This is a genomic window from Streptomyces xanthophaeus (assembly GCF_000725805.1).
Lineage (GTDB): Bacteria > Actinomycetota > Actinomycetes > Streptomycetales > Streptomycetaceae > Streptomyces > Streptomyces xanthophaeus.
Genome location: NZ_JOFT01000028.1, coordinates 56,038 through 111,535, shown reverse-complemented (window position 1 = coordinate 111,535; position 55,498 = coordinate 56,038). Strand labels below are relative to the sequence as shown.

At 71.7% G+C, this 55,498-nt stretch carries 54 protein-coding genes and 1 pseudogene (2 of these 55 running past the window's edge); 31 read left to right on the top strand and 24 right to left on the bottom strand.

Features of this window, described 5'->3' with window-relative positions:
* Positions 1-19, bottom strand: partial view of a hypothetical protein gene (locus IO30_RS0118670; RefSeq protein WP_031144487.1) — the start only. It extends 167 nt beyond the left edge of the window; the window shows 19 of its 186 coding nt (coding positions 1-19); its start codon is at positions 17-19; its stop codon lies off the left edge, out of view.
* Between the two features lie 191 nt (positions 20-210).
* Between IO30_RS0118670 and IO30_RS0118665 the strand changes: the two genes are divergently transcribed.
* The gene (locus IO30_RS0118665; RefSeq protein WP_031144485.1) at positions 211-1,554 is read left to right on the top strand and encodes a carbohydrate-binding protein; all 1,344 of its coding nucleotides are present in this window, start codon (positions 211-213) and stop codon (positions 1,552-1,554) included.
* Positions 1,555-1,620: 66 nt separating this feature from the next.
* On the opposite strand, the gene IO30_RS0118660 is transcribed toward IO30_RS0118665, so the two are convergent.
* From IO30_RS0118660 to IO30_RS0118650, 3 genes are read right to left on the bottom strand one after another with little or no spacing between them, the layout of a single operon-like run.
* Positions 1,621-2,637, bottom strand: a complete 1,017-nt coding sequence (locus tag IO30_RS0118660; protein WP_031144483.1) for a YdcF family protein — start codon at positions 2,635-2,637, stop codon at positions 1,621-1,623.
* A gap of 23 nt (positions 2,638-2,660) precedes the next feature.
* Positions 2,661-4,253 (bottom strand): N-acyl-D-amino-acid deacylase family protein, encoded by a 1,593-nt coding sequence (locus IO30_RS0118655; protein ID WP_031144481.1) that lies wholly within the window; start codon positions 4,251-4,253, stop codon positions 2,661-2,663.
* A gap of 9 nt (positions 4,254-4,262) precedes the next feature.
* The gene (locus IO30_RS0118650) at positions 4,263-5,549 is read right to left on the bottom strand and encodes an amino acid deaminase (protein WP_031144479.1); all 1,287 of its coding nucleotides are present in this window, start codon (positions 5,547-5,549) and stop codon (positions 4,263-4,265) included.
* 138 nt (positions 5,550-5,687) lie between these two features.
* Here IO30_RS0118650 and IO30_RS0118645 point away from each other — a divergent pair, with 138 nt between their 5' ends.
* Positions 5,688-6,452, top strand: a complete 765-nt coding sequence (locus IO30_RS0118645) for an IclR family transcriptional regulator (RefSeq protein WP_031144477.1) — start codon at positions 5,688-5,690, stop codon at positions 6,450-6,452.
* Entirely contained in the window at positions 6,449-6,859 is a 411-nt protein-coding gene (locus tag IO30_RS0118640) for a RidA family protein (protein WP_031144475.1), read from the top strand. Before IO30_RS0118645 ends, IO30_RS0118640 begins: the two co-directional genes overlap by 4 nt.
* 122 nt (positions 6,860-6,981) lie before the next feature.
* On the opposite strand, the gene IO30_RS0118635 is transcribed toward IO30_RS0118640, so the two are convergent.
* Both IO30_RS0118635 and IO30_RS0118630 read right to left on the bottom strand, forming a co-directional pair.
* Positions 6,982-8,322: a M14 family metallopeptidase gene (locus IO30_RS0118635; RefSeq protein WP_031144473.1), complete on the bottom strand. Its 1,341-nt coding sequence runs from the start codon at positions 8,320-8,322 to the stop codon at positions 6,982-6,984.
* A 128-nt stretch (positions 8,323-8,450) separates the two neighbouring features.
* Complete coding sequence (locus tag IO30_RS0118630) at positions 8,451-10,148, bottom strand: chitinase (RefSeq protein ID WP_031144471.1); 1,698 nt, start codon at positions 10,146-10,148, stop codon at positions 8,451-8,453.
* A 408-nt stretch (positions 10,149-10,556) separates the two neighbouring features.
* On the opposite strand from IO30_RS0118630, the gene IO30_RS0118625 reads away from it, so the two are divergent.
* The 14 genes from IO30_RS0118625 to IO30_RS0118560 all read left to right on the top strand — a co-directional run bounded on the left by IO30_RS0118625 (position 10,557) and on the right by IO30_RS0118560 (position 21,652).
* Positions 10,557-11,522: a hypothetical protein gene (locus IO30_RS0118625; RefSeq protein ID WP_237403424.1), complete on the top strand. Its 966-nt coding sequence runs from the start codon at positions 10,557-10,559 to the stop codon at positions 11,520-11,522.
* An 8-nt stretch (positions 11,523-11,530) separates the two neighbouring features.
* Entirely contained in the window at positions 11,531-12,229 is a 699-nt protein-coding gene (gene cpaB / locus IO30_RS0118620; protein WP_031144466.1) for a Flp pilus assembly protein CpaB, read from the top strand.
* An 11-nt stretch (positions 12,230-12,240) separates the two neighbouring features.
* The gene (locus tag IO30_RS0118615) at positions 12,241-13,566 is read left to right on the top strand and encodes a CpaE/TadZ family protein (RefSeq protein ID WP_051902399.1); all 1,326 of its coding nucleotides are present in this window, start codon (positions 12,241-12,243) and stop codon (positions 13,564-13,566) included.
* 3 nt (positions 13,567-13,569) lie between these two features.
* Complete coding sequence (locus IO30_RS0118610) at positions 13,570-13,953, top strand: TadE/TadG family type IV pilus assembly protein (protein ID WP_031144463.1); 384 nt, start codon at positions 13,570-13,572, stop codon at positions 13,951-13,953.
* A gap of 1 nt (position 13,954) precedes the next feature.
* On the top strand, positions 13,955-14,323 hold the full coding sequence (locus IO30_RS0118605; RefSeq protein ID WP_234321479.1) for a TadE/TadG family type IV pilus assembly protein: 369 nt from the start codon (positions 13,955-13,957) through the stop codon (positions 14,321-14,323).
* A complete protein-coding gene (locus tag IO30_RS0118600) occupies positions 14,320-15,666 on the top strand; it encodes a TadA family conjugal transfer-associated ATPase (protein ID WP_031144461.1) in 1,347 nt (448 codons plus the stop codon). Before IO30_RS0118605 ends, IO30_RS0118600 begins: the two co-directional genes overlap by 4 nt.
* Entirely contained in the window at positions 15,663-16,601 is a 939-nt protein-coding gene (locus IO30_RS0118595; protein ID WP_031144459.1) for a type II secretion system F family protein, read from the top strand. Before IO30_RS0118600 ends, IO30_RS0118595 begins: the two co-directional genes overlap by 4 nt.
* A gap of 13 nt (positions 16,602-16,614) precedes the next feature.
* On the top strand, positions 16,615-17,508 hold the full coding sequence (locus IO30_RS0118590) for a DUF5936 domain-containing protein (RefSeq protein ID WP_031144457.1): 894 nt from the start codon (positions 16,615-16,617) through the stop codon (positions 17,506-17,508).
* A 3-nt stretch (positions 17,509-17,511) separates the two neighbouring features.
* The gene (locus IO30_RS0118585; RefSeq protein ID WP_031144455.1) at positions 17,512-18,768 is read left to right on the top strand and encodes a sensor histidine kinase; all 1,257 of its coding nucleotides are present in this window, start codon (positions 17,512-17,514) and stop codon (positions 18,766-18,768) included.
* Positions 18,768-19,451, top strand: coding sequence for a response regulator (locus tag IO30_RS0118580; protein ID WP_031144453.1), 684 nt, complete (start codon positions 18,768-18,770; stop codon positions 19,449-19,451). Before IO30_RS0118585 ends, IO30_RS0118580 begins: the two co-directional genes overlap by 1 nt.
* 110 nt (positions 19,452-19,561) lie before the next feature.
* The gene (locus tag IO30_RS0118575) at positions 19,562-19,762 is read left to right on the top strand and encodes a hypothetical protein (protein ID WP_031144451.1); all 201 of its coding nucleotides are present in this window, start codon (positions 19,562-19,564) and stop codon (positions 19,760-19,762) included.
* Positions 19,759-20,394 carry a pilus assembly protein TadG-related protein gene (locus IO30_RS0118570; RefSeq protein ID WP_031144449.1) on the top strand — a complete coding sequence of 212 codons (636 nt, stop codon included), beginning with the start codon at positions 19,759-19,761 and terminating at the stop codon, positions 20,392-20,394. The genes IO30_RS0118575 and IO30_RS0118570 overlap by 4 nt, the downstream gene beginning before the upstream one ends.
* A 213-nt stretch (positions 20,395-20,607) precedes the next feature.
* A complete protein-coding gene (locus IO30_RS0118565) occupies positions 20,608-21,003 on the top strand; it encodes a hypothetical protein (RefSeq protein WP_308443097.1) in 396 nt (131 codons plus the stop codon).
* A 4-nt stretch (positions 21,004-21,007) separates the two neighbouring features.
* The gene (locus IO30_RS0118560; protein WP_031144445.1) at positions 21,008-21,652 is read left to right on the top strand and encodes an OmpA family protein; all 645 of its coding nucleotides are present in this window, start codon (positions 21,008-21,010) and stop codon (positions 21,650-21,652) included.
* On the opposite strand, the gene IO30_RS0118555 is transcribed toward IO30_RS0118560, so the two are convergent.
* The gene (locus IO30_RS0118555) at positions 21,627-22,172 is read right to left on the bottom strand and encodes a TetR/AcrR family transcriptional regulator (protein WP_031144443.1); all 546 of its coding nucleotides are present in this window, start codon (positions 22,170-22,172) and stop codon (positions 21,627-21,629) included. The genes IO30_RS0118560 and IO30_RS0118555 overlap by 26 nt on opposite strands.
* Positions 22,173-22,264: 92 nt before the next feature.
* On the opposite strand from IO30_RS0118555, the gene IO30_RS0118550 reads away from it, so the two are divergent.
* Positions 22,265-22,693 (top strand): nuclear transport factor 2 family protein, encoded by a 429-nt coding sequence (locus IO30_RS0118550; RefSeq protein ID WP_031144441.1) that lies wholly within the window; start codon positions 22,265-22,267, stop codon positions 22,691-22,693.
* 49 nt (positions 22,694-22,742) lie between these two features.
* Here IO30_RS0118550 and IO30_RS0118545 read toward each other — a convergent pair whose 3' ends face one another.
* Positions 22,743-23,324, bottom strand: coding sequence for a TetR/AcrR family transcriptional regulator (locus IO30_RS0118545; protein ID WP_031144439.1), 582 nt, complete (start codon positions 23,322-23,324; stop codon positions 22,743-22,745).
* A 121-nt stretch (positions 23,325-23,445) separates the two neighbouring features.
* Here IO30_RS0118545 and IO30_RS0118540 point away from each other — a divergent pair, with 121 nt between their 5' ends.
* The 4 genes from IO30_RS0118540 (at position 23,446) to IO30_RS0118525 (ending at position 27,471) form a co-directional block, all read left to right on the top strand.
* A complete protein-coding gene (locus tag IO30_RS0118540; protein WP_051902397.1) occupies positions 23,446-25,095 on the top strand; it encodes an MDR family MFS transporter in 1,650 nt (549 codons plus the stop codon).
* Positions 25,096-25,361: 266 nt separating this feature from the next.
* Entirely contained in the window at positions 25,362-26,276 is a 915-nt protein-coding gene (locus tag IO30_RS40670; protein ID WP_078904755.1) for a polysaccharide deacetylase family protein, read from the top strand.
* 117 nt (positions 26,277-26,393) lie between these two features.
* Positions 26,394-26,717, top strand: coding sequence for a nuclear transport factor 2 family protein (locus IO30_RS0118530; RefSeq protein ID WP_031144433.1), 324 nt, complete (start codon positions 26,394-26,396; stop codon positions 26,715-26,717).
* A gap of 130 nt (positions 26,718-26,847) precedes the next feature.
* The gene (locus IO30_RS0118525; RefSeq protein ID WP_031144431.1) at positions 26,848-27,471 is read left to right on the top strand and encodes a hypothetical protein; all 624 of its coding nucleotides are present in this window, start codon (positions 26,848-26,850) and stop codon (positions 27,469-27,471) included.
* 146 nt (positions 27,472-27,617) lie between these two features.
* Here IO30_RS0118525 and IO30_RS0118520 read toward each other — a convergent pair whose 3' ends face one another.
* The 3 genes from IO30_RS0118520 to IO30_RS0118510 form a co-directional block, all read right to left on the bottom strand.
* The gene (locus IO30_RS0118520; RefSeq protein ID WP_031144429.1) at positions 27,618-28,844 is read right to left on the bottom strand and encodes an extracellular solute-binding protein; all 1,227 of its coding nucleotides are present in this window, start codon (positions 28,842-28,844) and stop codon (positions 27,618-27,620) included.
* Positions 28,845-29,190: 346 nt separating this feature from the next.
* Positions 29,191-29,808, bottom strand: coding sequence for an SMI1/KNR4 family protein (locus tag IO30_RS0118515; protein WP_031144427.1), 618 nt, complete (start codon positions 29,806-29,808; stop codon positions 29,191-29,193).
* Between the two features lie 90 nt (positions 29,809-29,898).
* Entirely contained in the window at positions 29,899-30,258 is a 360-nt protein-coding gene (locus IO30_RS0118510) for a DUF192 domain-containing protein (RefSeq protein WP_031144425.1), read from the bottom strand.
* Between the two features lie 78 nt (positions 30,259-30,336).
* On the opposite strand from IO30_RS0118510, the gene IO30_RS0118505 reads away from it, so the two are divergent.
* Positions 30,337-31,146, top strand: coding sequence for a prepilin peptidase (locus tag IO30_RS0118505; protein WP_031144423.1), 810 nt, complete (start codon positions 30,337-30,339; stop codon positions 31,144-31,146).
* Positions 31,147-31,289: 143 nt separating this feature from the next.
* Here IO30_RS0118505 and mgrA read toward each other — a convergent pair whose 3' ends face one another.
* Entirely contained in the window at positions 31,290-32,327 is a 1,038-nt protein-coding gene (gene mgrA / locus IO30_RS0118500; protein WP_031144422.1) for an L-glyceraldehyde 3-phosphate reductase, read from the bottom strand.
* 123 nt (positions 32,328-32,450) lie between these two features.
* On the opposite strand from mgrA, the gene IO30_RS0118495 reads away from it, so the two are divergent.
* The 5 genes from IO30_RS0118495 (at position 32,451) to IO30_RS42040 (ending at position 38,283) form a co-directional block, all read left to right on the top strand.
* On the top strand, positions 32,451-33,212 hold the full coding sequence (locus IO30_RS0118495) for an isoprenyl transferase (protein ID WP_031144421.1): 762 nt from the start codon (positions 32,451-32,453) through the stop codon (positions 33,210-33,212).
* A gap of 344 nt (positions 33,213-33,556) precedes the next feature.
* On the top strand, positions 33,557-34,873 hold the full coding sequence (phoH2, locus tag IO30_RS0118490) for an RNA 5'-3' helicase PhoH2 (protein WP_031144420.1): 1,317 nt from the start codon (positions 33,557-33,559) through the stop codon (positions 34,871-34,873).
* Positions 34,874-35,312: 439 nt separating this feature from the next.
* Positions 35,313-36,032, top strand: coding sequence for an aggregation-promoting factor C-terminal-like domain-containing protein (locus IO30_RS0118485; RefSeq protein ID WP_031144418.1), 720 nt, complete (start codon positions 35,313-35,315; stop codon positions 36,030-36,032).
* Between the two features lie 115 nt (positions 36,033-36,147).
* Complete coding sequence (locus IO30_RS0118480) at positions 36,148-37,497, top strand: AI-2E family transporter (RefSeq protein ID WP_031144416.1); 1,350 nt, start codon at positions 36,148-36,150, stop codon at positions 37,495-37,497.
* A 42-nt stretch (positions 37,498-37,539) separates the two neighbouring features.
* Positions 37,540-38,283 carry a hypothetical protein gene (locus tag IO30_RS42040; protein ID WP_051902395.1) on the top strand — a complete coding sequence of 248 codons (744 nt, stop codon included), beginning with the start codon at positions 37,540-37,542 and terminating at the stop codon, positions 38,281-38,283.
* A 63-nt stretch (positions 38,284-38,346) separates the two neighbouring features.
* On the opposite strand, the gene IO30_RS0118470 is transcribed toward IO30_RS42040, so the two are convergent.
* On the bottom strand, positions 38,347-38,886 hold the full coding sequence (locus IO30_RS0118470) for an alkyl hydroperoxide reductase (protein ID WP_031144411.1): 540 nt from the start codon (positions 38,884-38,886) through the stop codon (positions 38,347-38,349).
* Between the two features lie 3 nt (positions 38,887-38,889).
* Positions 38,890-39,444, bottom strand: coding sequence for a peroxiredoxin (locus IO30_RS0118465; protein WP_031144409.1), 555 nt, complete (start codon positions 39,442-39,444; stop codon positions 38,890-38,892).
* Positions 39,445-39,590: 146 nt separating this feature from the next.
* Here IO30_RS0118465 and IO30_RS0118460 point away from each other — a divergent pair, with 146 nt between their 5' ends.
* Positions 39,591-40,538, top strand: a complete 948-nt coding sequence (locus IO30_RS0118460) for a hydrogen peroxide-inducible genes activator (protein ID WP_031144407.1) — start codon at positions 39,591-39,593, stop codon at positions 40,536-40,538.
* Between the two features lie 48 nt (positions 40,539-40,586).
* On the opposite strand, the gene IO30_RS0118455 is transcribed toward IO30_RS0118460, so the two are convergent.
* The 3 genes from IO30_RS0118455 to IO30_RS0118445 are packed head-to-tail and all read right to left on the bottom strand — an operon-like array spanning position 40,587 to position 44,160.
* The gene (locus IO30_RS0118455) at positions 40,587-42,956 is read right to left on the bottom strand and encodes an ABC transporter permease (protein ID WP_031144405.1); all 2,370 of its coding nucleotides are present in this window, start codon (positions 42,954-42,956) and stop codon (positions 40,587-40,589) included.
* On the bottom strand, positions 42,953-43,639 hold the full coding sequence (locus tag IO30_RS0118450; RefSeq protein WP_031144403.1) for an ABC transporter ATP-binding protein: 687 nt from the start codon (positions 43,637-43,639) through the stop codon (positions 42,953-42,955). The genes IO30_RS0118455 and IO30_RS0118450 overlap by 4 nt, the downstream gene beginning before the upstream one ends.
* Positions 43,636-44,160 (bottom strand): PadR family transcriptional regulator, encoded by a 525-nt coding sequence (locus IO30_RS0118445; protein ID WP_031144400.1) that lies wholly within the window; start codon positions 44,158-44,160, stop codon positions 43,636-43,638. The genes IO30_RS0118450 and IO30_RS0118445 overlap by 4 nt, the downstream gene beginning before the upstream one ends.
* Positions 44,161-44,391: 231 nt before the next feature.
* Here IO30_RS0118445 and IO30_RS0118440 point away from each other — a divergent pair, with 231 nt between their 5' ends.
* A complete protein-coding gene (locus tag IO30_RS0118440; RefSeq protein WP_237403420.1) occupies positions 44,392-45,891 on the top strand; it encodes a DUF2079 domain-containing protein in 1,500 nt (499 codons plus the stop codon).
* A gap of 13 nt (positions 45,892-45,904) precedes the next feature.
* Here the strand turns inward: IO30_RS0118440 and IO30_RS0118435 are convergent, their stop codons facing one another.
* From IO30_RS0118435 to IO30_RS0118425, 3 genes are read right to left on the bottom strand one after another with little or no spacing between them, the layout of a single operon-like run.
* Positions 45,905-46,687, bottom strand: coding sequence for a peptidylprolyl isomerase (locus IO30_RS0118435; protein WP_202205099.1), 783 nt, complete (start codon positions 46,685-46,687; stop codon positions 45,905-45,907).
* Positions 46,688-46,741: 54 nt separating this feature from the next.
* The gene (locus IO30_RS47875; protein WP_031144394.1) at positions 46,742-47,053 is read right to left on the bottom strand and encodes a type II toxin-antitoxin system antitoxin; all 312 of its coding nucleotides are present in this window, start codon (positions 47,051-47,053) and stop codon (positions 46,742-46,744) included.
* Positions 47,050-47,958: an SPFH domain-containing protein gene (locus IO30_RS0118425; protein WP_031144392.1), complete on the bottom strand. Its 909-nt coding sequence runs from the start codon at positions 47,956-47,958 to the stop codon at positions 47,050-47,052. Before IO30_RS0118425 ends, IO30_RS47875 begins: the two co-directional genes overlap by 4 nt.
* Positions 47,959-48,201: 243 nt before the next feature.
* Between IO30_RS0118425 and IO30_RS0118420 the strand changes: the two genes are divergently transcribed.
* Positions 48,202-50,484: a transglycosylase domain-containing protein gene (locus IO30_RS0118420; protein WP_031144390.1), complete on the top strand. Its 2,283-nt coding sequence runs from the start codon at positions 48,202-48,204 to the stop codon at positions 50,482-50,484.
* Positions 50,485-50,588: 104 nt separating this feature from the next.
* On the opposite strand, the gene IO30_RS0118415 is transcribed toward IO30_RS0118420, so the two are convergent.
* The 4 genes and pseudogenes from IO30_RS0118415 to IO30_RS0118400 all read right to left on the bottom strand — a co-directional run.
* Positions 50,589-52,034, bottom strand: coding sequence for a catalase (locus IO30_RS0118415; protein WP_037894487.1), 1,446 nt, complete (start codon positions 52,032-52,034; stop codon positions 50,589-50,591).
* A 68-nt stretch (positions 52,035-52,102) separates the two neighbouring features.
* Positions 52,103-54,031, bottom strand: a complete 1,929-nt coding sequence (locus IO30_RS0118410; RefSeq protein ID WP_245234176.1) for a SpoIIE family protein phosphatase — start codon at positions 54,029-54,031, stop codon at positions 52,103-52,105.
* A 551-nt stretch (positions 54,032-54,582) separates the two neighbouring features.
* Positions 54,583-55,254, bottom strand: a pseudogene (fomD, locus tag IO30_RS0118405) (cytidylyl-2-hydroxypropylphosphonate hydrolase); the annotation flags it as partial.
* 102 nt (positions 55,255-55,356) lie between these two features.
* A protein-coding gene (locus IO30_RS0118400; protein WP_031144382.1) for a class II fumarate hydratase crosses the window boundary here: on the bottom strand, positions 55,357-55,498 show its end. It continues 1,262 nt past the right edge of the window; the window shows 142 of its 1,404 coding nt (coding positions 1,263-1,404); its start codon lies off the right edge, out of view — the gene reads right to left on this strand; it ends in the stop codon at positions 55,357-55,359.

Here is a 55,498-nt window from a genome sequence, read left to right as displayed (position 1 = left end):
CGTCGGGTTCACTGACCATCGCGTACCTCCTACGGTTTTCCCCTGGCCCCATCCTCCGGCCCCCGACCCATGAACGCACCTCGGCCGCCGCACGCCCCCGGCCATACCACCGGGGGAGGGGCCAAGTGGCAGCTCCCGCGCACTGGTTCGGATTTCTACGGTTTCCGCAGACCCTCCGCCCCACCCCCACGGAAACCGAGGAGATCCCCCATGCTCAAGCGACACGCCCGCGCGGCGTGTACCGCCCTGGCCGCTGCCGGGCTGCTGCTGGCCGGGACGGGCGGCGCCACCGCCGACCCCGCCCCCGCCGCACCCTCCGCGTCGACGACCCTGCGGACCGCCGACGCCCCGCCCGAGCTGCTCGCCGCCATGCAGCGCGACCTCGGCCTGACCCCCACGCAGGCCAAGGCGCGCCTCGCGAACGAGGCCGAGGCGGGGGCTGCCGCCGCCCGGCTCCAGGCGGGGCTCGGCGCCGCGTTCGCCGGGGCCTGGGTGGACGGGGCCGACGCGGGCACCCTCACCGTGGCCACGACCCGGGCCGCCGACGCCGCCGCGATACGCGCCGCCGGGGCCCGGGCCGCCGTAGTCGCCCGCACCCTGGCCGACCTGGACGCCGCCAAGGCCGCGCTGGACCGGGCCGCCACCGCCGCGACCCCGGTCCGCTACGTCGACCCGCGCTCCAACAGCCTGGTCGTGGAGGAGACCGAGGCAGGGGCGGCGGCCGGGCTGCTCGCCGCCACCGGGACCGACCCGGGCCTGGTCACGGTGGTCCGTACGGCCGAGGCCCCGCGGCCGCTGTACGACCTGCGCGGCGGGGACGCGTACTACATGAACGGCAGCGGACGCTGCTCCGTGGGCTTCCCCGTGACCAAGGGCAGCACGCAGGGCTTCGCCACCGCCGGGCACTGCGGCCGCGCCGGGACCACGACCAGCGGCTTCAACCAGGTCGCGCAGGGGTCCTTCCAGGCCTCGGTCTTCCCCGGCAACGACATGGCCTGGGTGGCGACGAACGCGCAGTGGACCGCGACCCCGTACGTCAAGGGCAGCGGCGGCGCGAACGTGCAGGTCGCGGGCTCGGTGCTGCAGCCGGTCGGGTCCTCGGTGTGCCGTTCCGGCTCGACCACCGGCTGGCACTGCGGGACCGTCCAGCAGCACAACACCAGCGTCACCTACCCCGAGGGCACCATCTCCGGCGTGACCCGTACGACGGTCTGCGCCGAGCCCGGTGACTCCGGCGGCTCCTACATCTCCGGGAGCCAGGCCCAGGGCGTGACCTCGGGCGGTTCCGGCAACTGCTCCAGCGGCGGGACCACCTTCTTCCAGCCGCTGAACCCGATCCTGTCCGCGTACGGCCTGACCCTCAAGGTCAGCGGCAGCGACCCGGGCCCCGGCCCCGGTGACCCCGAGCCGGGCGGCACCTGGAAGGCGGGCACGGTCTACGCGACCGGCGCCACCGCCACCTACGGCGGAGCCAACTACCGCTGCATCCAGGGCCACCAGGCCCAGACGGGGTGGGAGCCGCCGAACGTCCCGGCGCTCTGGCAGCGCCTGTAACAGCGGGAGAGTGCCGGTGCCGTGGCTGCCAAGGGGGGAGTCACGGCACCTCCGCGTGCGCGCGGGTCAGACGAGGACGGCGGCCAGCGTGCCGAGCGCGCCGAGCACGGTCAGCAGGCCGCAGATCGCGAGGTTCACCGCCCGGTGCTCCCAGAAGACCGCGACGAACTCCCGGATGGTGGCGCTCGGCCAGTAGTACTTCGCGGTGGGTGAGCCCAGTACCTGACCGTTGACGCCGGTCTTGCGCGCCAGCATCGCGGCCCGGAAGGCATGGAAGTTGTTGGTGACCACCACGCACCGGTAGGCCGGGTCGTGCGCCTCCATGATCTCCCGGCTGAAGCGCATGTTCTCCTCGGTCGTGGTGGACCGGTCCTCCAGCACGATGTGCTCCGCCGGCACGCCCTCCGCGATCAGCCAGTCCGCCATCGCCCGGGCCTCCGCGACCTTCTCGTCCGAGCCCTTGCCGCCCGAGACGAGCAGCACCGGCGGCCTGCCGCCCCGGGCCAGCTGGGCGGCGTGGATCGCCTGCCCCTTGCGCAGGCGGGAGGCCAGCAGCGGAGGCACCCGGTCCCCGCCGATCAGGCCCGAGCCCAGCATGACCACGTGGTCGACGTCGCCGCGCACCTTGATCCGCCCGTAGAGGAAGGCGTAGCCGAGGAAGCAGAAGAAGACGAAGGAGACGTAGCCGGCCACCACGGTGAGCGTTCCGGCGATGCCGCCCAGTACGGGGGAGCCGACCACGGCGACGAGGATCAGCAGGGTGATCAGCGCGAAGATCGCGAGGCCCGCGAGCATCGACAGCAGGTTGGCCGGGCGCAGGCCCTCCTTGCGGACCATGGTCATGCCGTTGCGGACGAGGAAGACGCCCAGCGCGAAGGCGCCGAACGCGGGTGAGGCGAAGGCGAGCACGACGACCGTGACGGCCGCCCAGGTGGGCAGCTTGCCCACCTGGAGGAACAGGGCGGAGCAGGCGCTGAGGAAGGTCAGCCCCAGGAGCACGGCGTTGCTGAAGCGGCGCCGGTCCTGCCGGACGCGTATGCAGAATGCGAGGAAGAGCAGGGCGGCGAGGGCGAAGGCGACCATGGCGCCCATCGTAGGTGCCCGAACTACCGAAGATCGCGTGCAGTGCGGCGCACGGACCGCCCGGCCAGGACGTCGGTGCGGCGCCCGTCGCGCATCACGAAGCGGCCGTCGATCAGGACGTGCGGGATGCCGGTGGGCAGTGCGCGCGGGTTCTCGTACGTGGACCCGGCCGCGACCGTGTCGGGGTCGAAGAGGACCAGGTCGGCGCGCATGCCCTCGCGTACGAGGCCCCGGTCGGCCAGCCGCAGCCGCGCGGCCGGGCGGCCCGCCAGGTGGGCGACGCACTCTTCGAGGCCGAGCACGCCCAGTTCGCGCACGTAGTGGCCGAGGTAGTGCGGGAAGGTGCCGTAGGCGCGCGGGTGCGGTTTGGCGCCCTGGAGGATGCCGTCGGAGCCGCCGGTGTGGATCCGGTGGCGCATGATCGCCCGGACGTTCTCCTCGTGGCCGACGTGCTGGAGGACGGTGGGCGCGAGCCGGTCGCCGATCAGGAGGCGCCGGGCGGTGTCCCAGCCGTCCAGCCGGGTTCCGACGAGCGGTGCGAAGGCGGGGTCGCCGACCCCGGAGACCTCGATCGTCGACCAGTCCACGGGGACCCCGTGGCAGCCGTCCGAGCCCTCCGCCTCCAGCGCGTGGCGGATGCGCTGCGCCTGGGTCCCGTCGCGCAGCCGGGCCAGCACGGCCTCCGGGCCGCCTTCGTTCGCCCAGCTGGGGAGGAGGGCGACGAGCGTGGTGCAGCCGGGGGTGTACGGGTAGCTGTCGAGGGTGATGTCGGCGCCGTCGGCCAGTGCCGCGTCCAGCAGGCCGAGGAGTTCGCCGGCCCGGCCCCGGTTCTCGCCGAAGTTCATGGTGGCGTGCGCCAGGTGCAGGGCGCAGCCGGCCTCCCGGGTCAGCTCGACCATCTCGGCGTAGGCGGCCAGCGCGCCGTGGCCGTAGCTGCGGTGGTGGGGGCAGTAGTAGCCGCCGTACCGGGCCACGACGCGGCACAGTTCGGTCAGTTCGGCCCCGGAGGCGTACATGCCCGGGGTGTAGGTGAGCCCGGAGGACATGCCGACGGCGCCCTGGGCCAGGCCGTCGGCGACGAGCTGCCGCATCCGGTCCAGCTCGGCCGCGGTCGCCGGGCGGTCGTCCCAGCCGAGGGCGTGGGCGCGGACGGTGCCCTGGGGGACGAGGTAGGCGGCGTTGACGGCGATGCCCTGTCCTTCGAAGCCGGAGTCCAGCCGGTCGAGGTATTCGCCGACGGTGCGCCAGTCGAAGTCGAGGTCGGTGCTGCCGGGGCCGCCGCCGTTCCAGCCGGCGATGGCGGCCCGTACTTCGCCGAGGGTGCGGTCGTCGGCGGGGGCGTAGGAGAGGCCGTCCTGGCCGAGGACCTCCAGGGTGACGCCCTGGGCGGCCTTGGCGCTGTGGTCCGGGTCGCGGAGCAGGGCGAGGTCGCTGTGGGCGTGCATGTCGGTGAAGCCGGGGGCGAGGGCGAGGCCGTGCGCGTCGAGGGTGCGCCGGCCCCCGCCCGGGAGCCTGCCGATCGCGGCGATCCGGCCCTCGTGGACGCCCACGTCGGCGGTGTACGAGGGCCCGCCCGTGCCGTCGACGACGCGGGCCCCGCGGATGACCAGGTCCACGGCCGTGGCCTAGAAGAAGGTGCGCACGTAGTCGGTGACGGTGCCGTCGCCCTCCACGACCGGGATCAGCGGCCACTTCTCGAAGATGGTGCAGGGGTGGGACATGCCGAGCGCCACCCAGTCCCCGACCTGGAGGTCGTCGGCGGCGTCGGTCTCCAGCCAGGCGTGCTGGTCGGAGAGCTTGACGACGCGGACCCCGGTGGCGGGCCGCTCCGTGCCGTCCAGGGCGTCGCGGACCAGTTCGGCCTCGGGCAGGCCCAGGTCGTAGGCGATGTCGCGCTTGCCGGCGTTGACGAAGGCCTGGGTGGGGGAGGGGCGCGAGACGACCTGGGTCCACAGCCGGAAGGCGGGCCGCAGGCCGCCCTCCTCGGGGTGTCGGTTGAAGGGGGTGAGGCGGGTGTACCAGCCGTGGTCGTGGGAGACGTACGCGCCGGAGCGCAGCAGCTTCAGGACGGGGCGCGACAGGGCGGGGAGGGCGGCGAAGACCTCGGCCACGGAGTCGAACCAGGCGGAGCCGCCCGCGCTGACGACGATCTCGTCGAGCTCCGGGGCGAACCGTCCGGCCTTGTCGAACTCGACGGCGAGGCCGGTGAGGCGGCGCAGGTAGGCGTCGACGCGGTCCGGGTCGGCGCCCGGGACCTCGGCCTCGTAGCCGGCGACGCCGACGAGGCGCAGGGTGGCGGCGTCGGCGACGGCATCGGCGACGGCGCGGCAGTCCTCGTCGGTACGGGCCCCGGTGCGGGCGCCTTCGCCCGCGCCGAGCTCGACGACGACGTCGACGACGGCGGGCTGTCCCTGGAGGGCGCGGTCCATCAGCTGGACGCCGCGCACGGAGTCGACGTAGCAGACGAACCGGAAGCCGGGGTCGGCGGCGAGTTCGGCGGCGACCCAGCGCAGGGCGGCGGCGTCGACGAGTTCGTTGGCGAGGAAGATCCGCTGGATGCCGAAGGCGCGGTAGACGCGGGCCTGGTGGGGGACGGCCGCGGTGATGCCCCAGGCCCCGTGCTCCAGCTGGCGGCGGAAGAGCTGGGGGGACATGCAGGTCTTGCCGTGCGGGGCGAAGGCGAGGGCGTGGCGGGCGGCGTAGGTGCCGAGGGCGCTGAGGTTGTGCTCCAGCGCGTCCGCGTCGAGGGTCAGGACGGGGGTGGTGAAGCCCCCGTCGAACAGGTCGCGCCGCTGGGCGGCGAGCTGCCCGACGGTGAGGCCGTGCGCCTGGGCGTCCGGCGGGAGGCCCTTGAACCGGTGGTCGACCGGTTCGTCGGCGAGGTCCTTGACGGGGTCGCTGGCGGTGGCCATGCGGGTGCCTCCCGGAATCACGTTGCGTGGGGTGCAACTGTCGTTGCGTATGCCGCTGCATGCTGTCTAACATCCCGGGTGACGACGGGTCAACGCCGGGCGCGGCCGGCCCGGCCCGGGGCTACGGGAGGACGAGGGATGAGTCAGTCCGTGGAACGGGCGCTCGCGGTGCTGCCGTTGCTCGCGCGCGGGCCCGCCGGACTCGGCGACGTGGCCGGGGAGCTCGGCGTGCACAAGAGCACGGCGCTGCGCCTGCTGCGCACGCTGCACGAGCACGGCTTCGTCTACCGGCAGGGTGACGGCCGCTACCGGCTGGGCGTGCAGCTGTTCGCGCTGGCCGCCGAGGCCGTCGAGAACCTGGACGTCCGGGAGATCGCGCACCCCCATCTCGTGGAGCTGAACCGGGTCACCGGGCACACCGTGCACCTCGCCCTCCTCCAGGACGAGGAGGTCGTGTACATCGACAAGGTGGACAGCCGCTACCCGGTCCGCATGTACTCCCGCATCGGCAAGCCGGTCCCCCTCACGGTCGCTGCCGTGGCCAAGCTGCTCCTCGCCGACCTGCCCGGGCCCGAGCGCGAGGCGCTGGCGCTGCGCCTGGAGTACCCGCGCCACACGGCCCGCTCGACCCCGGACGCCGCCGCCTTCCTGCGCGAGCTGGCCCTCGTACGGGAACAGGGCTGGGCCTCGGACCTCGGGGGCCACGAGGAGTCCCTCAACTGCCTCGGCGCCCCGGTGCGCGGGCCGGACGGGCGGGTCGCCGCCGCGCTGTCCGTCTCCGCGCCGGGCGTGGTCGTCCCCGCCGAGGGGCTGCTCGAACTGCTGCCCCTGGTGCTCCGTACCGCCGACACCATCAGCCGGGAGTACTCAGGCTCCGGCCCCGCACAGAAGGACGGATCATGACCGAGAAGACCGCCATCACCCCCTCGACGCACACGGTTCCGCCCGCGAAGTTCTCGCACGGGGTGCGCAAGGGGAACATCCTCCAGGTCGCGGGCCAGGTCGGCTTCCTCCCGCACGAGGAGGGCAAGCCGCCCACGACCGCCGGGCCGACGCTGCGCGAGCAGACCCTGCAGACGCTGGAGAACGTCCGCTCCGTGCTGGAGGCGGGCGGCGCGGGCTGGGACGACGTGATGATGATCCGCGTCTACCTGACGGACACCGGCCACTTCGCCGAGATGAACGGCATCTACAACGCCTACTTCGAGGAGCAGGGCCTGAAGGAGGCGCCCGCCGCCCGTACGACGGTGTACGTGGGCCTGCCGGCCGGCCTGCTGATCGAGATCGACGCGCTGGCCGTGCTCGGCTGAGACGCCGCGGGGGCGCCCCCCTGGCGGTGGGGCGCCCCTCCGGCCGCAGGACGGCCGGTCAGCCGGTCAGCGGGTCGGCCGGTCAGCGGGTCAGTGGGTCAGTGGGTCAACCGGTCGGCCGGTCACGGAGCGGCGCAGTACTGCGCCTCCTTGCCGATCGAGCGGTACATGCAGTCCGCGTTCTCCAGCAGCTGGAGCACCGCTTCCTTGTTGCGGGCGGTCTCGCGGTCGATCACCTCGTCGGGCGGGTAGAAGCCGCCGCCGCCGGAGCTCGCCGGGTACATCTCGAAGGTGTAGGCGAAGATCTTCTGGCTGCCCCACAGCCAGTCGTCGATGGTGCCGTCGGTGATGTACAGGTCGCTCGACTGCTCCGGCGTGTAGCCGTTGCTGGCCGCCATGCCCGTACCGATCTTCTTGAAGACGGCGAGGTCGTCGGCGGTCAGGCCGGGCGCGGTGTCGTTGTACGTCCACCCGAAGGGCCACAGGACCAGCTGGCTGTAGGTGTGGAAGTCGATCGAGGCCTTGATCTGCTGCTTGCCGCCGATGACGCGGCTGCGCACGAAGTCCGAGACGGCCTTCACCTCGGGCGCCGACTCGGCGGCCGGGCCCCGGTAGGTCTCGGAGCTCTTGCTGCTGCTGGAGCCGCCGCAGCAGCCCCACTTGTAGTTCCAGTTGCGGTTCTCGTCCGTGCCGACGTACGAGGAGCCGGAGTTGGGCTGGCGGTTCTTGCGCCAGGACCGGTAGGAGCCGGTGGCGATGTCGTACTCGCCGCCGTCCGGGTTGAGGTCCGGGACGATCCAGATCTCCCGGCTGTTGACCGCGTTCGTGACGCGGGACTCGGTGCCGTACTTGGAGCCCAGCTCCTTGAGCAGGTACAGGGCCATTTCCACGGTCAGGTGCTCGCGTGCGTGCTGGTGCGCGGTGAAGAGCACCTCGGGCTCGGCCTCGTCGGTGGCGACGTTGTCGCTGATCTTGATCGCGAACAGGTCCCGGCCCTGGTAGGACTTCCCGATGACCTTCTTGCTCATGATCCCGGGGTACTGGGCGATGCGCTGGTCGATCTCCGCGCTCGCCTCGGCGTAGTTGTGGTACCTGGAGTCGGCCGAGGGGAAGTCCATCGTGCCCGACGCGACGCCGGGCAGCGAACGGTCCGGGGGTCCGGGCAGGGCGTCGAGCTGGTAGCCCAGCGCGCGCAGCTTCTTGGCCTGCATGGTGTCGGCGCTGACCACGACCGTGTGGTCGTCCACCTCGTCGATCGAGACGCCCGTACGGAGCAGGGCGGTGCGGTCGGCGACGGTGGAGGGGCCGTGGATGCGGTACTGGACGATCGCCTCGTCCTGGGTGGCGGTGGACGGGGTGGGCGGTGGTGAGGCCGTCGCGCTCATGCCGTAGGCGGGTGCGCCCAGTGCGAGCGCCAGCAGGGCCGCCGTGACGGCGGCCCTCCGGCGGGTGTGGAGCCGCATGCGTTCTCCTGGGTGGGGAGTGTGGGGGTAGCCGTGCGGACGCGCACAGCGTGCTCTCGTGGCATGTCCCGGTCAAGCACCCGCTGTGCTCGCCGAACCGATTCAGGCCACCCCCACACACCTACCGCCTACGGGAGGGCGTGGACCTTGGGACCCACCGCGTTGGACCAAGCGCTACCCGCCTTGGCGTCCCAGTTGGTCGACCAGGTCATCGCCCCGCGCAGCCCGGGGTAGGTCTTCGACGGCTTGAACGATCCGCAGTTCGTGCCGCGCGCCAGGCAGTCCAGGGCGTTGTTGACGACGGTCGGCGAGACGTAGCCGCTGCCCGCGCCGCTCGGCGAGGCCGGTACGCCGATGCCCACCTGGGAGGCGTCCAGGCCGCCCTCCAGCTGGATGCAGGCCAGCGCGGTGAGGAAGTCCACCGAGCCCTGGGAGTAGACCTTGCCGTCGCAGCCGTTCATCGAGCCGCTGTTGTAGTACTGCATGTTGACGACGGTGAGGATGTCCTTGATGTTCAGGGCCGTCTTGAAGTACCCGCCCTGCGTGGACTGCATGTCGATGGTCTGCGGGGCCATGGTGATGACCAGCGAGGGGCCGGCCTTCGCGGACAGCGCGCGCAGCGCCTGCGTCATGTAGGTGGGGTTGAGCCCGTTCTCCAGGTCGATGTCGATGCCGGTGAAGCCGTACTCCTGCATCAGCGCGTAGGCCGAGTTCGCCAGGTTGGTCGCGGAGGCGGAGTCGTTGACCGAGATGGTGCCCTTCTCGCCGCCGATGGAGAGGATCACCGACTTGCCGGCCGTCTTCTTCGCGGCGATGTCGGCCTTGAACTGGGCGACGGTGTAGCCGCCCAGGCCCGCCGAGTCGAGGTTGAAGGTGATGGCGCCGGGCGTGGTCGTGGCGTCGGCGAAGGAGACGGCGATGATGTCGTACTGGGCGGAGACGTCGGAGAGCTTCTGGACGGTCGCCCCGTTGTCGAAGTTCTGCCAGTAGCCGGTCAGCGCGTGCTTGGGGACCGAGGGGTTCGGTCCGGGGCCGGGGCCGCCGCCCGTGGTCGTGCCGGTCACCGGCGCCGACTTGGGGCCCTCGCCCGCCGCGTTGTACGCGCTCACCTGGAAGGAGTACGAGGTGGAGGCGGCGAGTCCGGCGATCTGTGCGGAGGCGGAGCTCACGCTCTGGACGCGGGAGCCGTCCTGGTAGACGTGGTAACCGGTCGCTCCGCTGACCGCGTTCCACGAAAGGGTGAGACCGTTCGCGCTCTGGCCGGAAACGGCGGTCCCGGCCGGGGCCCCGGGGACGGACGGGCCGGGGTCGGTGCCCCCGCCGCCGTCCGGGCCGAAGACGCTGAACTCGTCCACGGTGTACGCCGGCTGGCCGTACCAGCCGTGCGTGTACACGGTCACCTGGGTGGTGCTCGGTCCGGTGGAGAAGGTCGTGGAGAGCTTCTGCCAGCCGGAGCCCGAGCCGGGGGTCCAGGCGGACACGTCCTGGGTGCCCGTCCCGGTCGCGCCGAGGTAGACGTAGGAGCCCTGCACCTGCGTGCTCAGGGTGTACGTCGAGTTCGGCTTGACCGTGACGGTCTGGCTGCAGCGGGCGTTGTCGGAACCGGCCGGGGTGGCCTTCAGCGCGCCGGCCCCGGCGAAGACGGGGGAGGAGACGACGGCGCCGCTGCCGCCCGAACACGACCAGTTGGCCAGGCCGGACTCGAAGCCTCCGTTACGGGCGACGTTGACGTCCGCGGCCTGTGCGGTCCCGGTGGTGAGGGCGGTCAGGCCGCCCGCGGCGAGGGTGGCGGCGCCCAGCAGGGCGAGGGAGCGTATGCGGTTCACGTGGGCTCCGGTGGGGGGAGGAATGAGGAGACGGTGCGGCCGGCCCGGTGGGGACGGGCAACTCGCGGCCTGGGAAGCCAAGTTGGTCCAGACCAATCCTCGTGTCAAGGGTCTTTGCGATCTGGCTTGAAATGGCCGACTTCCCGATCCCTGTTGTCCGGGTTTCCCGCCACCTGTGACCTGTGCTCACTGCACGGGAATCAGCAAGCCCCTGCCCTGCCAGGGGTGACGCGGATATGGTGCTGGAGCAAGGGGGAAGAGCGTCCGGGGGCACCTCGCGGCGGTAGCCGGGGGGCGTTTGCGGTCGCGCAGTGCGTGCGCGTGCGCGACAGGAACGTGACGGGGAGTCGCGAGCCCGTCACGGGCGTACGGACATCAGCGGCGTACGGGGTGAACAGGGGGATTCGCGTGCCGACCGCCATCGCTGTCACCAGCGCCGATCTGGTGCTTCCGGCCCCTGACCGGCACACGCCCGGGGCCACCGTCCTGCAGCCGCCCGGACGGCTCGACCTGGCGGGCGCGCTCGCCGAGACCGCCGCCCTGCTGGAGGGGCACGGCCACCTCGTGGTCCTCGTGCCGTCCTGGCTGCCCCGTGCGACCGTCCAGCGGCTGCACACCGTACGGGCCATCCTGGAAACCGACCGGATCGCGCTCCTCGACATCGATCTGCCGCCGCTGGGCACCGCACTGCTGGTCCGTCAGCTGCGCCAGCTCAGCGTCTGCGACTTCAGCCCCGGAGTGATCGCCTCCGCGGCCCGGCTGCTGTCCCACTACGTCTACGCGGGCGCCCTGCTGGGCTCGGTGGCCAAGCTCGACCGGGTCCCGGTCGGTCTCAAGGCGCACGCCCGCTCCTGGTCGCCGAGCGCGCAGTTCGCCGTACTCGCCCACCCCGCGCCGCACCTGGTCAAGCTGGGCGGCTCCGGCTCGTCCCCGCGCGGCTCCCGGGGTTCCCGCGGCGCGCACGGATCGCACGGATCGCACGGCGCGGGCCCCGGCCTGCCCGCCGGGCCGGAGTTCGCCACCCACCTCACCTTCGCCCGCGGACAGCTCGCCTCCGACTGGGTCGCGGCCGAGCTCGCCCCCGCCTGGCAGGTGCAGGGGGTCATGGAGAACCCGCTCCCGGCCGACTCACCCGCCTGGTGGGGCACCCCGAAACTCGTCGAGTTCGCGGCCGGCATCCCGGACCCGAACGTCCTCTACCAGCTGGTCGCCTCGGTCCGCCGCGACGAGTGCCGCTGGTGCGGACTCGAACTCATCGGCGACCGGTGCGGCTTCTGCTCCGCACCCCTCACCGCACCGCCGCCCGCCGTGGCCGCGGGCACCGCCCGACCCGACCGGACCGAACGCAAGAACGAACGAAGAACGGCGAGGTAGTACGGCCCATGAACTCACGCCAGCGCCGCGGCGTCATTCTGCTGCTCCTGTCGGTCCTGTGCGCACTCGGAGCCTTCGCCGGCGTCCTCGTGGTGATCGGCGACGTCAACTCCAAGGTCGGGTCCGAGGTCCTCGCGTACCGGGCCAAGGGCGACATCGCCCCGTACAGCCCGCTGTCGGCCGAGCAGTTCGAGGAGATCAGCGTCCCCAAGCGCTGGCTCTCCGAGACCGCCGTCACCGACCTCGGCGCGCTCAAGGACAAGATCGCGCTCACCACCCTGAAGAAGGGCTCGCTGCTCCAGGCGGACATGTTCGTCGACCGGCCGCAGCTCCAGCCCGGCGAACAGGAGATCGCCATCATGATCGACGCGGCGACCGGCGTGGCGGGCAAGATCACCTCGGGCGCGAAGGTCAACATCATCGCCACCTTCAAGGGCGCCAAGGAGACCGACCCCTCCCGCTCGGTGATCATCGTCGCCAACGCCCGCGTCCTGGGCGTCGGCAAGCTCACCGCCCTGGAGAAGGACAGCGGCAAGGGTCCGGCCGAGGCCGTCCCGATCACCTTCGCCCTGAACACCAAGGACACCCAGCGCGTCGCCTACGCGGAGTCCTTCGCGGAGCACGTGCGCCTGGCGCTGGTGGCCCCGGGCACCGACTCCGCGCCGAGCCCCGGCGACCGTACGTACACCCTCGACGGGGACAAGTAAGGCAGGCCCGGATGACCACCCGAATCCTCCCCGCGGTCGGCGACCCGGACGCCGCCCGCGCCATCGCCACCCTCCTCAGCCAGCTCCCGTCCGCCGAACCGGCCGCCCCGGTCCCCGACTCCACCACCCTGCTGGACACCCTCGCCCGGCTCGCCGCCGAATCCATCGACGAGCTCCCCGAGGTCGTCCTGGTGCACGAACGGATCGGCCCCGTCCCCGCTCTGGAGCTCATCCGCGAGGTCGCCCTGCGCTTCCCCGCCGTGGGCGTGGTCCTGGTCTCCTCGGACGCCGGACCCGCCCTCTTCTCCGCCGCGATGGACTCCGGCGCGCGCGGCCTGATCGGCCTGCCCCTGGCCTACGAGGAACTCGCCGCCCGCGTCCAGGCCGCCGCCCAGTGGGCCGTGGGCGTACGCCGTCACCTGGGCGGCGGGGGCGAGGTGTTCACCGGGCCCGGCGGCCGGGTGGTCACCGTCACCGGAGCCAAGGGGGGCGTGGGGACCACCTTCACCGCCGTCCAGTTCGCCCTGGCCGCGGCCGCCTCCGGACGGCGTACCGCACTGGTCGACATGGACCTCCAGGCCGGGGACGTGGGCTCGTACCTCGACGTGCAGTTCCGGCGCTCCATCGCCGACCTCGCCGGGATCCAGGACATCTCCCCGCGCGTCCTGCAGGACGCGGTCTACGACGACCGCACCGGCCTCGCCCTGCTGCTGGCCCCGGCCGACGGCGAACGCGGCGAGGAGGTCGACGAGCGGGCCGCCCGCCACATCGTCGGGGCGCTGCGCAGCCGCTACGAACTCGTCGTCATCGACTGCGGGACCCAGGTGACCGGAGCGAACGCCGCCGCCGTGGAGATGGCGGACGTGGCGGTGCTGGTGACCACCCCCGACGTGGTGGCCGTACGGGCCGCGAAGCGGATGGTGCGGATGTGGGAGCGGCTCCAGGTGCGCAAGGCGGAGGAGACCACGATGGTCGTCAACCGCTGGAGCAAGCACACCGAGATCCAGCCCGCCCTGATCGAGAAGATCACCAAGACCCGGGCCACCCGGACCCCCGTACCGGCCGCCTTCAAGGAACTCCAGGCGGTGGTGGACGCGGGCCGCGTCCAGGACCTCGACAACCGCTCCACCGTCAAGCAGGCCCTGTGGACGCTGGCGGGCGAACTGGGGCTGCTGGCGGCCCCGGACACCGGGGCGGGCGGCGGCCAGGGGTCGACGAAGGCCCTGGGCTCCCCGCGTTCCCCCGGTGCGGCCTCGCCCGGGGGTCCGCCGGGCACCTCCCTGGCCGTCCGCGGGTCCGGCCCGGTGGCCCGTCTGCGCCGCGGCCGGGAGGGCTGAGCCGTGCCCGCGGCGCGCAGACCCCGCCGCCGCGACCGGGGGGACCGCGGCCAGGTGGCGATCGAGTTCGTCGGCACGGTGCCGCTGATCCTGCTGCTGGTCGCGGCGGTGTGGCAGTGCGTACTGATCGGGTACGCCTTCTCGCTGGCCGGCAACGCCGCCGACGAGGCGGCCCGGGCGGGAGCGGTGACGGGGCGCCAGGGCGACTGCGAGGCGGCGGCCGCGGAGCACATCGGGGACGCCTGGGGGCTGCGGGTGAGCTGCGGACGGCAGGGCGACATCTACAAGGCGACCGTCACCCTCGGCATCCCCGTCCTGCACCCCTCGCTGAACTTCGGTGCGATCGACGGCACGGGCGGCGCGGCGATGGAGAAGGAGGCGGAGTGACGTGAAGAGGCGGATGCGCTCCGACCGGGGCCAGGTGGCGATCGAGTACATCGGCTTCGTGCCGATCCTGCTGTTCGTCGCCCTGTGCGGGATCCAGCTGGGCTGGGTCGCGTACGTCCACGAACAGGCCGACACGGCCGCCCGTACGGCCGCCCGCGTGGAAGCCCGCAAGGGCAGCGGCGGCGAGGCGGCGGGAGAGGCGGCGGTCAAGGCGAGCCTCGGTGCGGAGGTCACCGTCAGCAAGGACGCCGACGCCGTCACCGCGGTGGCGAGGATCGAGATCAAGGCCATCGTCCCGGGGCTGGACATCCCCGCCGCGGTGGCCACCGCAGTCATGCCCAACGACGACCCGAAGGTGACCGGACCATGAGCCTGCGTTCCCGGGTCAGCACCCCCGACGACCGGCACAGCCCGCGCGAGGACGGCCGGCTGGTCTCCTCCTACCGCGCCAAACTGCTGGAGGAGATCGACCTCGCCGAGATGTCCGCGCTGGCGCCCGCCGAGCGGCGGGCCCGGCTGGAGCGGGTGCTCGGCCACATCATCAGCCGCGAAGGCCCCGTCCTGTCCACCGTCGAACGGGCCCAGCTGATCCGCCGCGTCGTCGACGAGGCCCTGGGGCTGGGCGTGCTCGAACCGCTCCTGGAGGACGCCTCGATCTCCGAGATCATGGTCAACGGCCCCGACCAGATCTTCGTCGAACGGGCCGGCCGCGTCGAACAGCTGCCCATCCGCTTCGCCTCGCACGAGCAGCTGATGCAGACCATCGAGCGGATCGTCTCCACCGTCAACCGCCGGGTGGACGAGGCCAATCCGATGGTCGACGCCCGCCTGCCCAGCGGCGAGCGCGTCAACGTCATCATCCCGCCGCTCTCCCTGACCGGTGCCACCCTCACCATCCGCCGCTTCCCGCGCGCCTTCACCCTGCACGAGATGATCGGCCTCGGCTCGCTGGACGAGCAGATGCTGCTCCTGCTGTCGGGCCTGGTCCAGGCGAAGATGAACCTGATCGTCTCCGGGGCCACCGGCACCGGCAAGACCACCCTCCTCAACGCCCTCTCCGGCCTGATCCCGGAGGGCGAACGCATCATCACCATCGAGGACTCGGCCGAACTCCAGCTCCAGCAGGCCCACGTCATCCGCCTGGAGTCCCGCCCCGCCAACGTCGAGGGCAAGGGCCAGATCACCATCCGCGACCTGGTCCGCAACTCCCTGCGCATGCGCCCCGACCGCATCATCGTCGGCGAGGTCCGCGGCGGCGAGACCCTGGACATGCTCCAGGCCATGTCCACCGGCCACGACGGCTCGCTGGCCACCGTCCACGCCAACAGCGCCGAGGACGCCCTGATGCGCCTGCAGACCCTCGCCTCCATGTCGGAGGTGGAGGTCCCCTTCGAGGCGCTCCAGGACCAGATCAACAGCGCCGTCAACGTCGTCGTCCAGCTGACCCGCTTCGGCGACGGCTCGCGCCGCGTCACGGAGATCTCCATCCTGGAGTCGCACGGCCGCGAGCCCTTCCGGATCACCACCGTCTGCCGGTTCGTCGCCCAGCCCATGGGACCGGACGGACGCGTCCAGGGCTACTTCGCGTACTACCCGCTGCCGCGCCGCATCGCCGAGCGCCTCTACATGCACAACCAGCCGATCCCGCAGGCCTTCGGCGTCGCCCTGCCGGACGACCCGCTGGCCGCCCGCATCACCCGGACCGCCCTGTGAACCCAATCGTCCTGCTGACCCTCGGCGCCACGCTCCTGGCCTGCCTGCTCGTCGTCCTCGGCGTGCACGCGTACTCCGCCGGACGGGCCCAGCGCGCCGCCCTCATCGAACGCCTCTCGGCGAGCGGGGCCCCGGCGCCCGCGGGCCGCCGCCGGCGCTTCGCCGAGATCGACCGGAGGCTGCGCAGAACGGGGCTGGGCCGGCGGATCGAGGTGAAGCTGGCGACGACGGGCCTGGATCTCACGCCCGGCGAGTTCTTCGTCTACATGCTGGCCGGGATCGCCGGGGTGTGGCTGGTCGCCGCTTCGTTCCTGGCGCCGTTCTTCGGCCCGGTGGCGGGTGTGATCGGCATCTGGGCGGCCAACGCCTTCCTCAACTGGCAGCGCACGCGCCGCACCGAGCGGTTCATCAACCAGCTGCCCGAACTGGCCCGCATCCTCGCCAACGCCACCCAGGCCGGACTGGCCCTGCGTACGGCCATCGGCATCGCGGCCGAGGAGCTGGAGGCCCCGGCGGGCGAGGAACTCGCCCGCGTCGCCGACCGGCTCGCCGTCGGCCACTCCATCGAGGAGTCCCTCGGCGAGCTCACCGAACGGCTGCCCTCGCGCGAACTGGTCGTCCTGGTCTCCACCCTCGTCCTGTCCGCCCGGGCGGGCGGTGCGATCGTCGACAGCCTGCGCAACCTCACGGTCACCCTGGAACAGCGCAAGGAGACCCGCCGTGAGATCCGTACGCAGCTGTCCCAGGTGACGGTGACTGCGTACCTGGTCCCGGCGATGGGCCTGGGCTCGCTGCTGTTGGTGGACATGATGATGCCGGGCGCACTGGACCGGATGACGGGCGCCTTCATCGGACAGACCGCCGTGCTCGTCTCGCTGGGCCTGTTCACCCTGGGCTTCCTGCTGATCCGCCGCCTCTCGAAGATCGACGTGTGAGGGGCGCCGAACGATGACCGGACTCCTCCTCGCCCTGGCCGTGGCCCTGTCGGTGCTCGGCGCCTTCCACGGCATCCGCCTGTACCGCGCGGACGTGAAACTGCCCACCGACCTCGCCCTGGCCCTGGAGGTCGGCGCCACCCGCACCACGGCGGTCGGCTCCCTCGTCGACCGCCTCGGCATCCGCTGGGCCCCGCTGATCCTGCGCCTGATGGGACCGAACCAGGTCGCGCGCAAACGCCGCCAGATCGACATGGCGGGCAACCCGGCCGGCCTGACCATCGACCGTTACGCGGCGCGCCGCGCGGTCTACGGATTCCTCGGCGCCCTCGGCGCCTTCTCGATGCTGATCAACGGGCAGCTGGTGCCCGCCCTGCTGATGGTCGCCTTCGGCCTGTTCTGGATCGAGGCCGGCCTGTGGTCGGCGATCCGGGTCCGGCGCGACCACATCGAGCGGACCCTGCCGGACTTCCTGGACGTACTGGCCGTCGTGGTGAGCGCGGGTCTGGGCTTCCGGCAGGCCCTGGACCGGGTGGCGGACAAGTACGAGGGCCCCTGGTCCGACGAGATCCGCATCACCTTGCAGCAGATGGACATGGGCGTCAGCCGCCGCCAGGCCTTCGACGAGCTGCGGCGGCGCAACGACTCGGAGCAGGTCGCGCAGTTCGTCACCGCGCTCCAGCAGGGCGAGGAGTTGGGCTCGCCGATCGTGGAGACGCTCATCGCGATCGCCGAGGACATGCGCCGTACGGACGCGCAGAACGCGCGGCGCCGCGCCGCGCGGGCCGTCCCGAAGGCCACCTTCGCCGTCACCATGTTCATGCTGCCGGGCACGCTCATCCTGCTCGTGTGCGGGTTCGTCTACGGCGCGGACGTCGACTTCGGCGCGATGTTCGGGGGCGGGTGAGCGATGGCGGCCACACTCGGCATCTCGGCCCTCACCGGCCTCGGACGGGCCGGCGCCCGGCGCACGGCCGCGTCCACCGCCGCTGCCGCGGAGCCCGGGCCGTCGCTGCAGGCGAACGCCCTCCAGGCACTGTGCCGTCAGGTCTTCGCCTTCCGCCTGGTCATGATCGCGCTGGGTGCTCCGCTGGCCCTGGGCGGGGCGGCGCCCGGGGCCCCGGCGTACCTGGTGGGCGGGGCGGTGCTGCTCACGTTCATGGTCTCGTACGCGCTGTTCCGCGACTGGGAGCGGTTCGGGCCGCTGCTGCTGCGCCACCGCTGGCTGCTGGCTCCGGACATGGTCCTCAGCGCGCTGCTGCTGGTCACCGCGACGCCCGAGTCCCCGCTGGGCCTGGTGTGCGTGTGCACCCCGCTGCTGGCCGGGCTGGTCTACGGCTGGCGCGGCTCGGCCCCGTACGCGGCCGTCCAGGCGATCGCCGTGGGGCTGGTCGCGGAGGGCCTGATGCTGTCGGTGCTGTGCCTGCTGGCCGGGGCGGCCGGGGCCTGCCTGCGCGAGCTGCTGTTCCGCTTCGGGGCGGCCGGGAGGGCCCTGACGCAGACCCGGGCCCGGCTGGCGGTGGCCGAGGCGGTCCGGGCCGAACGCGACCACCTGGCCCGGGAGATGCACGACTCGGTGTCCAAGACCCTGCACGGCCTGGCCCTGGCCGCCGACGCCCTGTCCCGCACCACCGACCCGGAGACCCTGCGCCACCAGGCCGAACTCGTCGCCTCGGCGGCCCGCCGGGCCGCGGCGGAGTCCCGCTCCCTGCTGACGGACCTGCGGCGGGACCTCGACCTGGACGCCCCGGGGGTCTCGCTCCCCTCCGAACTGCGGGCCCTGTGCAGCAGGGACGGCGTCGAATTCAGGGTGTCGGGCGTCCTGCCGGTGGTCCCCTCGGCGGTGGCCCGCCACCTGGTCGCCGTGGTCTGCGAGGCCCTGGAGAACGCCCGCCGGCACGCGCAGGCGCGGCGCGTGGTGGTCGAGGCCGCCGTCGACGGGCCCCGGCTCACGGTCACCGTCGAGGACGACGGCCGGGGGCCGGCCGGAGCCGGGGCGGACCTGGCCGCGCTGCACCGGGCGGGCCGCTTCGGGCTGATCGGCATGACCGAACGCGCGGCGGAGATCGGGGCCCGCCTCGACGTCGGGCCGGGCGGGGGCGGCCGCGGCACCCGGGTCCGGCTCGACCTGCTGGTCGCCGCCCTCGCCCCGGAGCGGAGCCCGTGATGCCGCTCCACGTCCTGATCGCGGACGACAACCCGGTGGTCCGGGCGGGCCTGGCCGCGCTCCTGGCCACGAGCCCGGACCTGGAGGTCGTCGCCCAGGCGGCGGACGGCCGCGAGGCCCTGAGCCTGACCCGGCGGCACGCGCCGGACGTGATCCTGCTGGACGTCCGGATGCCGGGCGTGGACGGCATCTCGGCCCTGCCGCACCTGGTCCGGCTGGCGCCGGTGCTGATGCTGACGTACAGCCAGGAGCCCGGCATCGTCCGCGAGGCCCTGCTGCTGGGGGCGGGCGGGTACCTGGTCCACGGCGAGTTCACGGCCGACGACCTGCTGCGCGCGGTCCGCGACGTCCGCGAGGGCCGCCCCCACTTCACCCCGACGGCGTCGAGCGCCCTGCTCGCAGAACTCCGAACCTCTTCGCAACCGCAACGAGTTGTGGCACAGTCTTCTGAGCGGCTGCACAACTCTGAGGAATTCGGCCTGAGTTCTCGGGAGGTGGAGATCATGGACCTGATCGCGTCCGGAATGAGCAATCAGCAGATCGCCGCCGCCTGCTTCATCAGCGAGAAGACGGTCAAGAACCACATCAACCGCATCTTCGCGAAGCTCCACAGCACCACCCGCAGCGAGGCCATAGCCCGCTGGCTGGGAACCGCCCGTCCAGGAGTGACCGGTCATGGGTAGACGGAGTGCGCAGTGGGTCCGTAATTGGGCCCCGGGACCCTTGGTAACGACCGGTGACAGGCCGTACTGTCCGCAGATCGACAGCGGCACCGGCCCGGGAGGAAACCCTCATGCTGCAGAACACCCTGGCAAGGATGCGGAATCGGTACGGAAGCAAGAACGCACAGGACCGCGGCCAGACGGCCTTCGAATACCTGGGGATCATCCTGGTGGTCGTGGTGATCATCGGCGCGATCATCGGTACAGGGATCGGGCAGGCCATCACTACGAAGATCACCGCTGCGGTTGCCAGCATCACCGCAGGGAAATGATCCGGCGACGGCTGCGCGAGGATACCGGTCAGGCGTTTCCTCTGTATGCCGTGTTCATCGTGATCCTCCTCTTCGCCGCGCTTGCGCTCTTCACCGTGGGGAAGGCAGGGGTCGTACGCAGCAACGCCCAGGGGGCGGCGGATGCCGCTGCCCTGGGCGCGGCGCGTGAGGCCAGGGACCGGCTGGTGCCCGGCGTCGACCTCGTGGCTCTCTCGCCGCAGGACTGGGCCAAGGTCCTGCGCGGAGACCTGTTCGGCGCCGGCGCCTGTGGGGCAGCCGATTCCTTCGCGGAGCGCAACGACGCGACCGTCGAGTGCAGCCAGAAGAGCCTGACGTTCACGGTAGAGGTCATGACCGACGGTGCCGTCGGTGACTCCGTGGTTCCCGGCGTCAGCGGACGTCGGGGGACGGCCAACGCGACCGCAGAAATCACCCCGCGCTGTCAGCTGAAGCAGGAGGGTGGCGGTTCCGGTCAAGAGCCTCATCCGCAGGTGCCGCCCACGGTGCCCGACAAGCCGAGTCCGATCGAGTTCAAGTGCACGAAGGGGAAGTCGATCACTTTCGACCCTGCCAGCCCGCGACCGTGGAGCGAGTTGGGTCGGGCGCTGTTCGACATACGCCTCATCGACTGACTGAGAGACAAGGAACCCTTGTACATGAGTGTTCGGCGCACGGCGCGTGTGAATGCGGCTGTGGGAGCTGCGGCCGTCATGGCTCTTGCCCTGACCGGCTGCGGAGGCGATGGCAAGTCCGACACACCTGCCGGACCCGGAGCGTCGACGTCGCAAAGCGCCACTGCAGGAGCGGCCCCCTCCTCTACTGGCAAGGCGGAGTCTCCGGCCCCCGTGGAGGTCATCGCCACTGTGAAGGGTGAGTCCGGGATGGAGTTGACCATCAACAAGGCGGCTCGGGACGCTGGAGGGTTCCTGACCGTCGAGGGGCAGTTCAAGAACACGGCGGCTACCCCGTATGTGAATACGGCTCCGTGGAGAGGGAACGAACTCAACTCCAGCGGTGTCTCCGTCGCCGGTGTGACCCTGGTCGACAAGGCCGGGAAGAAGCGGTACTACGTCCTGCGCGACACAGACGGCCGGTGCCTGTGCACCACGGGTCTCGCCATCATCGAACCGGGACAGACGGTCCCGTTCTTCGCTCAGTTCCCTGCACCCGCGGCGAGTACCACCGAAATGGATCTCAGCCTGCCGACTTTCGCCACGGCAGCCATCAAGATTTCCGGGTGACGCCATGACAACAGTGATCCAACGCCATCGAGCAGCCGCGGCCACGGCAGTCGCCGGGCTTGTCATTGCCGGGGCGCACCTCATCGGTGCGTCCGCGGCGTACGCCGATGACGTCGCGCCGTCCGCGCCGCCCGGGACGGAGCCGTCCGCCGCCGCGCCCGTCGCCATCGACTCGAACTCGCCCGGGCTGAAGATCCCGCAGGGCGGCACCCTCGCGCCCGTCAAGGTCCTCGACATCGCCGAGGTCGTCGAGGACCTCGGCGGGGAGCAGCGGCGGCAGGAGACCAACCAGACCGTCATGATGGCCCTGCAGTCCGAGGTGCTGTTCCCCGAGAACAGCGCCGTCTTCAACGCGCAGGCCGCCGCCCGGATCCAGGCCATCGCCAACGAGATCAACCAGCAGAAGGCGACCCGCGTGCGGGTCTTCGGGTTCACCGACGACCAGGGCAGCTACGAGCACGGCAAGGAGCTGTCCAAGCAGCGGGCCGACGCCGTGCAGGCGGAGCTGGCCAAGACGGTGACCAATCCCAGCGTCGTCTTCGACGTCCGCGGGTACAGCGAGGACTACCCGATCGCCGACAACGGCACCGAGGAAGGCCGCAAGAAGAACCGCCGCGTCGAGATCACCTTCCCCCGCGGGAGCGAATGAGCGCGGCCGCCGCCTCCCGCGCCCGGTGGGCCGGTTTCGGGCCGGGGTCCAGGGCCGCCACCACCGTGGCGCCCTCGACGAGGAGCAGGAGCTGGTCCGCCAGGGCGTCCTCGCCCGGGCCGGCCAGTTCGCCCAGCAGGTCCCGTAGCTCCGCCTTGTGGCGGCGTACGAGGTCCAGGACCGCGGCGGGGCCGGCGCCCAGTTCGCCGAAGGCGTTCAGGAAGGCGCAGCCGCGGAAGTCCGGCTCCGAGAACCAGGCCGCCAGCCAGTCGAAGACCGCCGCGACGGGATCCGGCGCGCCGGTCACCGCCTCGCGCAGGCTCGCCGTCCAGCGCCGGTCGCGGCGCTGGAGGTAGGCCGCGACCAGGGCTTCCTTCGCGGGGTAGAGCCGGTAGAGCCGTTTGAGGGGGACCCCCGACTCGGTGCGGATGCGGTCCATGCCGACGGCCTGGATGCCGTCGGCGTAGAACAGTGCCTCCGCCGCGTCCAGGAGCCGGGTGCGGGCCTCTTCGTCGTCCATGCAGGCAGCGTAGACCAGGCTCCCTTGCGGTGAGAACGACCGTTCTCTAGGCTGAGAACGCACGTTCTCATCTGCGTCGAGAGGGCTCCGTCATGACCGTCACCGCCGCCACCGCACCGCGCCCGCCCCTGCCCCCCTTCACCGAGGAGTCGGCCCGGGCCAAGGTGCAGGCCGCCGAGGACGCCTGGAACAGCCGCGACCCCGAGCGCGTGGCCCTCGCGTACACGCACGACTCGCGGTGGCGCAACCGCGACCGCTTCCTCACCGGCCGCGCCGAGATCCGGGCCTTCCTCGCCGACAAGTGGGAGCGCGAGCTCGACTACCGCCTCCGCAAGGAGCTCTGGGCGTACACCGGCAACCGCATCTCCGTGCGCTTCGAGTACGAGTGGCACGACCGGGCCGGCCAGTGGTGGCGCAGCCACGGCAACGAGCAGTGGGAGTTCGATGCGGACGGACTGATGCGCCGCCGCGAGGCGAGCATCAACGACGTGCCCATCGAGGAGGCCGACCGCCGCCTGTAGCCGGGCGCGGCGCGCGCGGTGAGCGGTCCGACCGTGAGCAGTCCGCCGGTCAGGGCGCCAGGTGGTGGGCCTGGGTGATGAGGTCGATGGCGACTTCGAGGGCGGCCTGGCGGGTCTCCTCGGGGTCGCCCTCCACGTGCTGGAGGAACATCATCCCGGCGTGCAGCGTGAACAGGGCGCTGACGCACCGGACCTGGTCCGTCAGCGGGCCGTCCTCCGTGCGCAGCAGCTCCACCAGCCGGAAGAGCCGCTTCTTGACCGTCTCGCCGATGCTCAGCTCGCGCATCGTCGCCTGGTTCTCCTGCATGAAGCGGTACAGCGGGGCGCCCGCGGCCATCGCCCGGCTGTAGCGGCGCAGCACTTCCTGCTTGGTCTCCAGGGAGCTGGGCTGCTCCTCGGCCCAGGCGATCAGCTCGTCGATGGGACGTGTGAGGTCCTCGAAGAGGCTGATGATGATGTCTTCCTTGGTCTTGAAGTGGTAGTACAGCGCCGCCTTCGTGACGTCGAGCCGCTCCGCGATCTCGCGCAGCGAGGTCTTCTCATAACCCTGCTCGGCGAAGAGCTCCATGGCGACGTCCTGGATGCGCTGGCGCGTGTTGCCGCGACGCTGCTGCGGACCGCTGCTGGGCATGGCTCTCCTCAGGATTACTTACTTGACGCCCGGCTAGTTACGGGTCTACCTTCCCCATTGTAGTGAACTAGCCGGGCGGCAAGTAAGTGCCGGTGCGGGAAGACGTGCCAGGGGAGTGGACATGAGCGAGACGGTCACGACGACGAAGTCCCCGGGGGAGGTGGACGCAGCGGTGAAGCAACCGCGCAGCGTGCGGGTCGTGCTCATGGCGCTCATGATCGCCATGCTGCTCGCCATGCTCGACAACATGATCATCGGTACGGCCATGCCCACGATCGTCGGCGAGCTCGGCGGCCTGGAGCACCTGTCCTGGGTGGTCACCGCGTACACCCTGGCCACCGCGGCCTCCACCCCGATCTGGGGCAAGATCGGCGACCTGTACGGGCGCAAGGGCTCCTTCCTCACCTCGATCGTCATCTTCCTCATCGGCTCCGCGCTCAGCGGCATGGCCCAGGACATGGGCCAGCTGATCGGATTCCGCGCGGTCCAGGGCCTCGGCGCCGGCGGTCTGATGGTCGGCGTCATGGCGATCATCGGCGACCTGATCCCGCCCCGCGAGCGCGGCAAGTACCAGGGCATGATGGCCGGCGTGATGGCCCTCGCCATGATCGGTGGGCCGCTGGTCGGCGGCACCATCACCGACCACATGGGCTGGCGCTGGTCCTTCTACATCAACCTCCCGCTCGGCGCCGTGGCGCTCGCCATGGTCACCGCCGTGCTGCACCTGCCCAAGCGCACCGACCGGACGCGCCCGAAGATCGACTACCTCGGTGCGGGGCTGCTCACCGTGGCCATCACCTCCACCGTGCTGGTCACGACCTGGGGCGGCACCGAGTACGCCTGGGCCTCCGCCGAGATCATCGGCCTGATCATCGTCGGCGTGGTGTCCACCGCGGCCTTCCTCTACGCCGAGACCAAGGCCGCCGAGCCGGTCATGCCGCTGCACATCTTCCGCAGTCGCAACTTCAGCCTGATGGCCGTGATCGGCTTCCTGGTCGGCTTCGCGATGTTCGGCGGAGTGGTCTACCTCCCGCTGTTCCAGCAGGCGGTGCAGGGCGCCTCCGCCACCAACTCCGGCTTGCTGCTGCTGCCGATGCTGCTGTCCATGATGGTGATCTCGCTCGTCGTGGGCCGGGCCACCACCAGCAACGGCAAGTACAGGATGTTCCCGATCATCGGCGGCGCGCTCATGGTCGTCGGGCTGTTCCTGCTCGCGACGATGGACACCGGCACCTCGCGCCTGCTCTCCGGCGTGTACATGGCCATCCTCGGCGCCGGCCTCGGCTTCCTGATGCAGATCACGATGCTGGTCGCGCAGAACAGCGTCGAGATGAAGGACATGGGCGTCGCGTCCTCCTCCGCGACCCTCTTCCGTACGCTCGGCGGCTCCTTCGGCGTGGCCCTGATGGGCTCCCTCTTCACCACTCAAGTGACGCAGACCATGTCCGACCGGCTGGGCCCGGAGGCGGCCGGTGCCGCAGGGTCCGCCCAGCTGGACGCCGCGAGCCTGGCCAAGCTGCCCGAGGCCGTGCGCGAGGCCTACCAGCACGCCGTGGCCTCCGGTACGCACTCCGCCTTCCTGCTCGGCGCGGCCATCGCCCTCCTGGGCTTCCTGGCGGCCTGGTTCGTCAAGGAGATCCCGCTGCGCGGCGCGGCCCCGGCCCCGGCCGACGGCGAGGGTGACGGCGAGGGCGTCGACGGCGGCAGCGGCAAGGGCGGCGGCAAGGCCGACGCGTCGGCCCCGGCTCCGCAGGAGTCGCTCGCGCACTGACGCGGACGGAACCCGTCAGCGGGCGGCCCGGCCCCGGTGGATCGAAGCGATCCACCGGGGCCGGGCCTTTGCCGTACCCGGGCGATCCGGGGCGATCCAGGGCAGAACCGTTTCAGCTGGTTCCCGTTGGGCAGGAATTCGGGACGATCAAGGGCCTAAGTCCCATTAGGCAGAATTTATGGGGGAATTGGCTGGAACCCCCCAGCGGTGACGTACGTCCTGATCCACGGAACGCTCACACGGCGGATGGGGAGTGGACGCCCGAAATGAACACGCAGAACACGCAGGACGCACGAGACGCCCAGGACACACGGAACACGCAGGACCCGCAGGCCGGCGGCCCCGACGCCCACAGCGCGGCGCCCCTGACGCGCACCGGGCGCCAACGCCTCAAGGCCCGCGCGGCCGTCGGGGCGTCGGCCCTCGCCGTGGCGGCGACGATATGGGCGGTGACCACCCTCGTGGACCCTGCCCCCACCGACGCCGGGCAGGGCGCGCCCCGGCAGGAGGACGCGGCCGCCGCGGGCCCGCAGGGCCAACAGCACAAGCCCGCGCTGGTCCCCGAGGGCATAGCCCACGCGTCGGAGGCCGGCGGGAACGCGGTGAACATCACCATCGACGACGGCCCCGACCCCCGCTGGACCCCGAAGGTGCTCGAAGTCCTGGACAAGTACCAGGTGAAGGCCGTCTTCTGCATGGTCGGGCCGCAGGCCACGGCCCACCCCGACCTGGTCAAGCGGGTCGTCGCGGCCGGTCACCGGCTCTGCGACCACACCATGGACCACGACACCGGCATGGGCCACAAGCCCGTCGCCTACCAGCAGCAGCAGATCCTGGACGCGAAGAAGGCGATGGAGGAAGCCGCGGGCGGCGGGGCGAAGGTCGACTACTACCGGGCCCCCGGCGGCGCGTTCACCCCCGAGAGCCGCCACGCGGCCGCCGTCGCGGGCATGCGGCCCCTCGGCTGGAACGTCGACACCAAGGACTTCGGCAAGCCCGGGGTCGCCGCCATCGTCGGCGCGGTCAAGAACGAGCTCCGCAACGGCCCCACGGTGCTCTTCCACGACGGCGGCGGCAACCGCGCGCAGACCGTCGAGGCCCTCGACCAGGTGCTGGCCTGGCTGAAGGAGCAGGGCAGGCCGACGGGCTTCCCCGTCCGCTCGGCCCCCGACCCGGCCTGATCCCGCCCGCCCCCGGCTGACACGCCGTCCGACGGCGAACGGGTGAGGGGCGACGCCCGGGTCCGGCCCGCGGTGTTCCCTGGTTGCGCACCCAGCCGTACGCGACCAGGAGGTCCCGTGACCGACCCGAGCAAGCTGACCGACCCCGCCGTCCGCGCCTTCGTCACCGCCGTCAACGCCGGCGACCGGGCCGCCTTCGGCGCCGTCCTCACCCCGGACGCCACCATGTCCGACGACGGATCGGACCGCGACCTCCACCAGTGGGCCGACAAGGAGATCTTCTCCTCCGGCGGCCACATGGACGTGCGGTCCGCGTCCCCGGACGGCCGTGAACTGGTCGTCGGCTACCGCAACGACACCTGGGGCGAGATGCTGACGGCCTGGCGGTTCACCGTCGGCCCCGACGGCCTGATCAGCCGCTTCGAGACCGGCCAGGCCTGAGCGTCACAGCGAAGGCGTGGTAGCCGTAGCCCTCGCCCGCACGGACTCCCGGTCCGCGCGGGCCCTCCCGTACGGGTGAAAGCGCGCCCGGTGTCGTTCCGGCCCGCCGGAGCGGTCCGTTGGGCCGGGCATGAAGCGCACCCGGATCGCCGCTCTCGCCCTCGCCGCCACCGCGAGCGCCCTGGCCCCCGTCATGGGCCAGTCCGCCACCGCCGCCGAGGGCGCGGTCTACCTCCAGGACCCGGCCGGCGGAGAGAAGACCATGAAGTCGATGTGGACCAAGGACGAGATGCACAAGGTGGAGGCGCAGTTCCGCTTCCACCCGGGGGTCCAGTACCGGACGGTCACCCGCCCCGGCCCCTCGGGAGCCCCGGACTACGAGCGCCAGGTCCCCGACCCCGCGACCCTGGCGTGGCAGCCCTCCTACGAGTTCGCCTGGTCGGTGGCCGACTCGACCCTGGTGAAGAAGGCGCTGACCACCAAGGACGGCAAGCACGCGATCGTCGTGCACGCCGTGCTGCGCAGCGCGAAGGGCGCCCAGGTGGCGGTGGTGGACCGGGAGCTGACCGGGAAGCCCGCGACGGGGCGGGAGAAGGTGGCGGGCGGCAAGCGGATCGCGTGCGACACCGGCGAGTACACGGTGGAGTGGTCGCTCACGCGCTCGGGCTACGGGACGCTCTCGGGCAAGCTGCCCTGGAACTCCAGCTGCGAGCAGTACCGGACGGCGTTCGCCTCGGACAACGGACGGCGCTGACCGCACGGTTGGGGCCGGCCGCCCCGCGCACCTCGTGAGTGCCCGGCGGGCGGCTGGGCCGCGGCCTCGGATCGAGGGCCGTACCAGCCATGGTGCCGCACCTGATGTGCTGCGGCAGGGGTCGAAGGTCCCGTGTCGGGGGGCCTTCAGTGCTTCTTCGAGGCCTGGTTGGCCTTGGCGGCGATGTCGTCGAGGACGACCTTCGGGTCCACGCCCGGCTCGACGGCGCGGCCGATGTTGCGCTTGATGGTGTCGCTGACCGTCACCCAGGCGGGGTCGTTGACCGGGTAGAGCTGGGCGCCGCGCAGCGCGGTCAGGAACTGCGTGTCGTTCTTGCTGAGGCCACCGCCGTCCTGGCCGCGCAGGGCGCTGGTGGTGGAGGGCAGCAGGTGGTAGCGGTTGGCGAACTCCGTCAGGTTCTTGTCCTGGTAGAGGAACTCGACGAACTTGCCGATCTGTTCGCGGTTGCCGTTCTGCTTGAACGCCATCATCCAGTCGGCCACGCCCACGGTCGGCGGGTTCTCCCCGGTGCCGATGGTGTCCGAGACCGGCATGGCGACGGCGCCTACCGAGATGCCCTTGGCGCGCGCCTCGTGGTCCAGCGACGGGTAGCCGTTGAGCATGCCGACCTCGCCGCGCAGGAAGGCCGCGAAGGCGTCGGCGCGATTGAGCTGCGCGGGCGGCACCGGGCCGGTCAGACCGGGGGCGACCAGGTTCGTCTTGACCCACTGCCAGGTGTCGATGTTCTGCTCGGAGGCCAGGTTGTAGTTGCCGCTGCTGTCGGCGTAGCCGCCGCCGTTGCTGAGCTCCCAGATCATCGCCTCGGCGTGCGCCTCCTCCGGGCCCAGGGGCATGGCGTACGGGAACTTCACGCCCTTGTCCTTGAGCGCCTTGGCGGCGGCCTTCAGCTCGGTCCAGGTCTTGGGGGCGGCGGTGATCCCGGCCTTGGCGAAGAGGGTCTCGTTGTAGAAGAGGAGGCGGCTGCTCGCCACGAACGGCAGCCCGTAGAGGGTGCTGCCGACCGAGCCGGCCTCGGCGAGCGGCTGCAGGAAGTTCGCCTCGGCGGTGACCGAGAGGAGCTGGTCCGCGGAATAGAGCTTGCCCTGCGCGGCGAAGTCCGAGTAAGAGCCCATCAGTGCCATGTCCGGCGCTTTTCCGGCCTTGACCATACGGGAGACCTCGCGGTCGACATCGGCCCACGGCAGGAGCTGGACCTCGACCTTGATGCCGGGATTGGCGTTCGTGAAATCGGTCGTCACCTTGTCCCAGAAAGCCTTGGAACTGGTGGCCTGGGTGTCGCCGTATTCTGCGGCGACCAGGCGGATCGTACCGTCGCCACCTGCGTCGTCTTCGGAGCTCCCGCATGCGGACAGCGGTATCAACAGGCCGAAAACGACCGCGGTGGCCGTCGCGCCATAAATTCTTCGTCGCACGGGTGTATTCCCCTGATTTTCTTTTGGATCCCGTTACTACTCGTGAGTTGCTCCGGGCTGGGGTGTGTACTTCCGTGGCCCGTTGGCCGGAATTCTCTCCCGAGCGTGGGCGGTTGGTTCCATTGGGGCCGTACTTGTGGTCAATGCTCCAACTGAGGCTTTTCCGACTGGTGTTTTCCGATATGTGATCCACCGGCGGGACGCGCGTAGACATGCGGAATCACCCGTTTCGGCTTGCGGAACGGGTGGAGGGGGTGCGAGGGGGGAGGAGCGGGCCTGGCGGTGCCTAGTCGGCGAAGTCCCCGGCGTACGGGTCGGGCTCGCCCGTCTCCGGGTTGCGGCCCTCCTGCCAGCGGCGCTGCGCCTTGCGCCAGTGCACGAAGCTCAGGTGGCCGCCGTCCCAGAAGGTGATGCTGACGGGGCTCACGTCGAACTCGTCGGAGCACAGCCGGTAGAGGAACTCCGCCATGCCGTACGGGTACACGGCGAAGGAGTCGGGGGTGTGCGGCCCGCACACCAGGACCGGCCAGCGGTCCGGGTCGGGGTCGGTGGTGATCCAGCACAGCACGTCGGACCCGCCGGTGACGCCCCAGGCGATGATCGACTCCGGGTCCGCGCCGAAGGCGGCCCGGCCGCCCTCCGCCGCCCACAGCTGGCGGGCGTTGTCCGTCTCCTCCGCCATCCCGGCCGGGTCCCACTGCAGGCCCGGCTTGGGCAGAGGGAGCAGGACGCTCGCCTCGCCGTTGATGGAGCCCGCGCCGTAGCGGCCCATGAAGGCGATGAAATCGGCCGGGAAGCGGGTGCCCCAGACCGCCTCGACGGCCTGCCAGTCGATGTCCTCGTCGGCCCCGTGGGTCGCCGGCATGATCTGCTCCAGCGCCTTGATCCGCGCGTTCTCCGTCATGCCGCTCCCCTGACACCCCAGCTCAACCGCCCCAACCTACCCCCCGCGCCGCGCATGACCTAGGCCACGTCTCACCGATCGGGCCACGCGTCAGGGCCCGCCGGGGGTCTCCAGCCGTACGACGGCGCCGGCGGTCAGCCCCCAGCGCGCCATCGCGCCCGCCTCCGCCTCCAGGACGTGCCGGGAGCGCGGCCGGGGCAGCCCCAGCCGGCCCGGTGCCATGGTGGTCACGGCGATGACGCGCAGCCGCCGGTCCAGGTAGGCGACGTCGATCGCGAAGCGCATCCCGAAGGTGTGCACGCTCCCCGCGGGCGTCAGCAGCAGGGCCCCGGCGATGCCGTCGCGCCCGAGCAGCCCGCGGGTCCGCGCCCGGTAGGAGGCCGCGACCTCCAGCGGTATCTCGCTCGCCCCGACCCCGAGGATGCCCCCGCCGTCCCGCCAGTTCCCCATGGCCGCCACCTTAGGTCGTCTCCCGTGCGGTGTCCCGAAGGTCCGGCGCGCGGGCGGGGCAGTCGCTACGGTCGCCGGATGGGTGTGGTCCTGATGCTCCTCGCCGCCGGGTACGGCGCCGCCGCCGGGCTGCTGCTGCCCCGCGCCGCGTACCGGCTGTCCGTCGCCCCGGGGGAGCCCTGGCGCGACCGGTGTCCGCAGGGGCACGCGCTGACGGGCTGGCTCGGCCCGGCCCGCTGCCCGGCCCGCTGCCCGGCCCGCGCCGGGGCGGCCGTCCCCGCGGAGGCCGCCGCCGCGGCCGAGGCCGTCGCGGGTGCGCCGCCCGCCGGGCCCGTGGCGGGGGTCCGGCACCGTTACGGGCCCGGCCCGGTCCCCCTCGCCGCCGGGGTCTGCGCCGCGCTGGCCGGTGCCGTGGGGCTGCGCCCCGAGGCGGTGGCGTACGTGGGCCTCGCCCCGCTCCTGGTGCTGCTGGCCCTCGTCGACCGGGCCGTGGGCCGGCTGCCCGACGTGCTGACCCTGCCGCTCGCCGCCGCGGCCGCCGCGCTGCTCGGCGCCGCCGCCGCGCTCCCCGGGGCGGCCGGGTCCTGGCGGCTCGCGCTGCTCGGCGGGGCGGCCCTCGCGGTCGGGTACCTGGCGCTCTTCCTGATCAACCCGTCCGGCATGGGCTTCGGCGACGTCAAGCTGGCGCTCTCGCTGGGGGTCGCTCTTGGGTGGTACGGGTGGGGGGTATGGGCCGCCGGGGCCTTCCTGGGCTTCCTCTACGGCTCCTGCTACGGCCTCGCCCTTGTCCTGCGGGGCCCGGCGACCCGGAAGCAGCCCTTCGCCTTCGGCCCCTTCATGGTGGCCGGTGCATTCACCGCAGTGCTGCTGCATGGTTTCGGAGCGTAATCGTGGCGCGGCAATGCACGCAGGATGCTTTACGAAGGGTTATGGTGGAACCCCCCCCCTCGGGCCGGTCCGTATCCCCCCCACGGACCGGCCCGTTTTTTCTTTCTCCGTCCGCCTGTTGACCCGCGGACCGTTTGTGCAGGTCAGCCGCGCTGGGCCCAGATGTTGGTGCCGGGGGTCGACACCGCGAAGGAATCGATCTCCTTCAGCTCCTCCTCCGACAGCGGTGCGCCGGCCAGTGCGGCCACGTTCTCCTCCAGCTGCTTGACGCTGGAAGCGCCGATCAGCGCCGAGGTCATCCGCTCGTCGCGGAGCACCCAGTTCAGCGCCAGCTGCGCCAGCGACTGTCCGCGCCGCGCGGCGATGCCGTTCAGCCCCCGCAGCCGGCCGAGCACCTCGTCCGACAGCAGGTCGGGGTTGAGGGACTTGCCCTGCGAGGCCCGCGAGCCCTCCGGGATCCCCTCCAGGTACTTGCCGGTCAGCAGTCCCTGTGCGAGCGGCGCGAAGGAGATGCAGCCCATGCCGTTCTCCTCCAGGGTGTCGAGCAGGCCGTCCTCCTCCGTCCAGCGGTTGATCATGGAGTACGAGGGCTGGTGGATCAGCGGCCGTACGCCCATCTCGCCCAGGATCCGGGCCGCCTCGGCCGTCTGCTGCGCGGTGTAGGAGGAGACGCCGACGTAGAGCGCCTTGCCCTGCTGGACCGCGGACGCGAGGGCGCCCATGGTCTCCTCCAGCGGGGTGTGCGGGTCGAAGCGGTGCGAGTAGAAGACGTCGACGTAGTCCACGCCCATCCGCTTCAGCGAGGCGTCGAGCGAGCCGAGCAGGTACTTGCGGCTGCCCCATTCGCCGTACGGCCCGGCGTGCATCAGGTACCCGGCCTTGGTGGACAGCACCAGCTCCTCGCGGTGGGGCGCGAAGTCCTGCGCGAAGACCTTGCCGAAGTTGAGCTCGGCCGAGCCGGGGGGCGGCCCGTAGTTGTTCGCCAGGTCGAAGTGGGTGATGCCGAGGTCGAAGGCCCGGCGCAGGATCGCGCGCTGGGTCTCCAGGGCCTTGTCGTCGCCGAAGTTGTGCCACAGGCCCAGGGAGATGGCGGGGAGCTTCAGGCCGCTGCGACCGGTGCGCCGGTAGGGCATGGAGTCGTAGCGCGAGGCGTCTGCCCGATAGGGATTGGTATCAGTCATGTTGTCCTCCCTATCACGGACCTGTGACAGACCGAGTTGGGTAGGGCCTCCGGTTGCGCAGTAATGTGGCGCACTCGGGGGTCCGCAATCGCACGGGGGCTTGCACGGAGGGGCTGGAAGATCGTGAAGCTGCGCGACCTGGTGTACAGGCTGTACGCACGCCGGGTGGAAGGCCGCCTCGACCACGACGCGGTGCCCAAGCACATCGGCGTGATCCTGGACGGGAACAGGCGCTGGGCGAAGGCGTCGGGAGGCACGACGGTGCAGGGCCATCAGGCCGGCGCCGACAAGATCTACGAGATGCTGGGCTGGTGCACCGAGACGGACGTCGAGGTCGTCACCCTGTGGATGCTGTCCACCGACAACCTGGACCGGCCCGAGGTCGAGCTCCGCCCGCTGCTCAACATCATCGAGAACACCGTGCGCGGCCTCGCCGAGGCCGGCTGCTGGCGCGTCCACCACGTCGGCAACCTCGACATCCTGCCCGCCGGGACGCAGAACGTGCTGAAGGAGGCCGAGCAGGCCACCTACGACGTCGACGGGATACTCGTCAACGTCGCGGTCGGCTACGGCGGCCGCCAGGAGATCGCCGACGCGGTCCGGTCCCTGCTGCTGGAGCACGCGGAGAAGGGCACCTCCTTCGAGGAGCTCGCCGAGGTCCTGGACATCGACCACATCGCCGAGCACCTGTACACGCGCGGTCAGCCCGACCCGGACCTCGTGATCCGCACCAGCGGTGAGCAGCGACTGTCCGGATTCATGCTGTGGCAGAGCGCGCATTCGGAGTACCACTTCTGCGACGTCTTCTGGCCGGCCTTCCGGAAGGTCGACTTCCTGCGTGCCCTGCGCGACTACGCGGCGCGCCACCGGCGGTACGGGAGCTGATCCCGGGGGTGTCTGACGCCCCCTCGGTACCACCCCGCGCCCTCCTCGGATCCGCGACGCGCCCGCCCCCCGAAAGCCTTCACCAGGGATTCACCGAGCGTCCGTCATATGCCATGGCATGGCCTGGCCTGTTCGGGGAATATCCCTTGCAGGTCGACGCCCGATCCACGGGTGTCGAATCTCAGCGGACGGCATGGGGTCGTCCGCCCGGGAGGCCCTTTGCACCAGGACGCACGTGCGGTTCGCACGGTCGGAGTGGAGGGCCGGAAATCGGCCCTGGCATGGGTGCCGATGACCGGTCCGGTCTTCATGGCCCGACCTCTTCCGAGGGGGTACGTCCTTCCGTGGTGACCAGCACTAAGAGCCGCCTGCCCGACAGGCGGACCTACGTCCTCGACACCAGCGTCCTGCTGGCAGACCCCAACGCGATCTCCCGCTTCGACGAGCACGAGGTCGTGCTCCCGATCGTGGTGATCACCGAGCTGGAGGCAAAGAGGCACCATCCCGAACTCGGCTACTTCGCGCGCCAGGCCCTGCGCCTGCTCGACGACTTCCGGGTTCGCAACGGTCGTCTCGATGCCCCCATCCCGCTGGGCGATCTGGGCGGCACCCTGCGCGTCGAGCTCAACCACTCCGACCCCAGCGTCCTGCCCGCCGGCTTCCGATTGGGGGACAACGACTCGCGGATCCTCGCCGTCGCCCGCAATCTCCAGGCCGAGGGCTACGACGTCACGGTCGTGTCGAAGGATCTCCCGCTGCGCATCAAGGCCTCCTCCGTGGGGCTGATCGCCGAGGAGTACCGAGCGGAACTCGCGATCACCGATGCCGGCTGGACCGGCATGAGCGAGCTCTCCCTCTCCGGGGAACAGGTGGACCTCCTCTACTCCGAGGAGCGGCTCTACGTCCCGGAGGCGGCCGAACTCCCCGTGCACACCGGACTGGTCCTGCAGTCCGAGCGCGGCAAGGCGCTCGGCCGGGTCACGGCGGACGGCAACGTGAAGCTCGTACGGGGCGACCGCGAGGCCTTCGGGCTGCACGGCCGCAGCGCCGAGCAGCGGATCGCCCTCGACCTGCTCCTCGACCCGGAGATCGGGATCATCTCCATGGGCGGCCGGGCTGGCACCGGCAAGTCCGCGCTCGCCCTGTGCGCGGGCCTGGAGGCCGTGCTGGAGCGCAGGCAGCACCAGAAGGTGATGGTCTTCCGGCCGCTGTACGCGGTGGGCGGCCAGGACCTGGGCTACCTGCCCGGGGACGCGTCCGAGAAGATGAGCCCCTGGGCGCAGGCGGTCTTCGACACCCTCTCGGCGGTCGCCGGGCGCGAGGTCATCGAGGAGGTGCTGAACCGCGGGATGCTGGAGGTCCTGCCGCTCACGCACATCCGCGGACGTTCGCTGCACGACGCCTTCGTGATCGTGGACGAGGCCCAGTCCCTGGAACGCAACGTCCTGCTGACCGTCTTGTCCCGTATCGGCGCCAATTCGCGGGTCGTCCTGACCCACGACGTCGCCCAGCGGGACAACCTGCGGGTCGGCCGGTACGACGGAGTCGTCGCCGTGGTCGAGAAACTGAAGGGCCATCCGCTCTTCGCCCACATCACGCTGACGCGCTCCGAGCGTTCCCCGATCGCCGCTCTGGTCACCGAGATGCTCGAGAACCTCTGAGCCGGAAAGGGTCAAAAACCCCATAGTGGGAGGACGAGTTGACGCCGCCCGGCAAAGGCCAAGGAGCCTAGCCGGGCGGCGTCGCGCTGCACAGCCCTTTGAGCAAAACAGCGTCGCCTTGCCAGGTGTGACCTTTCCCACGCAACGCAGAATTGCCCTGCGGCGTCGAGGTCCGGCAGAGTCTGTTTTCCGTCAGGCCCCGCATACGGCACTCCCCCAGACTTCGTCCGGGGGGACCCCCGGTATCTCCCGTGAGATGCAAGCAGCACCACAACTCCACAGCCGTTCGCCGTATGCCGCCCGGAGCATCATGCGGCAGCCCCCGAGAGGGAGTTGCCCACGGGCCCGCGCCTCCAGTGACCGCATCACCACGGAGGCCAGTGTCGAGGGGCACTCTTGCGCCGCGTGGTCACTGCGGACGCTGCTGGAAGGACACCGTGTGAGCCGGATCTCGGTCCGGGGGTTCGCAGTGGCTTCGGCCACCGCGGTCACCACCGTTGGCGCAGTCGTCGGCGTCGCCACTGGCGACGCCTCCTCGAACGATCTCGAGACGACCGCGTCCGGCGCGACTCTCCTCGCTGACATCCCGGTCGGTGACCAGGCCGCCGTCCAGAGCGCATCCCTGACGCAGCAGGCCGACACCATCGTCCACGCCGCCGAGGCCGACGCGAAGCGTTCGGCCGAGGAGGCCGCGCGCGTCCAGGCCGCCGAGACCGCCAAGTCGAAGAAGGCGGAAGCGGAGAAGGCGGAGGCCGACAAGAAGGCCGAGGCCGAGGCCAAGCTGAAGAAGGAACGCGAGGCGAAGGAAGAGGTCGCCAGCCGTTCCGCCGCCCGCGACGCCGGTGACTTCGCGCCCCAGAGCTCGTACACGGTCGCGCAGGTCAAGGCCATCGCCCAGCAGATGGTCCCGGCCGGCCAGTTCCAGTGCTTCTCCAACATCATCAACCAGGAATCCACCTGGAACTACAAGGCCGTGAACTCGTCCTCGGGCGCGTACGGTCTGGTCCAGGCGCTCCCGGGCTCGAAGATGGCCTCGGCCGGAGCCGACTGGCGCACCAACCCCGCCACGCAGATCAAGTGGGGTCTGAACTACATGAACGAGCGCTACGGCAGCCCCTGCGGCGCCTGGAGCTTCCACCAGGCCAACAACTGGTACTAGCCCGCGCCCACGGCCGTCAGGCACCGAGGAGCCCCGCACCGTAGACGGTGCGGGGCTCCTCGCGTGTACGGTCTTTCAGGTGTGATCGCAGACCAGGCGGGGGGAAAGGAACGACATGGCGAAGAGGGCAGGCTGGCTCGGCCGGCTCGGGAACAGGCTCCACCGGATGGAGGCCCGCCTCAACGAGCGGCGTGCCGAGGTGGAGGCCGAGTCCACCGGTGAGCTGCCGCGCCGTGCCGCGCCCGCCCCGGAACCGGCCGTCGCCGCGCAGCCCGTGGCCGCCCCGGCAGCCGTCACCGCCGCGGTGCGTCCCGAGCGCCCCGACCCGGCGAGCGTGGTGCCGTGGGGGATGAGGGTCGCCGCCGAGGCCAGCTGGCGGCTGCTGCTGCTCGCCGGGATGCTCTGGGTGCTGATGAAGGTGATCAGCGAAGTCCGCCTGGTCGTCCTCGCCTTCGCCGCCGCCATGCTCGTCACCGCGCTGCTCCAGCCGTTCGTGGTCCGGCTGCGGCGCCTCGGCCTGCCGCGGGGGCTCGCCACCGCCGTCACCGCGATCCTCGGCTTCGTGGTCATCGGGCTCGTCGGCTGGTTCGTGGTCTGGCAGGTCATGGAGAACCTCGACGACCTCTCCGACCGGGTCCGCGACGGCATCAACGAACTCAAGCTCTGGGCACTGGACAGTCCGTTCCACGTGACCGAGAAGCAGATCAACGACATCGCCAAGAACCTCAGCGAGACCATCGGCACCAACACCGAGCAGATCACCTCGGCGGGTCTGCAGGGCGTGACGGTGCTCGTCGAGGTCCTGACGGGCATCCTGCTCGCGATGTTCTCGACGCTGTTCCTGCTCTACGACGGCAAGCGCATCTGGACCTGGACCCTGGGCCTGGTCCCGGCCGCGGCCCGGCCCGGCGTGGCGGGAGCCGGACCGCGCGCCTGGCGCACGCTGACCGCCTACGTACGGGGCACCGTGCTCGTCGCGCTCATCGACGCCATCTTCATCGGCCTCGGCATCTACTTCCTGAAGGTGCCGATGGCGGTGCCGCTCGCCGTGTTCATCTTCCTGTTCGCCTTCATCCCGCTGGTCGGCGCGGTGGTCTCCGGCGCGCTCGCCGTGGTCGTCGCGCTGGTGACCCAGGGCGTGTTCAGCGCCCTGATGGTGCTGCTGGTGGTCCTGGCGGTGCAGCAGATCGAGGGGCACGTCCTGCAGCCCTTCATCCTGGGCAGGGCGGTACGGGTGCACCCGCTCGCGGTGGTGCTCTCGGTCGCGGCGGGCGGCATGGTCGCGGGCATCGGCGGCGCGGTGGTCGCCGTCCCGCTGGTGGCCGTCACCAACACCGCGGTGGGCTACCTGAAGGCGTACTCGCGCGACCAGCAGCACCTGGGCGCCGGAGCGATCGGCCCGGGTCCGCACGGGGCGACGCCGGTGGACCTGGTGCCGGACGGCCCGGCGGAGCCGAGGACCTAGCGCAACGCACAACAGGGGAACAGGGGAACAGGGGGGCAGGGGATGATCAGCGAGCCCGAGCTCGATGGGCAGTGGGAGACGGCAGGCCCGGCCGAGGTGGCGGAAGGCGCCCCGCCGCAGCGCGAGCGGGGACCGGCCCGGCCGTGGCGGTGGGCGCTGGCGGCGGTCGTGGCCACCTCCGCCGTGTGGGCGGGCGGACTGTACTTCTACGGGGACCGGCTGACGGTGCCCCCACTGCGCCACAAGGCCACGGACAACCTGTGCGAGCAGGTGAAGCTGTCGGCCCTGGACGAGGTCCTCGGCGGCCTGTCCGCCAGCGCCGACCCGCACATGGAAGGCCGCGACCCGGCACTGGACTGGGCGATGTGCAGCCGGTCCGGCTCCAGCACGGCCGGCGAGGGCGCGTACTACGTCCAGGCGGAGACCGAGCTGCACAAGAAGGCCGACCCGGCGGCCGAGTTCCGGGTGGGCAACAAGTACGACCGGATGTTCAACGAGGACATCGGTGCCTGGGAGCCGGTGTCCGGCCTCGGTGACGAGGCGCTGTTCTCCGGGCCCGATCCCGATGCCGGCGCCGAGGTCGACGACGACCTGCGGCTGCGGGTCCGTGACGGCGGCGCGGTGTTCGTGCTGCACGTGGCCTTCGTCGGTGAACGGGAGCCCTCCGACGGGCCTGCACAGGACGGGGACGGGGAAGGCCCGACGCCGCCCCGGCCCGGCCGCGACGCCCTGAAGACGGCCATGGTCAAGGACATGCGGACGATGATGGCGGCGCTGGAGAAGTGAACGCGAAGGGGCCCCGCGGCCGTTCCCGGCCGCGGGGCCCCTTCGTCGTGCGGTGGTGCGGTGTCACTCGGCGGCGAGGGCCGCCTCCGAGTCCAGGGTGACCGCGACGGCCTGGATCACCGAGGCGATCTTGAAGGCCTCCTGGATGTTCTCGCGGGCGACGCCGGCCTTGCGCAGGACCTGCTCGTGCGAGTCCAGGCACTGGCCGCAGCCGTTGATCGCGGAGACCGCGAGCGACCACAGCTCGAAGTCGACCTTCTCCACGCCCGGGTTGCCGATGACGTTCATCCGCAGGCCCGCGCGCAGGGTGCCGTACTCCGGGTCGGAGAGCAGGTGCCGCGTGCGGTAGAAGACGTTGTTCATCGCCATGACCGCCGCGGCGGACTTGGCGGCGGTGTACGCCTCCGGGGAGAGGTTCGCCTTCGCCTCCGGCTCCAGCTCACGCAGGACGCGCGGGGAGCGGGCGGCGATCGCGCACGACAGGACGGTGCCCCACAGCTGCTGCTGCGAGAGGAGGTCCTGGTTGCCGATGACCGAGCCGAGGTTCAGCTTCAGGTCCTTGGCGAAGTCCGGTATGGCGGACTTCAGGGAGTCGAGGGACATCCGTCACTCACCGGCCAGCAGCGCGCCGGCGTCGAGGGTGGTCTCGCCCTTGGTCCAGTTGCAGGGGCACAGCTCGTCGGTCTGCAGGGCGTCCAGGACCCGCAGGACCTCCTTGGGGTTACGGCCGACGGAACCGGCGGTCACCATGGAGAACTGGATCTCGTTGTTCTGGTCGACGATGAAGACGGCGCGCTGCGCGAAGCCGTCCTCGCCCTGCACGCCACAGGCCTGCATGAGCTCGTGCTTGGAGTCGGCCAGCATCGGGAAGGGCAGGTCACGCAGGTCGGCGTGGTCCTTGCGCCAGGCGTGGTGGACGAACTCGGAGTCGCCGGAGACACCGAGGATCTGGGCGTCGCGGTCCTGGAACTCCTCGTTCAGCTTGCCGAACGCGGCGATCTCGGTCGGGCAGACGAAGGTGAAGTCCTTCGGCCAGAAGAACACCACGCGCCACTTGCCCTCATAGGTCTTGTGGTCGATCTGGGCGAACTCGCTGCCGGCTTCGAGCGAGACGCAAGCGGTCAGATCGTAGGTGGGGAACTTGTCACCGACAGTGAGCACGTGCTCTCCTTGCGAACAGGAAGGCGCCACCCTTTTGGGGTATTTCGGCGCCTTTCCGGAGGGTTGGACGGATCTCACATGCTGGCACAGCTGCATTGATTACAGAAATAGCTACTCTTGTGTCAGGTGATCGGAGGTGCCTATCAGTGGCTGTCAGTAGTAGGGGACCGAAGCAGGCGACGTTCGCGCAGCTGCGCGCCTTCGCCGCCGTCGCCGAGCACCTGCACTTCCGGGATGCAGCCGCGGCCATCGGGATGAGCCAGCCGGCCCTCTCCGGCGCCGTCTCCGCGCTGGAGGAGGCCCTCGGCGTGCAACTGCTGGAGCGCACCACCCGCAAGGTGCTGCTCTCCCCGGCCGGGGAGCGGATCGCCGCCCGGGCCCGGGTCGTGCTGGACGCCATGGGCGGGCTGCTGGAGGAGGCCGAGGCGGTGCGCGCCCCCTTCACCGGCGTCCTGCGGCTCGGGGTGATCCCCACCGTGGCGCCGTACCTGCTGCCGACCGTGCTCGGCCTGTTCCACCGGCGCTACCCCGGCATGGACCTCCAGGTGCACGAGGAGCAGACGGCCTCGCTGCTGGAGGGGCTGTCGGGCGGACGGCTGGACCTGCTGCTGCTGGCGGTGCCGCTGGGGATGCCCGGGGTCACCGAACTGCCCGTCTTCGACGAGGACTTCGTCCTGCTGGCGACCCGCGAGCACCCGCTGGCCGGACGCCGGGACGTGCCGCTGGAGGAACTGCGCGGACTCCAGCTGCTGTTGCTTGACGAGGGTCACTGCCTGCGCGACCAGGCCCTGGACATCTGCCGCGAGGCGGGCCGCACCACCGGGGCCGATGTGACGACGACCGCAGCAGGACTGTCGACCCTCGTACAACTGGTCGCAGGGGGACTGGGCGTGACGCTGTTGCCGCGCACCGCGCTGCGGCTGGAGACGGCCCGCAACGAGCACCTGGCCACCGGGTACTTCGCCGAGCCCGCCCCCTCCCGGCGGATCGCGCTCGCCATGCGTACGGGGACCGCCCGGCAGGAGGAGTTCCGGGCCATCGCCGCCGCCCTGCGCGAAGCCGTGCGCCCGCTCCCGGTGTGGCCCACCGACTGAACCGGGGCCGTACGGGAGCGGGCGCAGGTGCCTGCGCGGGGCCGGGGGTCACTCCGTGCGCAGGCCGTCCGGGCGCATCAGGCGCAGCAGCACCGGCAGGCTGAGGGCGGTCACCAGGGCGACCACGCCCGCGCCGACCCCGGTCATGGCCAGGACCCAGAGCCAGTCGATCCGCAGGGGACGGCTGGTCATCGCCATCAGGACGGTGCCCAGCCCGATGCCCACCCCGGCCGCCAGGACCATGCCCAGGGCGACGGGCAGGGCGGTCTGCCACAGCACCGACAGGCTCAGCGTGGAGCGCCGGGTGCCGAAGGCCACGAGCGCCGAGAGGAGTTTGCGGCGTTCGCGCAGCTGCTCCAGCTGCGAGACCAGCAGGCTGGAGCCGATCAGGATCAGTACGCCGGTCGCGCCGAAGAACAGCCCGATGCGGATGGTGGAGTAGCCGGCGTCCTCGCGGGTCGACTGCAGCGTCATCGCGGTGGCGAAGGGGTCCGCCTTGAAGGAGGCGGAGCGCACCCGCTCCAGGGCTCCCGGCACGGACTCGTCGAGCTGGACGAAGATCTGCGCGTTCTGGTGGAAGCCCAGGTTCTTCGGGGCGGCGGCCGGGGTGACCAGCAGCCCCGTGCGCAGCTGACCCACGGGGTCCTCGCGGCTGGCGACGGTGCGGGCGCCGGCCGGGAAGGTCCACGGCACGGCCTCGGTGCCGGTGTCCCCGTCGTCCTTGAAGCCGAAGATGTTGCCCGCGAAGAGCCGGTCGCCGGGGCGCGCGGTGGCTCCGTAGCCGCCCTCCCCGGTGCGGGGGGAGCCGGTGAGCACGAAGGCGTCGCCGTCCTTGCAGGAGTCGAGCACCGCGACCTCGCCGAGTGCGTCGCAGCTGCCGATGGTCACGTCGATCCGCTCGTCCCCGGAGGGGACCGTGTGGGCGGCGCCGACCGAGGTCAGCGGGACGGAGCGGGCGATGCCCGGGGTACCGGCGATCTGCTGGGCGAGGGCGTCGATCTGCGACTCGGTGCCGGTGTGCAGGAGGATCGAGACCGAGGCGCGCGCGGGGTCCTGCCCGGTGTCCTCGGCGTAGTCGCCCTCGACGCCGACGAAGAGCATCTGCAGGGCGATGGCCCCGGCGACCGCGACCGCGATGCCGTTGACCAGGCGGGCGGCGGTGCCGCTGCTGAGCTGGAGGCGGCGTACGGCCAGCTGCCAGGAGACCGGCCCGCCGGACATCCGTCCGACGATGCGTTCCAGGAGCCAGGGGAGCAGGGCGGTGATGCCGATCAGCAGCAGGACGATGCCGCCGCTGACCTGCCACTGGTTGAACCGGCCGTGGTCGTTCCCGCGGCCCGTCAGGGGGATGAGCAGGGCGACCCCGCCGAGCGGCAGCAGCAGCCGCCACCAGATGCGGCGCCGCCGCGGCGTGGCCGTACGGACGACGCCCAGCGGTTCGATGACGACCCCGCGCAGCGCGAACAGGGTCACGGCGACGGCTGCGGCGGGCACCGCCACGGCGACCAGGGCGGCCAGCCAGGGCGCCGGGTCCAGGTCGGCGGGGAAGACGCTGCGCTGCTGGAGGCTGAGCCCGCCGACGAGCCGGCGGCCGAGCAGGAAGAAGCCGACGCCGAGCACCAGGCCGACGAGGGATCCGGCCATGGCCTCGCCCGCCGCGATCCGGCGGACCGCACGGCTGTCGGCGCCGACCAGCCGCAGTGCGGCGAGCCGCCGGTCGCGGCGCTCCCCGCCGAAGCGGACGGCGGCGGCGATGAAGACGGCGACCGGCATGAGCAGGGCGACGAAGGTCAGGACGACCAGGAGCATCAGCACCGGATCCAGCGGCGGGCTCTCCACGGTGTTGGCGAAGGCGGTGATGCGGTCGACGCGGAACCGGCCCAGGCCGGTGCTCTCCGCGCGCTGGGTGAGCTCGGCGTTGCCGAGGTAGAAGAGGAGTTCGCCCGGGCCGGTCAGTCCGGCGTCGCCGATGACGGCGGTGACGGGGCCGTCGAGGCGTTCGCGCAGCAGGGCGCCGTCGGCGGAGTTCAGCAGGTCGTTCAGGGCGGGGGAGACGGCCAGTTCGCCGGGGGCCGGGATCTTCTGGAGGCCGGGCGGTACGGGGGCGTCCGGGCCCTCGGCGTAGACCAGCTGGCCTTCGATGTCCTTGTTGTGGAAGGTCTGGCCGGCGCGTGCGATGAGCAGGGTGTCGGGGCCCGGGGCGTCCGCGGTCGGCGCGCTCATGGTGGAGCGGGCGTCACCGCGTTCGGTGCGGGCGGTGAGGGCGCCGGGGATCGCGGTGCTGATCAGCAGCAGGGCGACGCCGAGGCCGACGCCCACGCCGGTGAGCAGGGTGCGCGTCCAGCCCTCGCGGCCGCCGCCGAAGGCGAAGCGGGCGCCCATGGCGAGGTCGCGTGCCCAGGTGGAGAGCGTGCTCATACGATCCGCTCCATGTCGCGGGAGCGGCCGTCGCGTACGACGATCTCGCGGTCGGAGTACGCGGCCACGCGCGTCTCGTGCGTGACGAGGACGACGGCGGCGTTGGCGGAGCGGGCGGTCTCGGTGAGCAGCTGCATCACCAGCTCGCCGTTGAGGGAGTCGAGGGCGCCGGTGGGCTCGTCGGCGAAGATCACCCGGGGCTGGGTGACCAGGGCGCGGGCGACGGCCACGCGCTGGCCCTGGCCGCCGGATATCTCGCCGGGCCGTTTGCGGCCGAGGTCCTCGACCTGGAGCTTCTCCATCCAGTGCAGCGCGGTCCGTTCGGCCTCCTTGCGCTTGACGCCGGTCAGGCGCAGCGGCAGGGCGACGTTCTCCACGCAGGTCAGCTCCGGTACGAGCTGCCCGAACTGGAAGACGAAGCCGAACTCGCTGCGGCGCAGGGCGCTGCGCGCGGCGTCGTTCATGGCGGACAGCTCGCGGCCCGCGTAGGTGATGGAGCCGGAGTCGGGGGTGACGATCCCGGCGAGGCAGTGCAGCAGGGTGGACTTGCCGGAGCCGGAGGGGCCCATGACGGCGACGACCTCGCCGGGGTGGACGGAGAACTCGGCGCCGTCGAGGGCCTGGGTGCTGCCGTAGGTCTTGCGCAGGTCGGTGGCGGCGAGCAGCGAGCCGGCGGGGGTCATCGGCGCACCTCCTTGGCGAGCTGGTCCAGGCGTGCGGCGGCGAGTTCGAGCCAGCGCAGGTCCGCCTCCAGGTGGTACAGGGCGTGGTCGCAGACGAGCTGGTCGGCGAGGTCGCCCTTGCGCTTGCGCTGGGTCAGGATGCGCATCAGCCGCAGGTGTTCGGCGCGCTGGGTGTCCAGCAGGTCGCTCGCGCTGCGGCCGGTGAGCAGGGCGAGGACGACCTTGGTGTAGAGGGTCGAGTGGAGGTAGGGCTCGGGCTTCTCGGGCTGGGAGAGCCAGCCGTCGACGTCGGTGATGCCCGCGTCGGTGATGGCGTAGCGCTTGCGTTCGGGGCCGCCGCCGCTCTCCACCCCGTCGACCTCCACGAGGCCGTTCTTCAGGAGGCGGGACATGGTCGCGTAGACCTGCCCGTAGGCCAGGGGGCGGTCGTGGCCGAACGTCTCGTCGAAGGCGCGCTTGAGGTCGTAGCCGTGGCGCGGGCCGGCCTCCAGGAGACCGAGCAAGGTGTGACCTATGGACATGGGGAGGACTGTACACGGGGTGTATACCTGCTCTGTATACGCGGGGTGCATAGTCTCGGTACGGATGATGTTTCCGCAGGTGGGACCCCATTGTGAGGATATGGAATGGCTCGTACCGCCGGATCGGCCATTCGAAGGATTCTGCCCGCACCGCAAGCGGCCCGGGCCGGGAGCCGCGGCCCGGCTGGCATCGTGAGGAGCTCAGCCGCTTCTTCCGGAAGGCGCGCCTCCATGCCGGCACCCGTCAGTGACGCCACCACCCTCCCGGCGCAGCAGTCGGGCACCGCGCAACGGTCCGGACCGCAGCTCATCGGCCGGGAACGTCCCGCGACCGCCTGGTGGATGTGGGCCATGGCGGGGGCCTTCTTCTTCGCCTACATGACCCTGTCCCTGCGGATCCACGAGCGGCTGCTCTCCCACAGCTTCGACCTCGGGATCTTCGTCCAGGTCGTGCGTTCCTACGCGGCCTGGCAGCTGCCCGTCTCCGAGATCAAGGGGCCGGACTTCCCCGTCCTCGGGGACCACTTCTCGCCCGTCCTGGCCCTGCTGGCACCCCTGTACTGGCTGTGGCCGTCCGTGAAGGTGCTGCTCGTGGCCCAGGCCGCGCTGGTCGCCGGGAGCATCCTGCCGCTGACCGGCTGGGCCCGCCGGACGCTGGGCGCCCCGGCCGCCGCCGTCATCGGCGCCTGCTACGGGCTCTCCTGGGGCATCGCGAGCGCCGTCGGCTTCGACTTCCACGAGTGGGCCTTCGCGGTGCCCCTGCTGGCCTGCTCCCTGGCCGCCCTGGGCAGCGGCCGGATGCGCGCCGCCGCCTGCTGGGCGCTGCCCCTGGTCCTCGTCAAGGAGGACCTCGGCTTCACGGTCGCCATGACCGGCCTGGTCATCGTCTGGCGCGGCGGGCGCGCGCACCTGCGGCTCGGGATCGCCACCGCCGTGGCCGGGCTGGCCGCCAGCGCGGTCGAACTGCTGGCCGTCCTGCCGTCCTTCCACCCCGGCGGACTCGACGGCTACCTCTCCTCGCACGGCGCGCGGGAGGACGCCGCGGGCGCCGAGGGGAGCGGGGGCGGGGGCGTCCTGCACCTGCTCCAGGACGGCACGCTCGGCCTGATCACCCCGCAGGAGAAGGTCACCACGCTGCTGTTCGTCCTGGCGCCCACCCTGTTCCTGGCCCTGCGCTCACCGCTCGTCCTGATCGCCCTGCCGACCGTGCTGTGGCGGCTCGGCTCGGACTACCCGCCGCACTGGGGAACCGGCTACCACTACTCGCTGCTGCTGATGCCGGTCGTCTTCGCGGCCCTCGTCGACGCCCTGCACCGCCGGGGTTCCACCGGTGCGGGTCTGCGCCGCCATCTTGCCGGCTGCGCGGGGGTCTGCCTGCTGCTGCTCCCGCACTTCCCGCTGTGGCAGCTCGTCCAGCCGGTGACCTGGCGGACCGATCCGCGGACCGCGGTGGCCCGGGCCGTGCTGGAGCGGATCCCCGACGGGGCCACCGTCCAGGCCTCGGACCTCCTGGTGCCGCACCTCGCCGACCGGACCTCCGTCAGTCTCTTCGGGTGGGCGGACAGCCGGCCCGACCCCCAGTGGATCGTGGTCGACACCCAGGTGCCGGCGCAGCTGCGCTGGCCGCTGTCGGTGGTGCACGAGCAGATCGCCCTGGACCAGGCCCGCGCGAAGGGGTACCGCACGGTGGAGGCTCGGGCCGGTTTTGTCCTGCTCGGCCGCAACCCGTAGCGGGGCCGGGCGGTCAGCCGGACCCGGAGCCGGAGCCGGGGGAGACGGTGACCTGGCCGAGGACGACCGGCTGCCGGGGCCTGCCGTCGGCCGAGCCGTCCGCCGTGCCGCGGGCGGCGATCCGCTGCAGTACGTCCAGCCCCCCGACGACCCTCCCGAAGGGCGTCCAGTCGGCGGGCATGGGCAGGGCCGGATCGGCGTAACTGATGAAGAACCGGCCGCCGTTGAGGCCGGGCGAGGACTTGGACACCGCCACGGTGCCGGCCGGGTAGGAGGCCCCGGCCAGGTTCTCGTCCGGGAAGGAGTACCCCGGGCCGGACGCGGCGCCCCCGGCCGGGTCGCCGCATTCCAGGACGAAGATCCCACGGGTCGTCAGGCGGTGGCAGCTGCCGCCGTCGAAGTACTTGCGCCCCGCCAGGTGGGCGAACGAGCGGGTCGTGCAGGGCGCGGCGGAGGTCAGCGCCTCGAAGGTGACGCTCCCCTCGCCGGTGACGAGCCGTGCGGTGTACGGGCGCGAGGAGGCGCCGTCGGCGCCCGCGGCCGGGAGCCCGGCGGGCCGGGCGCCGCCGGTGGGGGTGTAGGTGCACGCGGCCGACGGTTTCGCGTCGGCGGGCCCGCTCGTCACCGAGACCGCCGTCCACACCAGGCCCGCGCCCGCCGCGGCGACCGCGACGGCCGTCGCCGCCCTGCGCACGGCCGCCGGGACCCGGGCGCCGGAGGTGGTGGTGGGCGCTGTGTCCGGCATGGCGGCCTCGTCGGGGTCGGCGGCGGGGGCGTCCGGGACGACCGGACGCACGGAGCGTACCGACGCACCCGCCCGCCACGGCGGCCCGACACACGCCGGGACGGGTCAGGACTGCGGAGGCGTACGGGGCCGCCCGCGCGGCGGGATCGGCGCCGCCCCGCCCGGCAGGCGCCCCGACTCGGCCAGCGCCCGCCGCAGCAGGAACTCGATCTGCGCGTTCGCGCTGCGCAGTTCCTCGCCCGCCCACCGCGCGAGCGCGTCGTGCACCTGCGGGTCGAGCCGCAGCAGCACCTGCTTGCGGGGCCGGCGGCCCGCCGGGCCCGTACCCGCGTCCGGGCCCGTACCCGCGTCCGCGCCGGGTCCGGCCTCCGGCTCGGGGCCGGGGCCGGACGCGGGCGGTGTGCCGGGCGGGATCACTGGTACAGGGTGCCCGTGTTGAGCACCGGCTGGGCGGCGCGGTCCCCGCAGAGGACCACCATCAGGTTCGAGACCATGGCGGCCTTGCGCTCCGGATCCAGGTCCACGATGTTCTCCTCCGCCAGCCGGGTCAGGGCCAGCTCGACCATGCCCACGGCGCCGTCCACGATCTGCTTGCGGGCCGCCACGACCGCACCGGCCTGCTGGCGCTGGAGCATCGCGGAGGCGATCTCCGGAGCGTACGCGAGATGCGTGAAGCGGGACTCGATGATGTGCACCCCGGCCGCGTCCACCCGTGTCTGGAGTTCGACCGCGAGCTTCTCGGTGATCTCCTCGGCGTTCCCGCGCAGCGACAGGCCGCCCTCGTCGTGCGCGTCGTAGGGGTACTCGATCGCGATGTGCCGCACCGCGGCCTCGGTCTGCGTCTCGACGAACTCGGTGAAGTTCTCGACCTCGAAGACCGCCCGCGCGGTGTCCTCGACCCGCCACACCACGACAGCCGCCAGCTCGATGGGGTTGCCGTAGGCGTCGTTGACCTTCAGCACGGCCGTCTCGTGGTTGCGGACCCGCGTGGAGATCTTCTCCCGGGTGGCCAGGGGGTTGACCCAGCGCAGCCCGTCCGTGCGCATCGTCCCGCGGTAGCGGCCGAACAGCTGGACCACCCGGGCCTCGCCGGGCGCCACCATGTTGAGCCCGGTCGTCGCTATGAAGGAGGCGAGGGCCAGCAGGAGGCCACCCGCGATCAGGAGCACCTTCAGCGCCACCCCGGAGGCCAGGAAGCCGGACACGGCCAGCCCCGCCCCCGCGGCCATGCCCGCCAGCCCGATCAGCAGCGCGATGCCGCCGCCCGTGCTGCGCGCGGCGAATTCCCGTACCCCGTCCGATGTGCTGACCGTGTTGGTCATGGTTTGCCCCGTTTCCCTGTGTCGCGGCCGGTCGGACCGCCTAGCAAAGTGATATCACTTTTTCTTCCCGAGAGCACGGGTCGGCAACCCTTCGGGCGTGATGTGCGTCGGTTCCAGTGGCGTGGGTGCTGATTCTCACGTCCGAATTGACCGGTATTGGCCTTGGTTGGCCAACCTTTGTCACAGCCTGCGGTGTTAGCTTTCTACGCTGACGTCGGGGGGTTATCGAGCGGAGCGGGAGCGATGGGCCGAGCAGAAGCGCGTAAGGCGCAGCAGCAGCGCGGTGCGCGGCGGGCGCCGACCGAACGCACCAAGGGCAAGGGGAGCGGCGGCAAACGCAGCGGCATACGCCGGTTCTTCACCTGGAAGACGGTCCTCGGGACCTTCTTCGGGGGGATCCTGGTGCTCATGGCCGCCGCGGTCATCCTCTACTTCTCCGTGGACGAGCCCACCGACCCGAACCGCCTGGCCACCCAGCAGAGCAACACGTACAAGTGGTCCGACGGCTCGGTCATGGCCCGCGTCGGTGAGACGAACCGTTCCATCCTGCCGATCGACAAGATCCCGCCGGAGGTCCGGACCGCCTTCATCGCCATCGAGAACAAGTCCTTCTACAAGGACCAGGGCATCGACCTGATGGGTGTGGCCCGAGGCCTGTTCAACACGGTCCGGGGCAAGGGCACCGCCGGTGGCTCGACGATCACCCAGCAGTACGTCAAGAACTACTACCTGACGCAGGACCAGTCGCCGACGCGCAAGGTCCGCGAGCTCGTGATCTCCCTCAAGGTCGACCGGCGCATGGAGAAGGACGACATCCTCGCCGGCTACCTGAACACCAACTTCTACGGCCGCAACGCGTACGGCATCCAGGCCGCGGCCCAGGCCTACTACGGGGTCGACGCCGACAAGCTCACCCTGGAGCAGGGCGCCTACCTCGCCGCCGTCATCCAGGCCCCCAGCCAGTACGACTGGGCGACCGCCGGCCCGAACGGCAAGCGGCTGGTCATGATCCGCTTCAACGCCGTCCTCGACAACATGGTCGAGATGGGCGAGCTGGACGCGGCCAAGCGCAAGGACCTGAAGTTCCAGGAGCCCATCAAGCCCAAGCCCACCCCGGGCATGGACGGCCAGAAGGGCTACCTGGTCCAGGCCGCCAACGACGAGATGAACCGGCAGGACATCACCGACGCCGAGATCGCGGCCGGCGGCTGGGACATCACGCTCAACATCGACAAGAAGAAGCAGGACGCGCTGGAGAAGGCGGTCCAGGAGGAGCTGGAGTCCAAGCTCGACCGCAAGGACACCAAGAACCGGCCCCAGGACCAGAGCGTCCAGGCCGGCGCCACCTCCGTGGACGCCAAGACCGGCGCGATCGTCGCCATGTACGGCGGCCAGGGCCTGGCGGAGAAGGACGCGAGCAACGCCCTGCGCACCGACTACCAGCCGGGCTCGACCTTCAAGCCGATCGTGCTCGCCTCCGCCCTGGAAACCGGAGCGACCACCCAGGACGGCAAGCCGATCAACCCGAACACCCTCTACGACGGCACCAGCAAGCGCCAAGTGGTCGGCAGCAAGATCCCGTTCAACCCGCAGAACCAGGACGACAAGGACTTCGGCAAGGAGATCAGCGTCCAGGAGGCCACCAACTACTCGGTGAACTCCGTCTACGCGCAGATGATCGTCGACGTCAAGCCGCAGGCCGTGAAGAAGACGGCGCTCGCGCTCGGCATGAAGGACCGCGAGGGCTGGCCCGAGGACAAGCCGGCCATGTCGCTGGGCACGATGAGCGCCAACACCGTGGAGATGGCCGCCGTCTACGCCACCCTCGACAACCACGGCAAGAAGGTCACGCCGACCATCATCAAGAGCGCCGAGCACAAGGACCGCGACTACACCCCGCCCCCGGCCATCGGCAGCCAGGCCATCAGCCGCCAGACCGCCGACACCGTGACCAAGGTGCTCACGGGCGTGGTCAACGACGGCTCCGGCAACAAGGTCCAGAGCAGCGCCTACCAGGCCGCCGGCAAGACCGGTACCACCGAGTCCAACGTCGCGGGCTGGTTCACCGGGTACACCCCGGAGCTGGTCACCGTCGTCGCGATGTTCGGCGAGGAGCCGGGCACGCACAAGCAGGTCACGCTGACCGGCACCGCCGGCGGTGGCCGTGCGGGTGGCTCCAGCTTCCCCGCGGAGATCTGGAAGACGTACACGCTGGCGGTCCTCAAGGGCGTGGCCACGGGCAAGTTCGACCTGTCGGAGGCCGAGATGGGCGTCCCGGTCGCACCGTCCCGCAGCGCCTCCAGCTCGCCCTCGCCCAGCCCGTCCTCCAGCCCGCCGGCGAGCAGCAGCAGCGCGCCGCAGAACAGCCCGGACCCGACGCGCAGCGCGACCCGCTCGCCGGACCCGAGCAACAGCTCGCCCAAGCCGCCCACGCCGACGCCCACGCCGACGCCGACCCCGACGCCGACGAAGAACTCGCCGAAGCCGCCGGACCCGCCGCTGTTCCCGCAGACGGACGAGCGCTGACCCGGCTCTGACCCAGCGCTGACCCGGCGGTGACCTCCCGCTGACGACGAAAACGCCGCCCCGCAGCCCGAAGGCTGCGGGGCGGCGTCGTGTGCCGTCGGCCTTCAGCGGCCCGGGACCGCCGCCGCGATCCGGTCCCCGAGGTCCTTGTCGACGTTGCGCCAGTACTGCAGGGCCCGCTCCAGGACCGGCCCGCTGACCCCGTCCGCCAGGTGCCCGCTGATGTTCGACACCAGCCGCTCGCGCGCCGCGTCGTCGAGGACCTGGCGGACCATCGTGCCCGCCTGCCCCCAGTCGTCGTCCTGACTGCGCAGGGCGTACGCCTCGCGGACCATCTCGCCCGCCGTGGCCCAGCCGGCCGGCTCGCCGAAACGGGCGGTGTCGGCCGCCGGACCGCCGTAGGAGTTGGGCGCGTACGGGCGGGCCGCGTTCGACGCCTCGAACCGCATCGGCCCGTCCTTGGCGTACGAGGACACCAGGGACCGGGGCCGGTTCGGCGGGAGCTGGGCGTAGTTCGGCCCGATCCGGTACCGGTGGGTGTCGGGGTAGGAGAAGAGCCGGCCCAGCAGCATCTTGTCCGGCGACGGGCCGATGCCGGGCACCAGGTTCGAGGGCTCGAACGAAGCCTGCTCGATGTGGATGAAGTAGTCGTCCGGGTTCTTGTCCAGGGTCATCCGGCCGACGTCGATCAGCGGGTAGTCGGCGTGCGGCCACACCTTGGTCAGGTCGAACGGGTTGAAGCGGTAGTCCGGCGCGTCCTCGAACGGCATGACCTGGACCTTCAGCGTCCAGCTCGGCGCCTCGCCGCCCGCGATCGACTCGAACAGGTCCTGCCGGTGGTAGTCGGGGTTCTCGCCCGCGATCCGGTCGGCGTCGGCCTGCGTCAGGAACTCGATGCCCTGGTCGGTCTTGAAGTGGTACTTCACCCAGAACTTCTCGCCGCCGCCGTTGACCCACAGGTAGGTGTGCGAGCCGTAGCCGTTCATGTGGCGGTACGTCCGGGGGATGCCCCGGTCGCCCATCAGCCACGTCACCATGTGCGCCGACTCGGGGGACAGGGTCCAGAAGTCCCACTGCATGTCGTGGTCGCGCAGCCCGTTGTCGGGGCGGCGCTTCTGGGAGCGGATGAAGTCCTGGAACTTGCTCGGGTCCCGGACGAAGAAGACCGGGGTGTTGTTCCCGACCAGGTCGTAGTTGCCGTGCTCCGTGTAGAACTTCAGGGCGAAGCCGCGCGGGTCCCGCCAGGTGTCGGGCGAGCCCTGCTCGCCCGCGACCGTGGAGAACCGGGCCAGCATCTCGGTCCGGCGGCCCGGCTGGAACAGATCGGCCTTGGTGAACTGGCTGACGTCGTTGGTCACCTGGAAGGAGCCGTACGCGCCCGCTCCCTTGGCGTGCACCACCCGCTCGGGGACCCGTTCACGGTTGAACTGGGCCATCTTCTCGATCAGGTAGTGGTCCTGGAGCAGGATCGGGCCGTCGGGCCCGACGGTGAGCGAGTGCTCGTCGCTCTCCACCGGGATCCCGGCGTTGTCCGTCGTGTGGGGGACCATCTGGGCGTCCTGGGTCACGAGCGTCCTCCCGTAGGGGTCGGCTGGGTCGCTACGGATCGCCTACCCAGTCAACGCCGCTCATGCGCACCCGGCAACGGGAGCTCGAACCAGACCACCTTTCCGCTGCTCAGCCGGGTGGCACCCCAGCGGCGGGCCATCCGGTTGACCAGGAACAGGCCGCGGCCGCCCTCGTCGGTGTCCCGGGCCCGGCGCTGGCGGGGCAGCTGCGGGGAGTCGTCCCCGACCTCGCAGCGCAGGACGTCCGTACGCAGCAGGCGCAGCGTGACGGGCCGCTCGGCGTACCGGACGGCATTGGTGACCACCTCGCTGACCAGCAGCTCCAGCGAGTCGCTCAGCTCCTCCAGGCCCCACCGGGTCAGCGCCCGGCGGGCGAACCGCCGGGCCCGGCCCGGAGCGGTCTCCTCCGGGTCCAGGAACCAGTACGCGACGTCACTGGGCGCGATCCCGTCGAAACGGGCCGCGAGCAGGGCGATGTCGTCGTCCCGGTCCCCCGGGCCGAGCATGTCCAGCACGTCGTCGCACAGGGCCTCCAGCGGCGGCGGGTGGTCCAGGCCCGTCAGCTGGGCGGTGGTGGCGAGGCGCTCGCGGAGCTGCTCGATGCCCGTCCACACGTCCCGCAGGCGCGATTCCACCAGGCCGTCGGTGTACAGCAGCAGGGTGGCCCCGGCGGGCGCGTCCAGCTCCACCGCCTCGAAGTCCACCCCGCCCACCCCGATGGGGGCGCCGGGCGGTACGCGGAGCACCTCGGCGCGCCCGCCCAGGTGCAGCAGGACCGGCGGCGGGTGGCCCGCGTTGGCGATGGTGATGCGGTGCGAGACGGGGTCGTAGACCGCGTACAGGCAGGTGGCCATCCGGTCGGAGCCCAGGCGCTGCGCCTGCTCGTCCAGGTGGTGCAGGACCTCGGCCGGAGGCAGGTCCAGCTGGGCCAGGGTCTGCGCGGTGGTGCGCAGCTGCCCCATGATCGCGGCGGAGGTCATGGAGTGGCCCATGACGTCGCCCACGACGAGCGCGACCCGGCTGCCGGGCAGCGGTATCGCGTCGTACCAGTCGCCGCCGACCCGCGCCGTCTCGGCGGCGGGCAGGTAGCGCGAGGCGAGCCGCACCCCGGTGGGCTGGGGCAGGCTGTCGGGCAGCATGGTGCGCTGGAGCTCGTCGGCGATGTACGCCTCGCGGCCGTACAGGACCGCCTTGTCGATGCCCAGGGCCGTATGGGTGGCGAGCTGGGCGGCGACCAGGAGGTCGTTCTGCTCGAAGGCCGGCCGTTCGGGGCTGCGCAGGAACACGGCCGCGCCGATCACCCGGCGGCGGCCGCGCAGCGGCGCCAGGACGGCCCGGTTGCCGCGCGGCAGCGGGTGGTCCAGCCCGAGCAGCTCGGGCAGGGCCGCCTTGGCCGCCGCGGAGGACCCGAAGACGGGCCGTACGCCGCGCAGCACCTCGGCGAGCGCCCCGCCCGGGCGGATCTCGCACAGCTCGGCCGCGGGCAGGTCGCCCTGCGGCCCGACGAGCGGCAGCTGGCTGAAGTCGAGCTCGCCGGTGGCCCCCGCGGCCCCGGCGAGGTCCATCCCCGCGCCGATGGTGCTGCTCATGTCGGTGAGGTCGTCGATCGGCCGGAGCCGGTCGGTCCGCCGGAGCCTTAAGACGACGGGGCCCACCGGGCGCTCGTCCCCGACGGGGAGCGGGTCGCGCAGGTAGACCAGGATCGCGTCGGAGAAGGTCGGCACCGTGGCCCGGCACAGGCCGAGCACGATCTCGTCGAGGTCGATGCCGCGGGCGATGCGCCGGGTGGCCGCGCCGACGAAGCGCAGCCGGTCCCCTTCGCGGCGGGCCACGCTGTCCGCGGGCGGGCCGCTGCGCGCGGGCTCGGCGGGGTCCGGGACCTGAGGCCCCTGGGCGGCGGCGGTGCGGGCGGCATCGGCGTCGCGCTGTGCGGCGGCGAGGTCCTGGGCGAGCTCCTCGGCGCCGTCCTGGCCGCCCACCGGGTCCGCCCCGGCGGCCGGGTCCGCGGCAGCGGTGCCCTGCCCGCCGCACGCGGGGACCCTCCGGCAGGGCGGGAATTCCCCAGGCCGGATCCGGCCGCCAGTCCTGCCAGCCTCCCGAGAACGGGGCTCCCCAGCGGGAGATCACCCCGGTGGCCGTCCGCTCCGGTACCCGGTCCGGCCGGGGCGTTGCCGAGTTCGCGGTGCGCCGCGCCGGAGGCGAAGGGCAGGCCGGAACCGCCCGGGGCCGGTGCCGCGGTGGCTGCGGCAGGCTGCGGGCCCTCCTGAGAGGTGGGGTACTCCGTCACGCGTGGAATTCCGTCCGTCTGCGCTCGATGTGCGCTGCACTCAACTCGGTCAGTCGCGGTATACCCGCTCAGCGGCCGGGGCACCATCGCCCTGCGTTACCGCGTCTCCCCTGTTACCTCTCGCTCTGCGTTGACCTCCGGTCAAGTTCCGTGTGGTGCACGGTACTTACGGATGTGCTGCCCGAGCGCACCGCTGTCCGCGCGCGGTCTTCCGGAGGACGATCCTACGTTTGAACCCCGGGCCTCCGGCAGGGCGGGAATTCCCCAGGCCGGATCCGGCCGCCAGTCCTGCCAGCCTCCCGAGAACGGGGCTCCCCAGCGGGAGATCACCCCGGTGGCCGCGTGCCCGGCCTCGCGGACCCGCCGCGCCTGCTCCCGGCCCATCAGGCCGCAGCGCTGGGCCTGGGCGAACTCGTCCTCGTCCAGCCACTTCCAGCTGCGGTCCGGGTAGACGGCGATGTCCAGGAAGTGGTCCTCGGAATCCACCCCGCCCGCCCAGCGCGCCAGGGGCTGCTCCAGGTTCACGTACCAGTTCTTGAACCGCCAGCCCTTGTCCCAGAAGAGCCACACCGACCACGGCTCCCCGGGGCGGGCCAGCTTGAGCACGCCCGCCCCGAACCAGCGCGAACGCGTGGTGGTGCGCGGCGCCGTGTAGCGGGTCGCGAGGGGCTCCTCGTGGACGGAGGTGCCGTCGGCGAGGACCGGCTTGACGCATTCGGTGCCGGGGGCCATCCACACGGCGAGCAGTTCGTCGGTGTCCTGCACCACGGTCACCGGGCGGCAGATGTGGACCTGGCCCTTCAGCCCCGGGGCGTGGTCGCGGTAGCGCCAGAGGATCTGCTCCCCGCGCGTCCAGCGCACGTCCCGCGCGCCGTCCTGCGCCGCGCCGCCCCCGGGCCGGAAAGTACCTGTCATGCAGAGATATTAGGGCTGGGGCCCCCGCGCCCGCTGCGGTGCAGGTCACGGAGGGGGTCGGGGACGGTATTCGACCGGATCCGGCCCCCGTCCGAGGGGGTGTCAGGGGCGGGTCATCCGCAGGACGTCCAGGGCCTCGTCCAGCTGCTCCAGGGTCAGGTCCCCGCGGTCCACGTAGCCGGACTCCAGCACGACCTCCCTGATCGTCCTGCGCTCGGCGAGGGCCTTCTTGGCGACCTTGGCG

Coding starts and splice junctions, on each gene's coding strand:
- IO30_RS0118545 (WP_031144439.1), bottom strand. CDS start 23,324: ATGCCCAGCAGCGGTCCGCAGCAGCGTCGCGGCAACACGCGCCAGCGC.
- mgrA (WP_031144422.1), bottom strand. CDS start 32,327: ATGACTGATACCAATCCCTATCGGGCAGACGCCTCGCGCTACGACTCC.
- IO30_RS0118640 (WP_031144475.1), top strand. CDS start 6,449: ATGACCGAGAAGACCGCCATCACCCCCTCGACGCACACGGTTCCGCCC.
- IO30_RS0118550 (WP_031144441.1), top strand. CDS start 22,265: ATGACCGTCACCGCCGCCACCGCACCGCGCCCGCCCCTGCCCCCCTTC.
- IO30_RS0118570 (WP_031144449.1), top strand. CDS start 19,759: ATGATCCGGCGACGGCTGCGCGAGGATACCGGTCAGGCGTTTCCTCTG.
- IO30_RS0118470 (WP_031144411.1), bottom strand. CDS start 38,886: ATGTCCCTCGACTCCCTGAAGTCCGCCATACCGGACTTCGCCAAGGAC.
- IO30_RS0118455 (WP_031144405.1), bottom strand. CDS start 42,956: ATGAGCACGCTCTCCACCTGGGCACGCGACCTCGCCATGGGCGCCCGC.
- IO30_RS0118575 (WP_031144451.1), top strand. CDS start 19,562: ATGCTGCAGAACACCCTGGCAAGGATGCGGAATCGGTACGGAAGCAAG.
- cpaB (WP_031144466.1), top strand. CDS start 11,531: ATGAACTCACGCCAGCGCCGCGGCGTCATTCTGCTGCTCCTGTCGGTC.
- IO30_RS0118415 (WP_037894487.1), bottom strand. CDS start 52,034: ATGGTCCCCCACACGACGGACAACGCCGGGATCCCGGTGGAGAGCGAC.
- IO30_RS0118540 (WP_051902397.1), top strand. CDS start 23,446: ATGAGCGAGACGGTCACGACGACGAAGTCCCCGGGGGAGGTGGACGCA.
- IO30_RS0118450 (WP_031144403.1), bottom strand. CDS start 43,639: ATGACCCCCGCCGGCTCGCTGCTCGCCGCCACCGACCTGCGCAAGACC.
- IO30_RS0118525 (WP_031144431.1), top strand. CDS start 26,848: ATGAAGCGCACCCGGATCGCCGCTCTCGCCCTCGCCGCCACCGCGAGC.
- IO30_RS0118660 (WP_031144483.1), bottom strand. CDS start 2,637: ATGGTCGCCTTCGCCCTCGCCGCCCTGCTCTTCCTCGCATTCTGCATA.
- IO30_RS0118600 (WP_031144461.1), top strand. CDS start 14,320: ATGAGCCTGCGTTCCCGGGTCAGCACCCCCGACGACCGGCACAGCCCG.
- IO30_RS40670 (WP_078904755.1), top strand. CDS start 25,362: ATGAACACGCAGAACACGCAGGACGCACGAGACGCCCAGGACACACGG.
- IO30_RS0118650 (WP_031144479.1), bottom strand. CDS start 5,549: ATGGCCACCGCCAGCGACCCCGTCAAGGACCTCGCCGACGAACCGGTC.
- IO30_RS0118480 (WP_031144416.1), top strand. CDS start 36,148: ATGGCGAAGAGGGCAGGCTGGCTCGGCCGGCTCGGGAACAGGCTCCAC.
- IO30_RS0118590 (WP_031144457.1), top strand. CDS start 16,615: ATGACCGGACTCCTCCTCGCCCTGGCCGTGGCCCTGTCGGTGCTCGGC.
- IO30_RS0118440 (WP_237403420.1), top strand. CDS start 44,392: ATGCCGGCACCCGTCAGTGACGCCACCACCCTCCCGGCGCAGCAGTCG.
- IO30_RS0118635 (WP_031144473.1), bottom strand. CDS start 8,322: ATGCGGCTCCACACCCGCCGGAGGGCCGCCGTCACGGCGGCCCTGCTG.
- IO30_RS0118580 (WP_031144453.1), top strand. CDS start 18,768: ATGCCGCTCCACGTCCTGATCGCGGACGACAACCCGGTGGTCCGGGCG.
- IO30_RS0118420 (WP_031144390.1), top strand. CDS start 48,202: ATGGGCCGAGCAGAAGCGCGTAAGGCGCAGCAGCAGCGCGGTGCGCGG.
- IO30_RS0118510 (WP_031144425.1), bottom strand. CDS start 30,258: ATGGGGAACTGGCGGGACGGCGGGGGCATCCTCGGGGTCGGGGCGAGC.
- IO30_RS0118425 (WP_031144392.1), bottom strand. CDS start 47,958: ATGACCAACACGGTCAGCACATCGGACGGGGTACGGGAATTCGCCGCG.
- IO30_RS0118515 (WP_031144427.1), bottom strand. CDS start 29,808: ATGACGGAGAACGCGCGGATCAAGGCGCTGGAGCAGATCATGCCGGCG.
- IO30_RS0118505 (WP_031144423.1), top strand. CDS start 30,337: ATGGGTGTGGTCCTGATGCTCCTCGCCGCCGGGTACGGCGCCGCCGCC.
- IO30_RS0118585 (WP_031144455.1), top strand. CDS start 17,512: ATGGCGGCCACACTCGGCATCTCGGCCCTCACCGGCCTCGGACGGGCC.
- IO30_RS0118645 (WP_031144477.1), top strand. CDS start 5,688: ATGAGTCAGTCCGTGGAACGGGCGCTCGCGGTGCTGCCGTTGCTCGCG.
- IO30_RS0118560 (WP_031144445.1), top strand. CDS start 21,008: ATGACAACAGTGATCCAACGCCATCGAGCAGCCGCGGCCACGGCAGTC.
- IO30_RS0118665 (WP_031144485.1), top strand. CDS start 211: ATGCTCAAGCGACACGCCCGCGCGGCGTGTACCGCCCTGGCCGCTGCC.
- IO30_RS0118445 (WP_031144400.1), bottom strand. CDS start 44,160: ATGTCCATAGGTCACACCTTGCTCGGTCTCCTGGAGGCCGGCCCGCGC.
- IO30_RS0118555 (WP_031144443.1), bottom strand. CDS start 22,172: ATGGACGACGAAGAGGCCCGCACCCGGCTCCTGGACGCGGCGGAGGCA.
- IO30_RS0118615 (WP_051902399.1), top strand. CDS start 12,241: ATGACCACCCGAATCCTCCCCGCGGTCGGCGACCCGGACGCCGCCCGC.
- IO30_RS42040 (WP_051902395.1), top strand. CDS start 37,540: ATGATCAGCGAGCCCGAGCTCGATGGGCAGTGGGAGACGGCAGGCCCG.